This is a genomic window from Nocardioides szechwanensis (assembly GCF_900103935.1).
Lineage (GTDB): Bacteria > Actinomycetota > Actinomycetes > Propionibacteriales > Nocardioidaceae > Nocardioides > Nocardioides szechwanensis.
In genome coordinates this window covers 55,539-110,630 of sequence record NZ_FNIC01000007.1, presented here as the reverse complement: position 1 = coordinate 110,630, position 55,092 = coordinate 55,539, and the positions used below count along the sequence as shown (strand labels likewise).

Genomic DNA, 55,092 nt, shown 5'->3' with positions numbered 1-55,092 from the left:
ATGGGCTGGGACTCCTTCGGCCTGCCCGCCGAGAACGCCGCGATCCGCAACGACGCACACCCCGCCGACTACACCTACGGCAACATCGCCACGCAGCTGGAGTCCTTCCAGAAGTACGGCGTCAGCTTCGACTGGTCGCGGCGCTTCAACACCTCCGACCCGGAGTACTACAAGTGGACGCAGTGGCTGTTCCTGAAGTTCCACGAGAAGGGCCTGGCCTACCGCAAGAACAGCTGGGTCAACTGGTGCCCCAACGACCAGACCGTGCTGGCCAACGAGCAGGTCGTCGACGGCGCCTGCGAGCGCTGCGGGGCCGAGGTCACCAAGCGTGAGCTGACGCAGTGGTACTTCCGCACGACCGCCTACGCGCAGGAGCTGCTGGACTGCCTGGACGACCTGCAGCCGACCTGGCCGGCCAAGGTCGTCAACGCCCAGCGCAACTGGATCGGCCGGTCCGAGGGTGCCCACGTCGACTTCAATGTGGCCGGACGGTCGCAACCATTGACCGTGTACACGACGCGCCCCGACACGCTGTTCGGCGCCACCTTCATGGTGGTCGCCGCCGACGCCGCGCTAGCCTCCGAGCTGGTCACCGACGAGCAACGTGGTGCGCTGGACGACTACCTGGTGGAGGTCCGCAAGGAGACCGAGATCAACCGGCTGTCGACCGACCGCCCCAAGACCGGGGTGTTCCTGGGCGTCCACGCGACCAACCCCCTGACCGGCACCGAGATCCCGGTCTACGCCGCCGACTACGTGCTGGCCGACTACGGCACCGGCGCGATCATGGCCGTGCCCGGACAGGACCAGCGCGACTGGGAGTTCGCCCAGGCGTTCGACCTGCCGATCATCCGCACCGTCGAGCCGCCCGCCGACTGGGAGGGTGACGCGTTCACGGGCGACGGCCCGGCGATCAACTCGGCCAACGACGAGATCGACCTGTCCGGCATGGGCGTCGCCGAGGCCAAGTCGACCACCATCGCGTTCCTGGAGGACAAGGGCCTGGGGCGCGGCACGGTCAACTTCCGGCTGCGCGACTGGCTGCTGTCGCGCCAGCGCTACTGGGGTGCTCCGATCCCGATCATCCACTGCCCGGTCGACGGCGAGGTCGCCGTACCGGAGGACCAGCTGCCCGTCGAGCTGCCCGAGCTGCGCGGCGCCGACCTGAAGCCCAAGGGCACCTCGCCCCTGGGTGCCGCCACCGAGTGGGTCAACGTCAGCTGCCCGAAGTGCGGGGGCCCGGCGACGCGCGACACCGACACCATGGACACCTTCGTCGACTCGTCCTGGTACTTCTTCCGCTACGTCTCGCCGCACGACGAGACGCAGGCGTTCGACACCGACCTGGCCAACACCTGGGGGCCGATCGACCTGTACGTCGGCGGCGACGAGCACGCGGTGCTGCACCTGCTGTACGCGCGCTTCTTCACCAAGGCCCTGCGCGACATGGGCATGGTCGACTGGGACGAGCCGTTCTCGTCGTACCTGTCCCAGGGCAAGGTCATCAACAACGGGCGCAAGATGAGCAAGTCGCTGGGCAACGGCGTCAGTCTGGGGGAGCAGCTCGAGGCCTTCGGCGTTGACGCGGTGCGGCTGACCCTGGTCTTCGCGGGACCCCCCGAGGACAACATCGACTGGGCCGACATGTCCCCGGCCGGCTCGCTGAAGTTCCTGCAGCGGGCCTGGCGGCTGAGCGGCGACGTGGCCAGCGCCGTCGGGGCCGACCCGGCGACCGGTGACGTGGTGCTGCGCAAGCTGACCCACAAGACGCTGCACGACGCCGAGAGCCTGATCGAGATCCACCGCTTCAACGTGATGGTCGCCCGGACGATGGAGCTGGTCAACGCCACCCGCAAGGCCATCGACTCCGGCCCCGGCGGCGCCGACCCCGCGGTCCGTGAGGCCGTGGAGGCGGTGGCGATCCTGCTGTCGCTGGTCGCGCCCTACACGGCCGAGGAGATGTGGGAGCGGCTGGGCCACGAGCCGACCGTCGCCCGGGCCGGTTGGCCTGCCGTCGACGAGGCGCTGCTGGTCGCCGACGCGGTCACCGCTGTCGTCCAGGTGCAGGGCAAGGTCCGTGCGCGCCTGGAGGTGTCCCCGGACATCTCCGAGGCCGACCTGGAGGCGCTGGCGCTGGCTGACCCGGCCGTCGTACGCAGCATCGACGGCAAGGAGATCCGCAAGGTGATCGTGCGGGCCCCCAAGGTCGTCAACGTCGTCGTCTGACGTCCCTTCAGCCGGGGTCGCTACCCTCTGCGTCATGTCGGTCGTCGTCGTCACGGACTCGACCGCGAGCCTCCCTCCGGAGGTCGCGGCCGCCCACGGGATCATCGTGGTGCCCCTGCAGGTCGTGATCGGTGCCAACGCCTACGACGAGGGCTCGCCCCAGGCGACTCCCGAGAAGGTCGCCGAGGCGCTGCGGGAGTTCCGACCCGTCAGCACGTCCCGCCCGGCGCCGAGGGTGATCCTCGACGCCTACGAGCGGGCCGCGGCCGGCGGCGCCAAGCAGATCGTGTCGATCCACATCTCGGGTGACATGAGCGGCACCTTCGAGTCGGCGCAGCTCGCCGCCCGCGACGCCCCGGTCCGGGTGATCTGCGTCGACAGCCGCCAGGTCGGGGTCGCCACCGGGTACGCCGCCCTCGCGGCCGCCGACGCGCTGGTGGGCGGTGGGTCCGTGGAGTTCGCCGCCGAGGCGGCCCGCCGGCGTGCGGACGCCTGCTCGTCGCTGTTCTACGTCGACACGCTGGAGTACCTGCGTCGCGGGGGCCGCATCGGCGCCGCGACCGCCCTGTTCGGTGGCGCGCTCGCGTTCAAGCCGCTGCTGACGATCGAGGACGGTGTGGTGGCGTCGCTGGAGAAGGTGCGGACCACCGGCCGGGCCCTCGCCCGGCTGGGCGACCTCGCGGCGGAGGCGGCGGGGGACGAGGCGATCGACCTGTGCGTCGCCCACCTCGCCAACCCCGACCGCGCGGGCGCCCTGGCCGAGGCGCTCGCCACCCGCCTGGCCGACAACCTCCAGGGTCGTGAGGTGTGGTGCGGCGAGCTCGGCGCGGTCCTGGGCGCGCACGTGGGCCCCGGGATGATCGCGGTCTGCGTGGCCCCCCGGGTCTGAGCCGCCCGACGGGCCATGAGTCGTCCACAGCGGCACGGCGTGACGGGTCGTCCACAGGGTCGAGGTCGATGCCGGCGAGACGTCCGTCGGCGCTCGTAGCGTCGCGGCATGCGATCTCGACGATCCCAGCAGGAGCACGAGCAGGCCGTCTCGCGGCGCCTGGCGCAGCTGAGCGCCGAGCTGGCGAGCACCCGCGGCGAGGTGCCCGAGGCGGCGCCGGCCGTGGCGCCGGCCGCGGGAGGGGACTGGTGGGACGGGCACACCCGGGTGGCGCCGGTGCGCGCACCGCTGGTCGTCGTACCTCCTCCGCCGGAGGTGGCCGACGCGTTCGTCGAGCCACCTGCGGTGCCGGTGCCCGGCCGGCACGCCGCCCGCCGCGGCCGGCGGCTCCTCGCCGAAGCGCTGCCCGAGACCCTGCGCGGTCGGGTCGGCCTAGGCCCGGCCCAGGTGACGGTACTGGCGGTCATCGTGGCCCTCGGCCTCGCCGCCACCGCCTGGTGGGTGGTCCGTGGTGACGCCGAGACCGTGCCTCCCGCCGGGCCGGAGGTCGTCGCGGGCTCGGGTGCGCTGGTGGCGCTCCCGGTCTCCGGGGAGGAGACCGCCCCGACCGTCGGGCCGGCGAGCACGGTCACCGTCGACGTGGCCGGCAAGGTACGCCGCCCGGGCATCGCCGTGCTCGACGCCGGCGCCCGCGTGGTCGACGCCCTCGAGGCGGCGGGCGGCGCCCGCCCGGGGGTCGACCTGTCCACCCTCAACCTCGCCCGGGTGCTCGTCGACGGTGAGCAGATCCTGGTCGGGCGCCCGGCGGCGGCGCCCGCGCCTCCCGGGAGCGTGCCGACGCCCGGCGCGGCGCCGGTGGCCCTGGTCGACCTCAACCGGGCCACGCAGGCCGAGCTCGAGACCCTGCCCGAGGTCGGCCCCGTCACGGCGGCGGCGATCCTCGCCTGGCGCGACGAGCACGGCGGCTTCTCCGCGATCGACGAGCTGCTCGAGGTCGACGGCATCGGCGACGCCACGCTGGCCCAGATCGCTCCCCATGTCACCGTCTAGAACCGGTGCCGCCGTCCGAGCCGACCACCGGCGACCGTCACCGCGACCTCCGGATGCCGGCGCTCGGGGCGGCGGCGTGGCTCGCGGCGCTGGGCACCCATCAGGTCGGCGCCTGGGCCCTGGCGCCGGGGGCGCTCGTGCTGCTCGCGGCCGCGCTCGGCCGGGTGCGGGGGAGCCGCTGCGTGTCGACCGTGGGGGGCGTGGCGCTGGTGGCGGGCGCCGTGGCCGGTGCGGCGCTGCTTCGCCAGCAGGCCGTGGCCGACAACCCCGTGGCCGACCTGGCCCGCGAGCGTGCCGCAGTGTCTGTGACCGGCACGGTGGTCTCCGACCCCCGTCCGGTGTCCGGTCGCTACACCGACCAGGTGCTGGTGCGGGTCGAGGTGCGCGAGGTGACCGGGCGCGGGGTCGTCCACCGCCTGGCCACGCCCGTGCTCGTCCTCGGCGGCGAAGGCTGGTCCGAGGCTCCGCTGGGCGCGACGGTTCGCACGTCGGGCCTGCTGGTCGCCTCTGACGACACCGACGTGTCCGGCGTGCTGACCGCCGCCCGCGACCCGGTGGTCGTGGCCCGGCCCGACGTCTGGTGGCGTGCCGCCGGGGCGGTCCGCGCGTCCGTGCGCGACTCCGTGGGTGGGCGCCCCGCCGACCAGCGGGCGCTGGTGCCGGCGCTGGTCGACGGTGACGACGCTGGTCTCGACCCGGCCCTGGCCGAGGACTTCCGGACGACCGGGCTCACCCACCTGACGGCGGTGTCCGGCACCAACCTCACGCTGGTCGTCGGCTTCGTCCTGCTCCTCGCCCGGTGGTGCCGGGTGCGTGGGCGCTGGCTCTACCTCGTCGGCGGCTGCGGGATCCTCGGCTTCGTCCTGATCGCGCGCACCGAGCCGAGCGTGCTCCGGGCGGCGGTCATGGGCACGGTCGGCCTGCTCGCCATGGGCGTCAACGGCCAGCAGCGTGCGTTCCGGGCGCTCGGTGTCGCGGTGGTGGTGCTCCTGCTGGTCCAGCCGGCGCTGGCGGTCTCGGTCGGCTTCGCTCTCTCGGTGCTCGCGACCGCGGGCATCGTGGTGCTGGCGCCGGGCTGGCGCGACGCGCTCGCCCGTTGGACGCCGCGCTGGGTGGCCGAGGCGGTGTCGGTCCCGGCGGCCGCCCAGCTGGCCTGCACGCCGCTGGTGGCCGTGATCTCCGGGCAGGTGAGCCTGGTGGCGGTGGTCGCCAACCTCGCCGTCGCACCGGTGGTCGGGCCGGCCACGGTGCTCGGCCTGGCCGGTGGGCTCCTCGGCCTGGTGGTCCCACCCCTGGGCCGACTGTGCGGGACCGGCGCCGGCTGGTGCGTGGCGTGGATCGTGGCCGTCGCGCGCCGCGGCTCCGACCTGCCCGGGGCCGCCGTCGAGTGGGGCGCCACCCCCGTCGCCGTGGTCGTCCTGGTCCTGGTGTGCGTGGTCCTCGTGCTGGTGGCGCCGTGCGTGCTGCGCCGGCCCACGACCGGCATCGGCTGCCTCGTCCTCCTCGCGGTGGCGGTGACCGTGCGGCTGCCGACGCCCGGGTGGCCGGCTGCGGGCTGGGTCCTGGCGATGTGCGACGTCGGCCAGGGCGACGCGCTGGTGCTGCGGGCGGGACCGGCCTCGGGAGTCGTGGTCGACACCGGCCCGGACCCGGTCGCGGTCGACGGCTGCCTGAGCCGGCTCGGGATCGAGTCCGTGCCGCTGCTGGTGCTCACCCACTTCCACGCCGACCACGTCGACGGCCTGTCCGGGGTGCTGTCCGGCCGCGCCGTCGGAGCGGTCGAGACCACCAGGGTGCTCGATCCGCCCGGTGGGGTCGAGACCGTCACCGACGCGGCGGCCGACGCCGGGCTCGCGCCCGTCCTGGCGCCGTACGGCGCGGTCCGGACCGTCGGCGACGTCACCCTCCAGGCGCTGTGGCCACGGCCCGGGCTCCCCAGCAGGGGAGCGGGGGACGGCAGCGAGGCCAACGACGCCAGCGTGGTCCTGCTGGCCGACGTGCGCGGCGTCCGGATCCTCCTGACCGGCGACCTCGAGCCGCCCGGGCAGGAGGCCTTGGCCGCGGTGATCGCCGGCCTCGACGTCGACGTCCTGAAGGTGCCTCACCACGGCAGCCGCTACCAGGACCTCGACCTGCTGACCTCTCTCGGCGCCGAGCTGGCGCTGGTCTCGGTGGGCGACAACGACTACGGCCACCCGGCCTCCGACGTGCTCGAGGCACTGTCCGCCGCCGGCGCCGAGGTCCTCCGCACCGACACCTCGGGCGACGTCCTGGTCGTGCCCGACGGCGACACCGTGGTCGCGGTGACCCGGTGACGCCGTCGGTGTCGGGGCCCTGTGGCAGGGTTGCGCGCATGCACGCTGGTGACGTCCTCGGCCGGGTCACGCTGGTCACGGGCAAGGAGGAGTTCCTCAACGAGCGCACCATCACCGCGGTGCGCAAGGTGGTCCGTTCCCACGACGCCGAGGCCGAGCTCTCCGAGACCACGGCCTCCGACCTGACGCTGGGCACCCTGGGCGAGCTGTCGGCGCCGTCGCTGTTCTCGACCGTGCGCTGCGTGGTCGTCCGGGGCCTGGAGCACCTCCCCGAGGAGTCCGTCGACGGGCTGCTCGCCTACGCCGCCGACCCGGCCGACGAGGTCGCGCTGGTGCTGGTGCACGGCGGCGGCCAGAAGGGCACCGGAGTGCTCGCCAAGCTCCGCAAGCTCGTCGGGGTCACCGAGTCCAAGTCGGGTGAGCTCAAGCCGTCGGAGTTCGCCGGCTTCGTCGCCGCCGAGGTGCGCGGGCACGGGTCGACGATCGAGCAGGAGGCCACCCAGTTCCTGGTGCAGGCCGTCGGCCACGACCTCCGGTCGCTCTCGGCCGCCGCCCACCAGCTGACCAACGACTTCCCGGGCCAGGTGCTCACCGTCGACCGGGTCAAGCAGTACTTCGGCGGCCGGGCCGAGGCCAAGTCGTTCGCCGTGGCCGACGCCGCCTTCTCCGGCCAGCGCACGGCCGCGCTCGAGGAGCTGCGCTGGGCCCTCGACGGAGGCACCGCCGCCGTGCTGGTCACCTCCGCGTTCGCCGGCAGCGCGCGGGGGCTGGCCCGCTACAAGGGCGCGATGCGCGGCATGCGCGAGGCCGACCTGGCCCGCGAGGTGGGCGTCCCCCCGTGGAAGCTGCGCTCGATCCGTGACCAGTCCCGCGGCTGGTCCGATGCCGGCCTCTCCCGCGTCATCCGCGCGGTGGCCAAGGCCGACGCCGACATCAAGGGCGCCGCGAGCGACCCGTCCTACACGCTCGAGCGACTGGTCCTCACGGTCACGTCTTTACGAGACCCCCGCTGAAATGACACTGACCCGTCCGAAAGTTTCGGACGGGTCAGCGGGTGAAGGCGGGTCAGAGCGACGCGGCCTTCTTGAAGATCGAGGACTTGCGGTTGGCGGCCTGGTTCTTGTGGATGACGCCCTTGGACGCGGCCTTGTCGAGCTTGCGGGCGGCGTCGCGGCTCAGGGCGATCGCCTGGTCCTTGTCGCCGGCCTCGGCGGCCTCACGGAACTTGCGCACGGCGGTCTTGAGGTTGCTCTTGACCGCCTTGTTGCGCTCGTGCGCCTTCTCGTTCTGCTTGTTGCGCTTGATCTGGCTCTTGATGTTCGCCACAGGTGTGCCTTCGTCTCCAGGGTGGATGCTGTCTCAGGTCTGGTGTGCGGTCGGCGCAGGCTGCTGCCGGAACACGCGACGGACAAGATTAGCAGCGGGCCGCTCACCCGCCCAAATCCACTGCCGTGACGCCGTACGGCGCCTGCTCACGCCCAGCCCCGGCGCTCGCACAGCCAGTCCCAGGTGACCTCGCCCTGCCAGGCCTGTACATCGCGCAGGTGCGGCGAGGTCGGGGGGACGGGCTCGTCGGACTGGCGCAGGAAGTAGCCGGTGAGCAGCGCCAGGACGACGTCGACGTGCTCGGCGGGCACGTCGGCGGTCAGCGGGGTGGCGGCGAGCACGGCGTCGACGTCGATCCCGTCGCCGCGCGGGCCGATCATCAAGAACACGGTGTCGAGCCACGCGGCGCCCCGCGCCGGCCAGTTCCAGTCGCACAGGAGCGCGGAGCCGTCGGGCCGGATCAGGATGTTGTCGTCGCGGACGTCGGTGTGGACCACGCAGTCGCCGGCCGTCACCTCGCGGAACCCCGCGGCCAGCGCGGCGCCCTCCTCGAGGTGGGCCAGGCCGGGCCGGGTGCGCCGTACGTGGTCCCAGTGGCCGGGGAAGTCGGCGAACTCCACCGCGAACGTGTCCAGGGCCATCGCCGCCGGGGCCGGGGTGAGCACCTCCGCCGAGCGGGCCAACATGGCGATGGCGGCGTCCAGGTCGGGTTGTCGCCACGGTCGGTGGGGGCTGCGCGCCTCGACGTGCTCGAGACCCAGCACGACCCAGTCGTCGGCGTCGTGGAGCCACAGCAACCGGGCGGCCGGAGCCGAGCGGGGCAGCGAGGCGAGCTTGCGTGCCTCCTCGCGGTAGGAGTGGGCGAACATCCGCTGCGCCTTGTCGGAGGCGGCCTTCACGAAGTGACGCGAGCCGTCCTCACAGGTCAGCACTGACGCGAAGCCGGGCGTGAAGCCTGCGCCCTGTGAGGCCGCGTCGACGACGGGGGAGCCGCAGTGCTGCTCGATCAGCTGCCGCAGGAATGGCGGGAGGAAGGGCCACTCGAGACGTCGGGCGGTGCGTCCGGTGGGAATCGGCGACGGGATCACGCGGCCATCCTCCGTCACACACGCCGCGCCCCGGTCTCCGGCCATGGCCACTCGTAGGCGACGTACGCGCCCACCTGAGTCGACTGCCAGTCCCGTACGAACCTCTCGGCCAGCGCCAGCCACGCCTGGATCTCCGCCTCGGTGGCGCCGGAGTCGCAGAGGCCCGCGTCGTGCCACGACGGCCGGCCGACCCCGGGCCGGCGCGCGTGCCAGCGCTCGTGGACGACCCGGGCCAGCACCTCCGAGCGTCCGATGTCGCGCCCGCCGGTCTGGTTGCCCTCGCGCACGCGCCGGGCCCGGCGCCGGGAGTCACGCGTCACGGGTCCGTCGCCGGGCGCCAACCGGAACGTCCACGCGTTGCCACCGCCGGCGACCTGTCCGAAGATCCCGTCGCGGAGGCCCCAGTGCAGCTCGACCAGGAAGTGCAGGAGGTCGTGGGGGAGCTCGTCCTGGTAGCCGGGGGCCGGGTCCATCGTGAGGTCGGGGTAGCGCTCGCGGTGCACGTCGACGGCGTACCGCCGCTCACCGGTACGTCGGAAGGCCACCTGCACCGCTCGAGTCTCGGCTCGCAGGCACCAGGCCCGCAAACGGATTCTCGGTCCAGACCTTCCGCGTGGGAGGATCTGGCATCGTGTCCTCGCCCTCTGCCGCTGCCCGTCCGGGCTACACCGACCCCGCGATCATCAGGAACTTCTGCATCATCGCGCACATCGACCACGGCAAGTCGACGCTGGCCGACCGGATGCTTCAGCTGACCGGCGTCGTCGACGCCCGCGCCGCCCGTGCGCAGTACCTCGACCGCATGGACATCGAGCGCGAGCGCGGCATCACGATCAAGAGCCAGGCCGTCCGGATGCCGTGGACGGTGCCGGCCGACAACGACCAGGGCGCCACGCCGGGCAACTACGTGCTCAACATGATCGACACCCCCGGACACGTCGACTTCACCTACGAGGTCTCCCGCTCGCTGGAGGCCTGCGAGGCCGCGGTCTTGCTCGTCGACGCCGCGCAGGGCATCGAGGCCCAGACGCTGGCCAACCTGTACCTCGCGCTGGGCGCCGACCTCACGATCATCCCGGTGCTCAACAAGATCGACCTGCCCAACGCCCAGCCCGAGAAGTACGCCGCCGAGCTCGCCGGCATCATCGGCTGCGACCCGGCCGACGTGCTGCAGACCTCGGCGAAGACCGGCCTGGGCGTCGAGGCGCTGCTCAACGAGATCGTCCGGCAGACCCCGGCGCCCGTCGGCGACGCCGACGCCCCGGCGCGGGCCCTGATCTTCGACTCCGTCTACGACACCTACCGCGGCGTCGTCACCTACGTCCGCGTCGTCGACGGCAAGCTCAGCCACCGCGACCGGATCAAGATGATGTCCACCGGCGTCGTGCACGAGATGCTCGAGGTCGGCGTGATCAGTCCCGAGCCGGTCAAGGCCACCGAGCTCGGGGTCGGCGAGGTCGGCTACCTGATCACGGGCGTGAAGGACGTGCGCCAGTCGCGGGTCGGTGACACCGTCACCAGCCAGCACCACGGCGCCACCGAGGACCTCGGCGGCTACAAGCACCCCAACCCCATGGTCTACTCCGGCCTCTACCCGATCGACGGCGACGACTACCCGACGCTGCGCGACGCATTGGAGCGGCTGCAGCTCAACGACGCCGCGCTGGCCTACGAGCCGGAGACCTCCGGGGCGCTCGGCTTCGGGTTCCGCTGCGGCTTCCTCGGCCTGCTGCACATGGAGATCGTGCGCGAGCGGCTCGAGCGCGAGTTCAACCTCGACCTGATCTCGACCGCGCCCAACGTGGTCTACGAGGTCGTCATGGAGGACGGCAAGGTCATCGAGGTGACCAACCCGAGCGAGTACCCCGACGGCGGCAAGATCGCCGAGGTCCGCGAGCCCGTCGTACGCGCCACGATCCTGACCCCGTCCGACTACATCGGCACGATCATGGAGCTCTGCCAGTCCAAGCGCGGCAACCTCCAGGGCATGGACTACCTCTCCGAGGACCGCGTCGAGATGCGCTACGTGCTGCCGATGGGCGAGATCGTCTTCGACTTCTTTGACCAGCTCAAGTCGCGCACCAAGGGCTACGCCTCGCTCGACTACGAACGCTCCGGCGACCAGGCCGCCGACCTGGTCAAGGTCGACATCCTGCTTCAGGGCGAGCCGGTCGACGCGTTCTCCGCGATCGTGCACAAGGACGCCGCCTACGCCTACGGCGTGATGCTCGCGGGCAAGCTCAAGGAGCTGATCCCGCGCCAGCAGTTCGAGGTCCCGATCCAGGCCGCCATCGGCGCCCGGGTGATCGCCCGCGAGAACATCCGCGCGATCCGCAAGGACGTGCTCGCCAAGTGCTACGGCGGCGACATCACCCGCAAGCGCAAGCTGCTGGAGAAGCAGAAGGAGGGCAAGAAGCGGATGAAGATGGTTGGCCGCGTCGAGGTCCCCCAGGAGGCGTTCATCGCCGCTCTCTCCAACGCCCCGAGCGGCGAGAAGTCCGGCAAGAAGTAGCCGGTGGGCCTGACCCTGCCCCCGTTCGTCCTCGGGTTCGCCGAGCGCGGCCCGGCGTGGGCCGACTGGGTGCGCGGGCTGCCGCGGCTCGTCGACGACGTGCTGGCCGAGTGGGACCTCACCCGCGACGGCGACCCGATGCACGGGTGGACCGCGTTGGTGCTCCCGGTCCGCACCCGCGACGACACCCCGGCCGTACTGAAGCTCGTCTGTCCCGGGATGCCCGACGGGGACGAGGAGGAGCACGAGACGCTGGCACTGCAGCGCCTCGGCGGCAACGGCGCGGTGCGTCTTCTCCAGGCCGACCCGCGCCGGCGGTTGCTGCTGCTCGAGCGGCTGCACACCCGCGACCTCACCGACGTGTGGGACATCGAGGCCTGCGAGGTCGTCGGTGGCCTCTACCCCAGGATCCACGTGCCCGCGCCGCCGCAGCTGCGCACGCTCACGTCGTACGTCGGTCGGTGGACGGACCGCCTGGCCGCGCTGCCCCGGGCCGCGCCGGTCCCGCGCCGGCTGGTCGAGCAGGCGGTCGCACTGGGGCGGACGTTCGTCACGGACCCGGCGAGCGACGGCACCATGATCCACGGCGACCTGCACTACGAGAACGTGCTCGCCGCCGACCGTGAGCCGTGGCTGGTCATCGACCCCAAGCCGGTGAGCGGCGATCCGCACTACGAGGTCGCGCCGCTGCTGTGGAACCGCTTCGACGAGCTCGCCGGTGACGTCCGCGGGGGAGTCCGCCGCCGTTTCCACGCGGTCATCGACGCGGCCGGCCTCGACGAGGACCGCGCCCGTGACTGGGTGGTCGTCCGGATGCTCCACAACGCCCTCTGGGAGCTCGAGGACCACCGGGACGCCCCGAACGGCGACTACCTGACGACGTGCGTGGCCATCGCCAAGGCCGTCCAGGACTGACCCGCCCCACCGGCAATCCGATGGCGGACGCCGGCCCGCGCCAGGGACAATGGGCTCATGCCGTTCCTGCGCTCGCTCAACGTCGGCCAACCACGGGAGGCACCCTGGGCCGGCATCGGGCGCACGTCCATCGACAAGCAGCCGGTGGCCGGCCAGGTCGAGATCGGGCTCTACGGTCCCGCCGGCGACCAGGTGTCGGACACCAAGCACCACGGGGGGCTCGACCAGGCCGTCTACGCCTTCGCTCGTGAGGACCTCGATTGGTGGGCCGGGGAGCTGGACCTCGAGATCCGCGACGGCCAGTTCGGCGAGAACCTCACCACGGTCGGTATCGACGTCAACGAGGCCGAGATCGGCGAGCGCTGGCGGGTCGGCGAGGCGCTCCTGGAGGTCAGCTCGGTGCGCAACCCCTGCAACGACTTCAAGATGTGGATGGGCCGCTCCGGCTACGACAACACCGCCTGGGTCAAGCGCTTCGCCACGGTCGGTCGGCCCGGTCCCTACCTGCGGGTGGTCGCGCCCGGCCCCGCGCAGGCCGGTGACGAGATCACGGTGGTCCACGAGCCGGGCCACGGCGTGACCGTGTCGACGATGTTCCGGGCGCTCTACACCGACCACAGCCTGCTGCCCGAGCTGCTCCGGGTCGACGGTCTCGTGGACGAGGCGCGCCGCAAGGCCGACGCCTACGTCGCCAACACCCGGCTGTGAGGCTGCTTCCCGAGGAGCCCGCCGTACGCCGGATGGCCCTGGCCACCCTGGTCAACACCACCGGCAACGGCATCTTCTTCACGCTCAGTGCGCTCTACTTCACCCGGATCGTCGGCTTCTCCGTGCTCCAGGTCGGCACCGGTCTCAGCATCGCTGCCGGCGTCGCGCTGTTCGCAGGGGTCCCGATCGGCCACTTGGCCGACCGGCGCGGTCCGCGCGAGGTCCAGGTCGCCCTGGTCCTGGTGATCGCGGGGCTGGCCTCGCTCTACCTGCTCGTCACCGAGTGGTGGCAGTTCGTGCTGGTGTCCACGCTGATCGCGGTGCTCGACCGGGGTGCCGGTGCCGTCCGCGGCGCCCTGATCGCCGGGCTGGTGCAGGGCGCGGCCAGGTCCAGCACCCGGGCCTACCTGCGCTCGGTCACCAACGTCGGCATGACCATCGGCACCGGGGTCGCCGCGATCGCCCTGCACTTCGACACCCGCGAGGCCTACCTCGTGGTCCTCTACGTCGACGTGGCGACGTACGTCGTGACCGCGGGGCTGATGGCCCTGGTCCCGCACGTGCCCCCGCGGCCGGCCGGGGAGGCGCTGGCGATGCTGAGCGCCCTGCGCGACCTGCCGTTCGTCGCGGTGGCCGGCATCAGCTCCGTGGTCTGCATGCACTACTGGATCCTCGAGCTGGCGATCCCGCTGTGGGTCGTCAACCACACCGAGGCCCCCCGCTCGGTGGTGGCGATCCTCATGGTCATCAACACGGTCACGGTGGTCCTCGCCCAGGTGGCGGTCGCCAAGCGGGTGGCCACCGTCGAGGCCGCCGTGCGCGCGACCGTGCTCTCGGGAGTCCTCTTCCTCGGCGCCTGTGCCCTGTTCGGGGTCAGCGGGGGAGTGTCGGCCGGCCTGGCCGTGGCGCTGCTGGTCGTCGGCTCGCTGGTGCACGTGGCGGGTGAGCTGGCCCAGGCCTCGGCGTCGTTCCTGCTCGGCTTCGAGCTGCCGCCCGAGGAGGCGATGGGCCAGTACCAGGGGGTCTGGGGGATGAGCTTCTCGATCAGCTCGTTCCTGGCGCCGACCGTGCTGGCGCTGCTGCCCCTGGCCCTGGGGCTGCTGGGGTGGCTGCTGCTGGGGGGCATCCTGCTCGCCGCGGCGCTCGCCACCGGCCCCGCCGTCGGATGGGCGGTCAGGTCGAAGGAAAACCGTCTCTCAGAGCGGGTCACTACCCGCGAGTACGAAGAGTGATCTAGGTTACTCGCAAACACCCGTCTCGGTTTCACCCAGGAGTGGCATGCCCGTCAATCACGACACGACTTTCGTCGACAACCTTCCCCAGAACATGGCGGTGCAGTTCCTCGACCGAGTAGCCGCGTCGCCCCAGTCGGAGGCGTTCCGCTACCCGGTCGGTGAGGCCTGGGAGTCCCTGACCTGGCAGCAGGCGGGCGACAAGGTCCGCAGCCTGTCGGCCGGGCTCCTGTCCCTCGGCATCGAGTCCGAGCAGCGCATCGGCATCGCGTCGGGCACCCGCTACGAGTGGATCCTGGCCGACCTGGCCGTGGTCTGCTCGGGTGCCGCCACGACCACCGTCTACCCGACGACCAACGCCGAGGACACGGCGTACATCCTCGGCGACTCCGAGTGCCGGATGGTCTTCGCCGAGGACGACGAGCAGATCGCCAAGCTCAAGGAGCACAAGTCGTCGCTGCCGCACCTCGAGAAGGTGATCACGTTCGACGGCACGGCCGACGGCGACTGGATCATCACGCTGGACGCGCTGACCGAGCTCGGTGACGCCTACCTCGCCGAGCACCCCGACGCCATCGAGACGGTCGCGAAGTCGATCCGCCCGGAGCAGCTGGCGACCCTGATCTACACCTCCGGCACCACCGGGCGCCCCAAGGGCGTGCGGCTGACGCACAAGGCGTGGGTCTACGAGGGTGCCGCGATCCAGGTGCAGGACATCCTGGACGAGTCCGACCTGCAGTTCCTGTGGCTGCCGATGTCGCACTCGTTCGGAAAGGTGCTGCTCTCCGCCCAGCTGGCGTGCGGCTTCGCCTCGGCCATCGACGGCCGGGTCGAGAAGATCGTCGAGAACTGCGGCATCGTGAAGCCGACGTTCATGGGCGCCGCCCCCCGCATCTTCGAGAAGGCCTACGGCCGGATCCAGACCATGCAGGCCGCCGAGGGTGGGGCCAAGGAGAAGATCTTCAACAAGGCCTTCGAGGTCGGGCTGAAGGTCGAGGCCCTCAAGCGCGACGGCAAGAGCGTCCCGGCGCTGCTCAAGCTGCAGCACGGCCTGTTCGACAAGCTGGTGTTCAGCAAGGTGCGTGAGCGCTTCGGAGGACGGGTCCGCTTCTTCATCTCCGGCTCGGCCGCCCTCAACCAGGAGATCGCCGAGTGGTTCAACGCCGCCGGCATCGTCATCCTCGAGGGCTACGGCATGACCGAGAACTCCGCGGGCGCCACGGTCAACCACCCCGACGAGAACAAGATCGGCACCGTCGGACGGGCACTGCCCGGCAGCGAGGTCCGCATCGGCGAGGGTGACGAGGTGCTGCTGCGTGGCCCCCACGTCATGGACGGCTACCACAACCTCCCCGAGGAGACCGCCAAGACGCTGACCGACGACGGCTGGCTGCGCACCGGTGACAAGGGCAGCCTCGACGCCGACGGCTTCCTGACGATCACGGGCCGGATCAAGGACCTCTTCAAGACCTCGGGTGGCAAGTACATCGCGCCGTCGGCGATCGAGTCGAAGTTCAAGGCCGTGTGCCCCTACGCCAGCCAGTTCATGGTCTTCGGCAACGACCGCAACTTCGTGGTCGCGCTGATCACGCTCGACCCCGACGCCATGACGGGCTGGGCCGAGGAGAACGGCATGGCCGGCGCGTCGTACTCCGACATCGTCACCTCGGAGAAGGTCCACGACATGGTCGGCGGCTACGTCGAGGAGCTCAACTCGCGCCTCAACCGCTGGGAGACCATCAAGAAGTGGGAGATCCTCGACCACGACCTGACCATCGAGTCCGGCGAGCTGACCCCCTCCATGAAGGTCAAGCGCAACGTCGTCGAGGACAACAACAAGGAGCGCATCGCGGCGTTCTACAGCTGACCGGCTCCTGAGGGTTTCCGCACAGGAACCCCACAGGGAGTCCGGGTCGAATGGGTGTCGGCGGGAGACCGCCGGCACCCATTCGCACTTCCTGGAGGACACGCATGAGCCACGGCCACGCCCACGACGAGCTCGAGGACCACGACCTCGGCCTGTCGCACGACCTGCCGCAGATCGTCGAACGCAACCGGTGGGGGCGCCGCGGGCTGCTCAGCATCCTGGGCGGCGTGGGGGTCGTGGCGGTCGCCGGCTGCGCCGCCGACGGCTCCTCGACCTCGACCGCGAGCGACACCGCGTCCACTGCGGACGCCGGTGCGGCGGCCGGTGGGCCCGGTGGCACGCCGCCGGACGGGGGCGGTGACATGGGAGGAGAGTCGTCGGTGGAGGTGGCCGAGGGCGAGATCCCCGAGGAGACCGCCGGTCCCTACCCGGGCGACGGCTCCAACGGCGTCAACGTGCTCGCCGAGAGCGGCATCGTGCGCAGTGACCTCACCTCCAGCTTCGGCTCCGCCTCGGGCGTCGCCGAAGGGGTCCCGGTCACGGTCCGGCCGAAGGTCTACGACCTCAACGGCACCGACGTGACGGCGCTCAGCGGCGCCGCGGTCTACCTGTGGCACTGCAACCGGGAGGGCGAGTACTCGATGTACTCCGAGAACGTCGCCGACGAGAACTACCTGCGCGGCGTGCAGGAGACCGCGGCGGACGGCACCGTGGAGTTCACCAGCATCTTCCCGGCGGCGTACTCCGGACGCTGGCCGCACATGCACTTCGAGGTCTACCAGACGCTCGCCGGCGCCACGAGCTACACCAACAAGCTCCGCACCTCGCAGCTCGCCCTGCCCGAGGACGTCTGCAACGACGTCTACGCCAACGCGGACGGGTACGACGCCAGCGCGGCCAACATGCAGCAGACCAGCCTGGACAGCGACAACGTCTTCTCCGACGGCGTCTCCCTCCAGATGGCTACCGTCACCGGCACCGTCGACGAGGGCTACACGATCTCCCTCAACGTCCCCGTCTGACCGCCGAGTCGGCGCTTGTGCGCGCTGTCAAAACGCCGAGTCGGCGCTTGTGCACTGCGTTTGCGCCGACTCGGCGTTTCCTGAGTGTGCATAAGCGCCGACTCGCGGGGAGGATGGGGCGGTGCCGTCCGCCCTGCCCCTCGGGGACCCCGTGCCGGAGGACGGCGCCCTCCCGACGTCGGCGCTGGAGGGGCTGGGGGAGCGGCCGTTCGGGTTCTACGTGCACGTGCCGTTCTGCAGGGTGCGGTGCGGCTACTGCGACTTCAACACCTACACCGCCGAGGAGCTGGGGCCGGGCGCCTCGCGCGCGACGTACGCCGCGTCCGCGGTCTCGGAGGTACGCCGGGCCCGGCAGGTGCTGGGCGACACCGACGTACGCGTCGACACGGTCTTCGTCGGCGGGGGTACGCCGACCCTGCTCAGCCCGGACGACCTCGGGGCGGTGCTCGACGTCATCGCCGCGGAGTTCGGGCTGGCACCCGGCGCGGAGGTCACCACGGAGGCCAACCCCGACAGCGTCACGCCCGAGACCCTGGCCGGCCTGCGGGAGCGCGGCTTCACCCGGATCTCCTTTGGCATGCAGTCGGCGGTGCCGCACGTGCTGGCGGTCCTCGACCGCACCCACGACCCGGCGCGGGTGCCCGACGTCGTCGCGTGGGCCCGGGCCGCGGGGTTCGAGCAGGTGAGCCTGGACCTCATCTACGGCACGCCGGGCGAGTCGCTGGCCGATTGGGAGCGCAGTCTCGACGAGGCGCTGGCGTGCGGGCCCGACCACGTGTCGGCGTACTCCCTGATCGTCGAGGACGGCACCGCGCTGGCCCGTCGGGTCCGTCGCGGTGAGCTGCCGATGCCCGACGAGGACGACCTCGCCGACAAGTACGACGCCGCCGACGAGCGGCTGACCCGCGCCGGGCTCGGCTGGTACGAGGTGTCCAACTGGGCGCGCGACGACGCCAGCCGCTGCCGGCACAACCTCGGCTACTGGACCGACGGCGACTGGTGGGGCGTCGGCCCCGGCGCGCACTCCCACGTCGGCGGGGTCCGCTGGTGGAACGTCAAGCACCCCGCGGCGTACGCCGACCGCCTGGCGCGCGGGCTCAGCCCCGCCCACGCCCGCGAGGTCCTCGACGCGCAGAGCCGGCGGGTCGAGCGGGTGCTGCTGGAGGTGCGGCTGCGCGACGGGCTGCCCACCGACGTGCTCGACCCGCACGGGCTGGCCGCTGTACCGCTCCTCGTGGCCGACGGCCTGGTCGAGGCGGCCCCCGACCGGCTGGTCCTGACCAGGCGCGGCCGGTTGCTGGCGGACGCCGTGGTGAGGGACCTGCTGCCGTAGTTCTGCCCTAGGGTTGGGGACATGACCAACCAGGGCCCCGAGTACCCGTCCGAGCAGAACCAGCCCGGAGGCGGCGAGCCGCCCTACGGCGCGCCCACGCCGCCGCCCCCGCCCTACGGCGCCCCGGAGGGCTCGGTGCCTCCGCCGCCCCCCGCCGCGGCTCCGCCGTACGGCGCGCCGCAGCCCCCGCAGCCCCCGCAGGCGCCCTACGGGTCCTACGGTGCGCCGGTGGGCGCCATGCCGGGAGCGCCGTACGGCGTCCACCCGGTCACGGGCATCCCCTACTCCGACAAGTCCAAGGTGGTCGCCGGGCTGCTCCAGATCCTGGTGCCGTTCGGGATCGGGCGCTTCTACATCGGCGACTCCGGGATCGGCGTCGCGCAGCTGCTGGTCACGATCTTCACCTGCGGCATCGGCGCACTGTGGCCGGTCATCGACGGCATCATCATGCTGGCCAGCGACAGCAAGGACGCCAACGGGTTGATGCTGCGCAGCTGAGCCGGTTGCGGAGCTGGCTCAGTCGGAGCTGGTGGTGAAGTCGATGAGCTCTTCGACCCGGCCCAGGAGGGCGGGCTCGAGGTCGTCGTAGGAGTGCACGCGCGACAGGATGTGCTGCCAGGCGCGGGCGATGTCGGCCTGGTCGGCGTGGGGCCAGCCGAGGTGGCGACACACGCCCTTCTTCCACTCCATGCTCCGCGGTACGTCGGGCCAGGCGGCGACGCCGATCCGGTCGGGCTTCACGGCGGCCCAGACGTCGACGTAGGGATGACCCACGACGAGCACGTGGCGACCGACGGGGGAGGCGGCCACCTGCTGGGCGATCCGGCTCTCCTTGGAGCCGGGCACGAGGTGGTCGACCAGCACGCCGACACGGCGGTCGGGGCCGGGACCGAAGGCGCGCAGGTGCTCGACGAGGTCGTCGACGCCCTCGAGGTACTCGACGACCACACCCTCGATGCGCAGGTCGTCGCCCCAGACCTTCTCGACCAGCTCGGCGTCGTGGCGGCCCTCGACGAAGATCCGGCTGGCGCGCGCCACCCGGGCCTTGGCGCCATGGACCGCGACCGAGCCTGAGGCGGTGCGGGTCGGTGCGGCCGGGGCCACCAGGCGGACCGGCGCGGTCAGGATCACCGGACGGCCGTCGAGCAGGAAGCCCGGCCCGAGCGGGAAGGTGCGCCGACGCGAGCGGCGGTCCTCCAGGGTCAGGGTGTGGAGGTCGCGGTCGACCGCGACGATCTCGCCCACCCAGTCGGTGGTGACCTCTTCTACGACCGCGCCGAGCTCGGCGGGAGCCTCGACGGCGCGCCCGCGCTTGGGCTTGCGCCAGTCGCCGGACAGGACGTCAGTGCCGTAGCGGTCGCTCACCGGGTCAACGGTAGGTGCGCGCGCCGACAGCGCCCGCTCCGCCGCGCCGGTCAGTCCGCGTTCAGTCCCCGGTCAGTCGTCGGCGGAGTCAGGCTCCTCGTCCGAGGACTCGTCCGACGACTCCTCGGTCGACCCGTCCTCGAGCTGCTCGGCGTCCTTGCCGCCGTCGAGCAGGTCGTCGACGGTCTCGCCGTCGTCGAGCCCGTCGGCGAGCGGGTTGTCCTCGCCGGGCTGGAGGTCCTCGGGCAGCAGGTCGTCGCTGATGCCGACCGGCGACTCGTCGGGGGACTGGTCCTGGGATTCGCTCATGACCAGAACCTACGCGGCCTCACGCGAGGGGCAAGCGCTTCTGGCTGCGTGGCAGCTGCTCGTAACCACGTCGTACGGCCTGCGCGAGGGCGTCGCCGGGGAAGGGCCACTCGCCCGCGCGGAGCGCCTCCTCGACCTTGACGCCGCGCCCGGCCAGCTCGCGGATGGTCTCGGCGACGAGTCCGATCTGGTTGCGCTGGACCTCGACGAACTCGCGGTCGACGACCGCGCCGTGCCCGGGGACGACGACGCTGGACGACGTCGTCAGGCCGAGCAGGATGTCGAGGGTCCACGGCCACTCCAGCGGGTAGCAGTCGCCGCCGAACCCCGGCGCCGCCGACTCCTCGACCAGGTCGCCGGCGAGGAGGGTGTCGCAGTCGGGCACGCGCACCACCAGGTCGCCGCCCGTGTGGCCGCGACCGGGGTGCACCAGCTCGACCAGACGGTCGCCGAGGTCGAGCGACACGGCGGAGGAGAACGTGCGGTCGGCCGCCACGATCTCGGTGGCGAGCACCTCCTCGCGGTGGGGGTCGGCGTCCTCGCCGGAGACCGGGCTGGCGTCGTACAGGCCCTTGATCCGCTCGCCGGCGGAGACGGTGCGCTCGGCGGCGGTCTCGTGGGCGTGGATCGGGATGGTGCCGCACGCCGTGCGGAAGGCGTGGTTGCCGAACGTGTGGTCGAAGTGCTCGTGCGTGTTGACCACCCCGACGATCTCGCCGGCGCCGAGTGCGCGGATCTCGTCGATCACCCCGCGGGCGGCCAGGTCCGAGGCGTGGGTGTCGACGACGAGGAGCCCGTCAGCCCCGCCGATGACGCTGACGTTGACGTCGAACCACTCGTAGCGAGCGACCCAGACCCGGTCGGCGACCTCGATGAACCCCATCCGGCCACCCTAGGGGCCCCGTCATCGGGGCGGCCTCAGCAGAGCCCGGCGTGCAGCTCGCGGCGCAGCAGGTCGCCGAGCTCCTCGGTGCTGGCAGCGGGGCGGGGGAAGGTCAGCGTGCGGGTGTGGGCCCCGTCGAGGTCGACCCACTGGACCTCGACCCGGTCTGGCCGCAGGCCGGCCAGCGAGACACCGACCACGTGCGAGAGTCGGGTCCCTGAGGTGGCGGCGACCGCGCGGCGCAGCTCCTCCTGGTGGCACTGGTTGGCGTGCTCGACGGAGCGCTGGAGGTAGCCCCGGTTGAGCCGGTGGGCGGGGGAGCGGAACTGGTCGAGCGGCACCCGGAACTGCTGCTCGGGTCGCCCGCGCCCGGGGTGGTGGGCGAGCAGCGCGAAGGTGAGCCTCATGGTCACGATGTCGCGCGCCTCGCCGCAGCAGTCGCAGTCCTCGCGCTTCTCGGTACGCAGCGTCCCGGCGAGAGTGAGCGTGGCGGCCCGCTCGGGTGCGCCGGGCCGGCCGAGGCCGCTCTCGAGGGTGAGCAGCGCACTGGCCCGGCGGCCCGCGGCGCGGCCCAGGTCGGCTCCCGGCACGCAGGAGAAGGTGGGCGTCCCCTCCAGGTCCTGCAGGCAGAGGTCCTCGGAGGCCACGTCCGCGACCCCGTCGACCACCAGGTGAACCGACGAGGGGCAGGCCAGGACGGAGCGGGCCGCCGCGGCCAGCGTCATCGGGTCGCGCATCGTGAGATAGGTGGTCATCGACACTCCTCATCGTTAGTAAGGCAAGCCTAACCTACCTAAGGGTTGGCGGGTGAGGAAGGGGCGGACGGGCGGGCGGGCCTTGTAGCATTGGCACTCGCGACAGTGGAGTGCCAACACCACGCAAGGACCCGAGGAGGCGACCGTGCAGGAAGAACGCAGGCTGGCCGTGCTCCGCGCGATCGTCGAGGACTACGTCGCCACCGAGGAGCCGGTCGGCTCCAAGGCCCTGGTCGAGCGACACAAGCTCGGCGTCTCGCCGGCCACGGTGCGCAACGACATGGCGGCCCTCGAGGACGAGGGCTACATCACCCAGCCCCACACCAGCGCCGGCCGGGTGCCGACCGACAAGGGTTACCGGCTCTTCGTCGACCGGCTCACCACGGTCAAGCCGATGAGCGCCGCGGAGAAACGCGCCGTGTCGACGTTCCTCGACGGCGCCGTCGACCTCGACGACGTCGTGCAGCGCTCGGTCCGCGTGCTCTCCCAGCTCACCCGCCAGGTGGCCGTGGTGCAGTACCCCACGCTGTCGCGCTCCACGGTGCGCCACGTCGAGCTGGTCGCGCTCGCGCCCCGCCGGCTGCTCGCCGTACTCATCCTCAGCACCGGCCGAGTCGAGCAGCGCCTCGTGGAGCTCGAGGCCGACCTCGACGACGACGCGCTCGCCGACCTGCGGGTGCGCGTCAACACCGTCGTCACCGGCGCGATCATCGCCGACGCCGTGACCGCGCTGCGCACCCTCGCGGCTGAGCCGCCCAGCCGCACCATCGCGCCGTACGTCGGTCCGGTCGTCGAGGCCCTGGCCGACGCGATGAGCGACCATCGCTCCGACGAGCGGATCGCCGTGGGTGGGGCCGCCAACCTGGCCCGCTACGGCGACAGCTTCGACTCCGCCGTCCGGCCCCTGCTCGAGGCGCTCGAGGAGCACGTCGTGCTGCTCAAGCTCCTGGGCGAGGCGACCAGCGGCGGCATGGTGACCGTGCGCATCGGCCACGAGGGCCCCTACGAGCAGCTCTCCGCGACCAGCGTGGTCGCCACCGGCTACGGGCCCCACGACGACGCGCTGGCGACGCTCGGTGTCGTCGGCCCGACCCGCATGGACTACCCCGGCACGATGACGGCGGTCCGCGCCGTCGCGCGTTACGTCTCGCGCATCCTCGACGAGGCGTGAGCCGGGCCCACCGACCTCCCGACCCAGACCAGATAGACCAGTCAGACAAGGAACCACGTTGAGCCAGGACCTGTACGACCTCCTCGGTGTCGCCCGCGACGCGGACGCCGACGCCCTCAAGAAGGCCTACCGGCGACAGGCGCGCCAGCTCCACCCCGACGTCAACCCCGACCCCGAGTCGCAGGAGCGCTTCAAAGAGGTCACCCGCGCCTACGAGGTGCTCTCCGACCCGCAGAAGCGCGCCGCCTACGACCGCGGCGGCGACCCGTTCGCCGGCGGCCAGGCCGGGTTCGGGCAGGGCGCCGGCTTCTCGTTCACCGACATCATGGACGCCTTCTTCGGCGGTCAGCCCGGCGCCGGCCAGCCCGGTCGCGGCCCCCGGTCGCGCGTACGCCGCGGCCAGGACGCCCTGATCCGGCTGGAGATCACGTTGGCGGAAGCGGCGTTCGGCGTGGCCCGCGAGCTCAAGGTCGACACCGCCGTCCTCTGCACCGCCTGTAGCGGCGAGGGCGCCGCCCCGGGGTCGCACCCGGTGCCGTGCGAGACCTGCCGGGGCCAGGGCGAGGTCGCTCATGTGCAGCGGTCGTTCCTCGGCGAGATCCGCACCCTGCGCCCGTGCGCCGCGTGCCGCGGTTTCGGCTCGATCATCTCCGACCCGTGCCGCGAGTGCTCGGGCGATGGCCGCGTGCGCTCCCGGCGCACCCTCACCGTCAAGATCCCCGCCGGCGTCGACAACGGCACCCGCGTGCAGCTCAGCGAGCAGGGCGAGGTCGGGCCGGGCGGTGGCCCGGCCGGCGACCTCTACGTCGAGATCCACGTCGCCGAGCACCCCACGTTCACCCGCCACGGCAACGACCTGCACTCCACGGTCTCGCTGCCGATGACCGCGGCCGCCCTGGGCACGACACTGACGCTGCCGACCCTCGAGGCCGACGTCGAACAGGGCGCCGACTCCGGCGTCGAGACGTCGTTCGAGCTCGAGGTCGGGGCCGGCACCCAGTCGGGCACCCAGCAGGTGCTCCGCGGCCGCGGCGTCCCCGGGCTGCGCGGCGGACGCGGCGACCTGGTCGTCACCGTCCTGGTCGAGACCCCGCAGAGGCTCGACGCCCGCCAGGAGGAGCTGCTGCGCGAGCTGGCGGCCATCCGTGACGAGGAGTCGCCGACCGGCCAGGTGCCCGCCGGGTCTCAGCGCTCGGTCTTCGGGCGCCTGCGCGACGCGTTCAACCCGCACTGACCATGACGCTCCCGGTCCACCTCGTCCCGTCGCTGGCGGGGGTGTCGCCCGGCGCGACCGTGACGGTCGAGGGTGACGAGGCCCACCATGCCGTCGCCGTACGCCGGCTGCGCGTGGGCGAGACGGTGGTGCTGACCGACGGCGCGGGCCGCTCCGTCACCGGTGCGGTCGCGTCGACCGGCAAGCGGGTCTTCACCGTCGACGTCGCGCAGGCGCAGGAGGTGCCTCGGCCGGGCCCGTCGTTCGTGGTCGTCCAGGCGCTCCCGAAGGGTGACCGCGGCGAGCTCGCGGTCGAGGTCCTCACCGAGGTGGGGGTCGACCAGGTGGTGCCGTGGGCGGCGGCGCGCAGCGTCGCGGTCTGGAAGGGCGAGCGCGCGGCGAAGTCCCTGGCCCGGTGGCGCTCGACCGCACGCGAGGCCGCCAAGCAGGCCCGCCGTGCCTGGCACCCCGAGGTCGCCGAGCTCGCCTCGATGGCCGATGTCGCCCGGCTCGTCGCCGGGGCCGACCTGGCCGTCGTGCTCCACGAGGAGGCGACCGCACCGCTGGCCGGGCTCGACGTACCTGCCTCGGGCGTGGTCGTGGTCGTGGTCGGCCCCGAGGGCGGGCTCACCGACGACGAGGTCACCGCACTGGTCGACGCCGGCGCCGTGAGCGTCCGGCTCGGCACCGAGGTGCTGCGCACCTCGACCGCCGGGGTGGCCGCCTGCGCCGCGCTCCTGGCCCGCACCGACCGCTGGCACTGACGCTCCGGGACGTCATACGTCCCGAGGAGTCGCATCCACGTTCCGTATGACGTCCCGGGCGGGCAGGCTGAGCCTCACTCGACCGTGATGGTCTTGGTGTCCTCGAACGGACCGGGGCCCTCGCCGCCGGACGGGTCGTCGGTCATGGCCGCGAAGGTGTAGTCGCCCGGGGCCAGGCCCGAGACGTCGACGTCCGACTGCCACGGGTAGAGCTTGTCCATCCAGCCCTCCGCGGTCGAGAAGCCCTTGAGCACCACGGTGTCGCCCTGCCGGATCTCCCACGGGACGGTGGCCTCGAAGGAGCTGGCCAGGCCGTTGGCGACGAACTTGTCGCTCACCGTCGTGCCCTCCTCGGGCGAGGTGACGTTGACCAGGGCGAGCACGTCGAGCGGGTCGGCGGCGGTCAGGCCGTCGGCGGTGTCGATCCCGAACAGGGGTACGGCGTTGGTCGGGTCGCCGAGCCACACCCGGACCGGCAGCCGGTCCTGGGCGATCCCCTGGACGGTGTAGACGAGCTGCTGGACGGCGAGCTCGGCCTGGGCCTTGGTCATGCCGGGCGCGGGGGTGTTCCACCCGTCGTCGGCGGCCTCGACCAGGATCACGCCCTCCTCCGCGTCGACCTCGATGCTCGCGAAGCGGCCGTCGGGGTAGGCGGAGTCGTAGTCGGGGTCGACCACGTCGCCGGCGACCATCAGCGCGACCGCCTCGGCGTAGGGATTGTCGGCCTCGACCTGGCGGAACTCGCGGTAGAGGCGCGGGCCCATCGGGGTGTCGCCGACGAAGTAGACGGGGGCGGCCGTCGTGGTCGCGGGCTGGGTCGGCTCCGTCGTCTCGGCCGGGTCGGTCGGCTCGGTGGTGGCGTCGGTGGACTCCGGCGTGCTGCTGGGCTCCGAGGTCGAGGCAGGGTCGCTGGCCACCGGGTCCGGGTCGTTGCCGCACCCGGCGAGGGCAGCGGCGCTGAGGACAGCGGTGAGGGAGAGTGCGACCGAGCGGCTCCGAGGTGTGTTCATGGCGTCCATCCTTCCGGCGTTCACGGGCTATTCGACGGTGATCGAGCGCGTGTCGGTGTCCGGCGGAAAACCCTCGCCGTCGGACGGGTCGGGGTTGGCGGCGACGAACTCGTAGGTCCCGGGGGCGAGCCCGGACACATCGATCGGGTCGGTCCTCCACGGGAAGAGCTTGGTGCCCGTCCAGCCCTCCGCCGTGGCGAAGCCGTCGAGCACCATGTCGCCGGCGGCGTCCTCGAGGCGCCAGTTCATGGTGGCCTCGTAGCCGTTGTTGACGCCCTCGGCGACGAAGGACCCGGACACCACCTCCCCCTCGGAGGGGGACGTCACGCTCATCAGCGACAGCACGTCGAGCGGCTCGGCGCTGGAGACGGCCTCGGACGTGGGCTGCCCCAGGACCATGTCGACCGGGTTGTCCCCGTAGCGGAACTGCACCCCGAGCCGCTGACCCACCACCGCCTGGACCGTGAAGATCACCTGCTCGAGGGCGAGTGCCGCCTCGTCCTCGGTCATCGACGCGGGACGGTCGTGCAGCGCGGCGTCGGCGATCACCACGTCGATGACGTCGCCGCGCACCTTGCCGCCCGCGAACGAGCCGGCCGGCCACAGCGTGCGGTAGTCGGGGTCCTCAGGACCGTCGCTCAGCAGCTCCAGGGCCTCGGCCACTCCCGCGAGGCCGGTGTCGACCTGGAACTCACGGAAGAGGCGCGGCCCGCGACCCGTATCGCCCACGAAGTAGAGCGGGACGGCGTGCGCGCTGGGCGTCGGGGTGTCGATGATCCTGGTCGGGTCGTCGGTCGGCGGGGCCTCCGCGGACGGCTGGTTGAGGGCCACCGTGACCAGGGCGATCGCCACGACCGCTGCCGCGGCGGCGAGCACGGAGCCCCCGGCGATGAAGAGGTGGCGGCGTGAGCCGGCAGCCGACGTGGCGGTGCGAGCGCGGATGTCGTCGAGGCAGTCGGCGGGCTCGACGTCGGCCACGGCGTCGGTGACCAGGCGGGCCAGGGTCTCGTCGTTCATCACAGGTCTCCATCGTTCTGGTCATCGATCTGGCCGGCGAGCAGGTCGCGCAGCGCGGCGGACCCGCGGGAGGCGTGGCTCTTCACGGCGCCGCGGCTGATCCCCATGGCGTCGGCGATCTCGGCCTCGGAGAGGTCGAGGTAGTAGCGCAGCGCCAGCGCCTCACGCTGCCGCGCCGGCAGCTGGCGCATGGCGTCCAGCACCGCGTCGCGCCGTACGGCGGACACGGACGACTCGTCGGCGCCCGGCTGGACGGCCGGTGGCAGCTGGGCGGCGTCGTGGCGGGCGACCACGGCGCGGTGACGCAACGCCGACCGCGACCGGTTGACGACCGACTGGCGCAGGTAGGCCAACGCCTTGTCCGGCTCGCGCAGCCGGCCCCAGCGGCCGTGCATGGCCACGAACGCGTCCTGCACGATCTCCTCGGCCAGGCCAACGTCGCGCACCAGAAGCACCGACAGCCGGACCAGCTGCCGCCAGTGGGCGGCGTACAGCTCGTCGAGCGCCGCGTCCGCGCCCCAGGTGGCGGGGTCGGTCACCGCCTGCCGCCGTAGCTCCGCATGAGTCCTCACGCTAGTGGCACGCGCAGGTGGCCCTCGGGGTTTACCGCGGCGATGCCCGAGTTTCCGTGTAAGGATGTGGGCCTACTCCTGGGAGGGGGGGCGGACTGGTGGACGACTGCCTGTTCTGCAAGATCGTGGCGGGGGAGGTCCCGGCCGAGGTCGTGCACAGCACCGAGCGCACGGTCGCGTTCCGCGACATCAACGCGCAGGCACCCACGCACGTGCTCGTCGTCCCGCGCGACCACTACCCCGACGCCGCCGCTCTGGCCGCCGGCGACCCTGCCGCTACCGCCGAGGTGCTGCTGACGGCCGCCGCGGTGGCGACCGCCGAGGGCCACGACGACTACCGCCTGGTGTTCAACACCGGTGCCGGCGTAGGGCAGTCGGTCTTCCACGCCCACGTCCACGTGCTCGCCGGGCGCTCGATGACCTGGCCGCCCGGATGAGCCGCCGCCATACGACGTGGGTGGCCGCGGCCCTGCTCGGCCTCGTGCTGTCGGGCTGCTCCGCCTCCGACGACCCCGAGCCCCAGGCCGCACGTGAGCCGTCCGCCTCCGACACCCAGGCGACCGAGACCCCGAGTGTCGATCCAGGGGCCGAGCCGACGGACCCGCCGTCGTCGCACCACCCCGACGTGAAGCCCGCCAAGCTCAAGCCGCTGCGCAAGGGCGAGCGTCGGGTCACCATGACGATGCCCGAGACCTACACGCCGTCACCGCCGACCGGGACCGGCACCGACGACTACCGGTGCTTCCTGCTCGACCCGCACATCGCCCGCGACAGCTACCTCACGGGCACCAACGTCGTGCCCGGCAACCCCGACGTGGTCCACCACGTCATCTTGTTCAGGATCCTGCCCGAGCAGGTGGCGCAGGCCGAGGCGAAGGACGCCGAGACCGCCGACCAGGGCTGGACCTGTTTCGGCGGCACCGGGCTCGAGGGCGAGTTCGGCGACATCGAGGACGCGCCGTGGCTCGGCGCGTGGGCGCCCGGTGGCGACGAGACGATGGTCCGCGACGGCTACGGGGTCGACCTGCCGCGCGGCTCGCGGGTGGTGATGCAGGTGCACTACAACCTGCTTGCCGGCGCCAGCCCCGACATGAGCTCCACCCAGATCCGGGTCAGCCCCCGCAAGCCGGGGATCACCCAGCTCCACACGTTCCTGCTGCCGGCCCCGGTCGAGATGCCGTGCCGGCCGGGCCGCGACGACGGGCCGCTGTGCGACCGCGAGGCCTCGCTCGCCGACGCCCGCGTGCGCTTCGGCCCCTCCGGCGGAGGGCTGGCCCAGGCCCTGCATCTGCTCTGCGGCACTCCTGTCGTCGCGTCCGACACCACCATGTGCCTCCGGACGATCGGCCGCGGCATGACGATCACGGCCGCCGCTGGACACATGCACCTGCTCGGGCGGCGGATCACCATCGAGACCAACCCCGGGACGCCCGAGGCTCGCACGGTGCTCGACATCAAGCCGTGGGACTTCGACGACCAAGGCTCGCGCCGGGTCCGACCGATCCACCTCGACCCCTTCGACACCGTCAAGGTGACCTGCACCCACGCCCAGTGGCTGCGCGACAAGCTGCCGGCGTTCGAGACCCAGCGCGAGGACAAGTACGTCGTGTGGGGCGAGGGCACCACCGACGAGATGTGCCTGGGCACGCTGACCGTCGCCTACGACGAGTAGGTCACCAGCGCTGCGGTCTCCTGCAGCTCCATCAGGGATCAGCCCGGGAAGACGGCCTGCACCAGCCGCAGCAGCATGAACACGACCGGCAGGCCGAAGACCACGAGCAGCACCCACGCCGTCGCGCGGTGACGGCGCTTGCTGCTGTCGAGGGACCCGGCGAAGTCGAGCAGGGCGCCGTCGGGCACGTGATGGGTGAGCCCCATCGCCCGGGCGTGCGGTGGCAGGTGCTGCCCGGAGAACCAGGCGGGCGGGGTGTCGTCGTCACCCTCCCAGTCCTCGTCGTACTCGTCGGGCTGCATGGGTCAACGGTACGGCCAACAACCAGGTGGGCTCCCGTGCGACGCTCCCGTAGCATGGAGGTCGCCTTCATCCCCGACCCGAAAGGCCGCCCGCCAGGGCACCCATGACTGACAGCAGCAGCGACCGGAGCTCCTCGCGGGAGACCCGCCAGACACGTCACACGGTCGTGGTCCCCAACAGCGTCAACATGGTCAGCCTGCTCGGGCCCGGCGACGAGCACCTTGCGCTGATCGAGCGCTCCTTCGACGCCGACGTACACGTCCGCGGCAACCGGATCACCATGCAGGGCGACCCGGGCGAGGTGGCGCTGGCCGAACGCCTCCTCGACGAGCTGGTCACCATCATCCGCACCGGCCAGGGCGTCACCGCCGAGACCGTCGAGCGGGTGCTCGCGATGCTGCGCACCGAGACGACCGAGCGGCCCGCCGACGTGCTGAGCCTCAACATCCTCAGCAACCGGGGCCGCTCGATCCGCCCGAAGACGCTCAACCAGAAGCGCTACGTCGACTCCATCGACAAGCACACGATCACGTTCGGGATCGGCCCCGCCGGCACCGGCAAGACCTACCTCGCCATGGCCAAGGCCGTGCAGGCGCTGCAGTCCAAGAACGTCAACCGGATCATCCTCACCCGCCCCGCGGTCGAGGCCGGTGAAAACCTGGGCTACCTGCCCGGCACGCTCAGCGAGAAGATCGACCCCTACCTGCGCCCGCTCTACGACGCACTGCACGACATGGTCGACCCCGAGACGATCCCCAAGCTGCTGGCCGCCGGCACGATCGAGGTCGCACCGCTGGCGTTCATGCGCGGGCGGAGCCTCAACGACTCCTTCATCATCCTCGACGAGGCTCAGAACACCTCGCCCGAGCAGATGAAGATGTTCCTGACCCGCCTGGGCTTCGGCTCCAAGATCGTGGTGACCGGCGACGTCACCCAGACCGACCTCCCCTCGGGCATGAAGTCCGGGCTGCGGGTCATCGAGGGCATCCTTGACGGGGTCGAGGACATCGCCTTCAACCGGCTCACCAGCCACGACGTCGTACGGCACAAGCTCGTCGGCAAGATCGTGGCGGCCTACGACGAGTTCGACGCCAGCGGCGGCCTGCACTCCGCACCCCAGGCACCCCGATGAGCCCCCGATGAGTATCGAGGTGCTCAACGAGTCGGGCCACGACCTCGACGTGAAGGGGCTGGCCAAGCTCGCGCGCTTCGTCATGGACGAGATGCGGGTCCACCCGCTCGCCGAGCTGTGCGTCAAGGCCGTCGACGAGGACACCATCGCCCAGCTCAACGCCCAGTGGATGGGCAAGGAGGGCCCGACCGACGTCCTGGCCTTCCCCATGGACGAGCTGCGGCCCGGCCTGGTCACCGAGGAGCCGGAGGAGGGCGTCCTCGGCGACCTGATGCTGTGCCCGGCCGTCGCCGAGCGGCAGGCGGCCGAGGCCGGCCACGGCACTGACGCCGAGATCGAGCTGCTGACGGTCCACGGCATCCTGCACCTCCTCGGCTACGACCACGCCGAGCCCGAGGAGCACGCCGAGATGTTCGGTCTCCAGGACCGTCTGCTCGCCCAGTGGCGCGCCCCGGCTGCCACCCTCGAGCCATGACCTCCGGCGATATCTGGCTGCTGGTCACAGCAGCCACCCTGGTCCTCCTGGCCGGAGTCTTCACGGCCGCCGACGCCGCCCTGGCGTCGTTCTCCAAGGCCCGAGCCCTCGAGCTCCAGGGCGAGCGCCGAGCCGGCGCGCGGGCGCTGGTCGCGATCCTCGACGATGCTCCGCGCTACCTCAACACCGCGCTGCTGCTGCGCCTGCTCTGCGAGATCTCGGCCATCGTCCTGGTCACCCTCCAGATCGCCGAGGGGTACGACGGAGCCTGGCTGCCGAGCGCGCTCACCGCGATCGGCGCGATGCTGGTCGTCTCGTTCGTCGTGATCGGGGTGGCCCCCCGGACCCTCGGTCGGCAGCACTCCGAGTCGGTGGCTCTTCTGTCGGCCGGGCCGCTGGTGCTGTTCACGTCCGTGCTCGGCCCGCTGCCGCGCCTGCTGATCCTGGTCGGCAACGCGATCACCCCGGGCCGTGGCTTCCGCGAGGGCCCGTTCTCGAGCGAGACCGAGCTGCGCGAGATGGTCGACATGGCCGAGGCGTCGGCGCTGATCGAGTCCGGCGAGCGCAAGATGATCCACTCCGTCTTCGAGCTCGGCGACACCTCGGTGCGCGAGGTGATGGTGCCGCGCAACGACGTGGTCTACATCGAGCACTACAAGAACCTGCGCCAGACGCTCTCGCTGTTCCTGCGCTCCGGCTACTCCCGGGTGCCGGTGATCGGCGACAACCTCGACGACATCCGCGGCTTCGCCTACCTCAAGGACATCGTCCGGCGCGACTTCGAGGCACCCGAGGTGGAGTTCACCGAGCGCATCGAGCAGGTCATGCGCCCCGTCCACTGGGTGCCCGAGTCGAAGCCGGTCGACGCCCTGCTGCGTGAGATGCAGGCCCGTCGACAGCACATCGCGGTCGTCGTGGACGAGTACGGTGGGACTGCGGGCCTGATCACCATCGAGGACCTGCTCGAGGAGATCGTCGGTGAGATCACCGACGAGTACGACGAGGACGAGATCGAGGTCGAGACCGTGTCCGAAGGAGTCATCCGGGTCTCGTCGCGCTACCCGATCGACGACCTCGACGAGCTGTTCGGCTTCGACGTCGAGGAGGAGGACGTCGACAGCGTGGGAGGCCTGATGGCCAAGCACCTGGGCCGGGTCCCCATCCCGGGCTCCATCGTCGAGGCCCACGGGCTGCGTTTCCTCGCCGAGGACGCCTCCGGTCGCCGCAACAAGATCGGCACAGTCCTGATCCACCGGGTCGCGGCACAGGCCGACCCCGACCCCAATACCGACCTGGAGTCCGCCCATGACTGACCTGACCCCCGAGGACGCCAAGCTCGTCACCCTGGCCCGGGCCACCCGCGCCCGCACCGGCGCCGCCGAGGGTGCCGCGATCCGCGACGCCGACGGCCGCACCTACGCCGCCGCCTCGGTCGCCCTGCCCTCGCTCTCGCTCTCCGCCCTCGAGGTGTGCGTCGCGATGGCCGTCGCCTCCGGCTCGCACGGGCTGGAGGCCGCAGTGATCCTGAGCGATGCCGACGAGGTCGCCCCCGCTGATGTGGCGGTGCTGACCGAGTTCGGCGGGCCCGGCGTCGTCGTACACCGGGGCGACGCCCGCGGCTCGATCCTGGCCACCTCGACCACGTGACTTCGGGAAACACACACGCAACGCGATCGGAGTAGCGTGCCCCCGTGAGTTCAGGGAGGGCCTGGGTCGACCACGAGGCAGCGGTGCGCCGGCTCGTGGAGTCGGCCGCTGCGATCCCCGCGGGCCAGCCGGTGCGGCTCGCCAAGCGGACCTCCAACCTCTTCCGGCCGCGCCAGGCGACCACCACCCCGGGTCTCGACGTCTCCGGGCTCGATGGCGTGATCGAGGTCGACGCCGTGGCGCGGACCGCCGAGGTCCAGGGCATGTGCACCTACGAGGACCTCGTCGACGCGACCCTGGCCTACGGCCTGATCCCGCTCGTCGTGCCCCAGCTGCGCACGATCACCCTCGGCGGCGCGGTCACCGGCCTCGGCATCGAGTCGACCAGCTTCCGCAGCGGGCTGCCGCACGAGTCGGTGCTCGAGATGGACGTGCTCACCGGCGCCGGCGAGGTGGTCACCTGCCGTCCCGGTGACGACCTGTTCGACACCTTCCCCAACTCCTACGGCTCGCTCGGCTACGCCACCCGGCTGCGTATCCAGCTCGAGCCGGTGCCGTCGTACGTCGGGCTGCGCCACGTCCGCTTCGACGACGTGGGGCTGCTGGCCAAGACCGTCTCCGAGATCGTCGAGACGGGGGAGTACGCCGGCGAGCGGGTCGACGGCCTCGACGGCACGGCGTTCGAGCCGGGCGAGCTCTACCTCACCCTCGCGCGGTGGACCGAGAGCCCGGGCGACGCCACCCCCAGCGACTACACCGGGCAGGAGATCTACTTCCGGTCGATCCAGCAGCGCGAGACCGACCTGCTCACGACGTACGACTACCTCTGGCGCTGGGACACCGACTGGTTCTGGTGCTCGGGGGCCTTCGGCGCGCAGCACCCGCTCGTGCGGCGGGTGTGGCCGGCCCGGCTGCGCCGCTCCGACGTCTACCACCGCCTGCTCGGGCTCGACCGGCGTTTCGGGATCGCCGACCGGCTCGACCGCCGGGCCGGGCGGCCGATGCGGGAGCGGGTGATCCAGGACGTCGAGGTGCACCTCGACCGGCTCGCGGAGTTCCTCGAGTGGTTCGACGCCGAGGTCGGCATGCGTCCGGTGTGGCTGTGCCCCCTCGTCGCCAAGCGGCCGTGGCGCACCTACCCGCTCGAGCCGGGGCAGACCTACGTCAACGTCGGCTTCTGGGGCACCGTCCACGTCGGCCCCGAGGCCTCCGACGGCCCCCTCAACCGGGCGATCGAGGCCCGGGTCCACGAGCTGGGCGGCCACAAGTCGCTCTACTCCGAGGCGTTCTACGACCCGGAGACCTTCGACCGCCTGTACGACGGCACCAACCTCGCCGAGGTCAAGCACCGCTACGACCCTGAGGACCGACTCACCACGCTCTACGACAAGGCAGTGAGGAAACGATGACGACGATCAAGATCGCCGACGCGATCGCGGACCTGCTTCGCGACGGGATGCCCGTGCGTTTCGAGGCCTACGACGGCAGCGGCACCGGCCCCGAGGACTCACCGATCACCCTCGAGCTGGTCAACCAGCGCGGGCTCGCCTACCTGCTGACGGCTCCCGGAGACCTGGGTCTGGCGCGCGCCTACGCCGCGGGCGACCTGGTGGTGCACGGCGCGCACCCGGGCGACCCCTACGAGCTGGCACGCCGGCTCAAGGGCCACACCAAGTTCCGCAAGGTGTCGCCCGGTGAGATCGTCGCCCTGGTCCGCGGGCTCGGGTTCGCCAACCTCAAGCCCCCGCCGCCTCCGCCGCAGGAGCACCTGCCGCGCTGGCGCCGCGCCATGGAGGGGCTGCGGCACTCCATGGGCCGCGACGCTGAGGCGATCTCGCACCACTACGACGTGTCCAACGCGTTCTACCGCCACGTGCTCGGGCCCTCCATGGCCTACACCTGCGCGGTCTACCCCGACGCGGACGCCACGCTCGAGGAGGCGCAGCACGAGAAGTTCGACCTGGTCGCGCGCAAGCTCGACCTCAAGCCGGGCCAGCGGCTGCTCGACGTCGGCTGCGGCTGGGGCGGCATGGTCATCCACGCCGCCAAGGAGTACGGCGTCAAGGCGCTCGGCGTCACCCTGTCGCAGCAGCAGGCCGACTGGGGCAAGGAGGCGATCGACCGCGAGGGGCTGGGGGACGTCGCCGAGATCCGGCACCTCGACTACCGCGACGTGTTCGAGACCGGCTTCGACGCGATCAGCTCGATCGGGCTCACCGAGCACATCGGGGTCCGCAACTATCCGTCGTACTTCGGCTTCCTGCGCGACCACCTCAAGCCCGAGGGCCGACTGCTCAACCACAGCATCACGCGGCACCACAACCGCCGCGAGGAGACCGGTGCGTTCATCGACCGCTACGTCTTCCCCGACGGGGAGCTGATCGGCTCGGGCACGCACATCAAGGAGGCGCAGGACGCCGGGCTCGAGGTCATGCACTCCGAGAACCTCCGGATGCACTACGCGATGACGCTGCGCGACTGGAACCGCAACCTGGTCGACAACTGGGACGCCTGCGTCGACGAGGTCGGCATCGGGACCGCCCGGGTCTGGGGCATCTACATGGCCAGCTGCCGCCTGGGGTTCGAGTGGAACGAGATCCAGCTCCACCAGGTCCTCGCGGTGCGCACCGGCGACGACGGCTCCGACGGATTCCCGCTGCGACCCTCCTGGTGACTAGCCTGCACGGGTGAGCACGAGAGCCCGGTCCTACGACGCGCAGGTGCTGCGTCGCGCCCGGGTCTCTGACCACCTGGTGCGGATCGTGCTCGGCGGACCGGGCCTGGCCGACTTCGAGTCGACCGGCCTCCCCGACGAGTGGGTCGGTCTGGTCGTGCCGGGGCAGTTCCAGAGCCGCTACTACACGGTGCGCTCCTGGGAGGGCGGCGAGCTCACCCTCGACGTCGTCGTGCACGACGTCGGCCTGGTGACCGAGTGGGTCCAGGGCGACTGCGTCGGCGAGACCGTGACGCTCACCGAGCCCAAGGGCTCCTTCGCGCCGCCCGAAGCCGCGGCGTGGGTGATCCTCGTCGGCGACCTCACCGCGATGCCGGCGATGGCGCGGATCTCGACCTCGGTCGCGGTCCCGGTCCACGTGTGGGCCGAGGTGCCCGACGACCTCAGCGAGTACCTCCCGACGTACTCCACCGTCCACTGGCTCGACGCGCCCCACGACGGCGAGAGCCGGCTGGCCTCGGTCGTCGAGACGATCGACTGGCCCGAGGGCGACGGCTACTTCTGGATGGCGGGGGAGTCCGCGCAGATGCGGGCGATCCGCAAACACCTCATGCGCGAGCGCCGGCTGCCCAGCACGGCGTACGACGTGATGGGCTACTGGCGTGGCGGTACGACCCGCCAGCCTCGTGCGGTCGACCCCGGGCCGCTCTGGCGGGCCGGCAAGGCCGCCGGCAAGAACGACGACGAGATCTGGGCCGACTACGACGACAAGGTGCGAGATGGCTGACGAGACCCCTGAGCACAAGAGCGGGTTCGTGTCGTTCGTCGGCCGGCCCAACGCCGGCAAGTCGACGCTCACCAACGCCCTGGTCGGCACCAAGGTCGTGATCACCAGCTCCAAGCCGCAGACGACGCGCACCGTCGTACGCGGGATCGTGCACCGCCCCGACGCCCAGCTGATCCTGGTCGACACCCCAGGCCTGCACCGGCCGCGGACGCTGCTCGGCGAGCGCCTCAACGACCTGGTGAAGACCACGCTCGGCGAGGTCGACGTGGTCGCCGTCTGCCTGCCCGCCAACGAGAAGGTCGGCCCCGGCGACCGGTTCATCGTCAAGGAGATGGCGAAGGTCAAGCGCACCATCAAGGTCGCCATCGCCACCAAGACCGACCTCGCGACCGGCGAGCAGATCGGCCAGCACCTGCTGGACATCCAGAAGCTCGGCGCCGAGACCGGCATCGAGTGGGCCGAGATCGTGCCGGTCTCGGCCAAGGCCGGAGACCAGGTCAAGCTGCTCGAGGAGCTCCTGGTCGGGCTGCTGCCCGCCGGCCCGCAGCTCTACCCGGACGGCGACCTCAGCGACGCCCCCGAGGAGGCGATCGTCGCCGAGCTGATCCGCGAGGCCGCCCTCGAGGGTGTCCGCGACGAGCTGCCTCACTCGATCGCCGTGGTGGTCGAGGAGATGGGCCTGCGCGAGGGCCGCGACGCCGACCGGCCGCTGCTCGACATCCACGCCAACCTCTACGTCGAGCGCGACTCCCAGAAGGGGATCATGATCGGCCACAAGGGCGCCCGCCTGCGCGACGTCGGCAAGGCTGCCCGGCTCCAGATCGAGGCGCTCTTCGGGACGCCCGTCTACCTCGACCTGCACATCAAGATCGCCAAGGACTGGCAGCGCGACCCCCGCCAGCTGCGCAAGCTGGGCTTCTGACTCTTCCTCGAGGACTGGCGGCCCGCGCGGTAGCAGCCCGGGTCTCGCCGCGCCGCCCGCACCCAACACGCGGGCTCCGGATGTCGGCAGTTCGCGGGTCGGCGGCCCGCTCCACGCCTGAGATGCCGGCGTCAGGGGGTGAACTGCCTGCGTCTAGGCCCGGTTCGCCCACAACGCGGTGGATCTGACACACCAGATGTGTCAGATCCACCGCGCTGTCCTGGTCGACCCGCCGGCTGCCGCTCAGCGAGGGTCACTCCTGGTGGCGGCGCCGGCGGACGTGGCCCACGCGCAGCGCGCGGCCGCGCCGGATGTCCTCGAGCTCCTTCTTGCGCGACTTCTCGATGTTGCGGGTGTCGCGCGGCGGGAGCTGGATCTCCTCCTCGGCCGCGATCCCGGACTGGAGCTCGCGGCCCCGCTCCAGCTCCGCGTCGAGCTCGGCACCGAACAGCAGGGCCAGGTTGGTCAGCCAGAGCCACAGCAGGAAGGCGATGACGCCGCCGAGGGTGCCGTAGGTCTTGTCGTACGACGAGAAGTTGGCGACGTAGAAGCCGAACGCCGCCGACAGGAGCACCCAGGTCACGATGGCCAGCACGGCGCCGACGCTGACCCAGCGGAACTTCGGCTGCTTGACGTTGGGCGTGGCGTAGTAGAGCAGCGCGACGATCAGGATCACGACGACCAGCAGCACCGGCCACTTGACGATGTTCCAGACGGTCACCGCCGTCGAGCCGAGCCCGACCGCGTCGCCGACCGCCTCCGCGACCGGCCCGCTCACGATGAGGCCGAGGAGCACGATCGCGACCAGCGCCACGAGGACCACGGTGAGCAGCAGCATGGCGGTCCGCAGCTTCCACACGGGGCGACCCTCGGGCATCTCGTAGATCCGGTTCATCGCGCGGCCGAACGCCACGACGTACCCGCTGGCCGACCAGAGCGCTCCCGCGATGCCGAGCGCGAGCGCCAGGCCGGCGCTCTGCGACTGGCTCAGCTCGAGCAACGGCTCGCGCACGCTCTCGACGACGGACGCGCCGCCGAGGTCGCCGAGGATGTCGAGCACGGTCTCGACGGCCTTGGTGCCCTGGTCGACGAGGCCGAGGACGGAGGTGAGGGCGACCACGGCGGGGAACAGCGCCAGCACGGCGTAGTAGGTGAGTGCCGCGGCGAGGTCGGTGCACTCGTCGTCGGAGAACTCACGGATTGTCTTGCGCAGCACGTAGTGCCACGAGTGCTTGCTGAGGTCGGACGGCGACTCGACCTTGCCGGCGTCCGGGTCGGCGTCCGGGTGGACCGTCGGGGTCTGCTGCTGCTCGCTCGTGCTCACGCGGGACCGCCCAGCTGGACGGTCCCGCCCGGCTTGTCGCCGTACGACGTGTCCTCACCCTGGGAGATGCCGATGAACAACATCACCCCACCCACGACGAGGAAGACGATGACGGCCCACATGATCAGAAGACGACGGCGTTCCATGCGGCACCGGTACCCGCCCGCAGGCGAGGCATGCCGTCAGTCGGGTGCCCAGCAACGGCCGTAGGTCTGGCCCGAGGCCCACTGCTCGCGGGTCGGCCACTCGTAGCCCCACTGGAAGTTGAGCGCGTCGTCGGCGACCTCCCGGCCGGCGTCCTCGCAGGGGGTCTGCCCGCGGTCGCGGACGACGTCCTCGCCGGGGTAGTCGCCGGCCTCGAAGGCGACGACGGCGATCGCCCGCCAGGAGTGGGGCGCCGAGCAGAGGACCCGCTCGAAGTCCGCGGAGTCGGGCTCGTCGGTGCCGCACATGCCCCACCTACGACGGCCCTCGTCGGAGTCGAGCACGCCGGCGAGGCGGCGGGGCAGCGGTGCCAGGCGCTCCTGCCCGGCCACGGCGATGACGTCACAGCGGAACCAGTCGGCGCCGGCGTCGGCCTGGGCGAGGGTGGGCGTGAACCACACCGGGCGCAGCATGCTGAGCCGCGCCTCCTCCCGGGTGCCGCCGACCAGGTCGGCGAGCCGGTCGGGACAGCGTTCCGCGAGGCGGTCGAGCACCCGGTCGGAGTCGACGGCGAGCAGGTGGCCGTCGACGACCCGGTCGAGGGTGCCGACCGCGAACGTCATCGAGGTGTGCTCCGCGCTGCACCTGACCTCCTCGGCCTGGGTGCTGGGCGCGAGGACGTCGTTGAAGGAGAGGCGGTAGCAGGCGCCGTCCGCGGGAAGCGGTACGGCGGTCGCCGTGGGCTTGGGTGCCGACGAGGCGGCGGGGGACTCCGGCTCGCGCTCGTCGGCGGTGCACCCGGCGGCGAGCAGGACCGCAGGGAGCAGGACGACCGCGAGCAGCGCACGGGTCCGGGCTCGCCTGGGGGTTCGGACCGGGGCTGACATCAGTCGGCGGTCTTCGCCCAGCACACCGAACGCCGGTTGCCGGCCTCCCACTCGGCCTCGTGGAACCACGTGTAGCCGAAGTCGTAGTCGACCGGGTAGTTGAGCCAGGCGCCCACGGAGTCGGAGCAGTAGTCGCGGGTCGTCACCTCGACGACCCGGTCGCCCGGGTAGGGCTCCTCGGGCTCGCCGACCTTGATCGTGGTCACGGCGCGCCAGTCGTGCGGCTCGCTGCACGAGATCTTGAGCGAGTCGGTCACCGAGGGTCCGGAGACGCAGACCATCCAACGGTCGCTCGGGCGTCCCAGGAGCAGGCCCTCGGCCGACTCCGGGAGCTGGACGAACTCCTCGGTCTGCTCGCCGCCGCCGACGACGTCGCAGCGGTACCAACGAGCGCCGTCCTCCCAGGCCTTCTCGCTCGGACGGAACCACGCCCAGCTCACGATCGTGCGCATCACGAGGCTCTCGTCAGCGCCCAGGAACTTCTCGAACTTCGTCGAGCAGGTCTCGTAGGCGAAGGCGCCGAGCTCCTCGTCGTCGTACCCGGCTTCGTCGAAGGTGTCGGGCAGCTCGCCCACGGCGTAGGTCTGTGCCGTGTGCCGCTCGCTGCAGTCGACCGCCTTGGTGGCGTTACTCGGCTGGGCCACGTCGTCCGGGGCCAGCACGCGACAGGCGCCGAGCTCGGGGACCTCGACGGAGTCGACCTGGTCGGGGTCGGTGTTCTCGCCCTGCGGCGACTCACCACACGCAGCCAGTCCCACGCCGAGGACCAGCGCGGCGCACGTCAGGGCCGCGCGGCGCCACCACGGGTGCGACAACGACGGTTCCTTCCGGCTGAGGTGCGAGCTTGGGCTGCGAGCGTACCTCCGCCGGCCGCGGCCCTACTCGCTGAGCAGCGCCGCGAGCGTCCCGCCCAGGTCGTACGCCGCCGCCGTGTCCTGCTCGCCCACGTCACCCAGCACCTCGAGCACCGCCGCGGCCTGGTCCCACGGCAGCGCGCCGATGATCGACTGCACCGACCGGACCGCCCCGGTCGTGTCGTAGCGCCCGTGCACCCACAGCCCGTAGGGCTTCTTGCCACCGCCCGCGGCCGACGCCGACCCGTCGTCGGCCAGCGCGCCGCCGGCCTCGAGGAAGATCGTGTCGAAGAAGTGCTTGAGCGCACCCGACATGTAGCCGAAGTTGGCGGTCGTGCCGAACAGGAACCCGTCGGCACCCAGTACGTCGTCAGCGGTCGCCGCCAGCGCGTCGCGCACCACCACGTCGACACCATCGATCGCGTCGTCGTTGGCGCCCGCGACCACGGCGTCGGTCAGGGACCGGACCGACGGCGTGGGGGAGTGGTGGACGACGAGGAGCCGGCGCACGTCTCGACTCAGGTGGCCATGAAGAGGATGGCGTCGCGGTCGTACTCGCGGCCGGGGTGCTCCGCGGAGAGGTGGGCCTGGGCCTGCTCGACGAGGTCGTCCTCGTCGGTCGCGCGGATGATCGTGCCGCAGGGGCAGGTGAGTCTGGTCTTCATGGGGTCCACTGTGTCACCCAGCTGTGTCACTGCGGCGGGTGATGGGTACCGGAGGACATGACTTCGACCGATGCCATCGTGCTGCTCAAGACTGACCACAAAGAGATCCTGAAGACGTTCACCGCCTTCGAGAAGGCCGGCGAGAACGCCCACAAGGAGAAGGGCCGGCTCGTCCAGAAGATGATCGAGCTGCTCACCGTGCACACCTACATCGAGAACGAGGTGATGTACCCCCGCGTCCGCGAGCTGCTGCCCGAGGTCGAGGATGACGTCCTCGAGTCCTACGAGGAGCACCACGTGGCCGACGTGCTCGTCATGGAGCTCTTCGGCATGAAGCCGGACGCGGAGCGCTTCACCGCCAAGACCACCGTCCTCATCGAGAATGTGCGCCATCACATCGAGGAGGAGGAGGACGAGTGGTTCCCCAAGGTGCGCGAGGGTCTCGGCCGCAAGGTGCTCCAGGACATCGGCGCGGAGATGCTGGAGGCCAAGAAGAAGGCGCCGCGCTCGCCGGCCCAGCCCAGCGCTCTCAAGAAGACCATCGATGCTGTGATCGCCTGAGCCCGACGCCTCGATGACCGATGCCCTGGTCTACCTCGTAGCCGGGCTGTGCCTGCTCCTCGCGGTCATCCTGCCCCAAGCCCTGCGCTCGCTCGCGGTCTCGGCACCCATGGTGCTGGTCGGGATCGGCCTGGTGATCGGGCTGTTCCCGATCCCGGGCGAGTTCTCCCTCGACCCGGTCGACGACCGGACCGTGATCCTGCACGTCACCGAGCTGGCCGTGCTCGTCGCCCTGATGGGGGTCGGGCTGGCCCTCGACCGTCCGCTGCGGCTGCACAAGTGGCGCACGTGGACCAGCTGGTCGGCCACCTGGCGCCTGCTGGCCGTGGCGATGCCGGTCTCGATCGCGGCCGTCGCGCTCCTCGGCTGGGCCGTCGTCGGCCTCGGGCCGGCCGCTGCGCTGCTCCTCGGAGCCGTGCTCGCGCCGACCGACCCCGTGCTCGCCTCCGACGTCCAGGTGGGCGGGCCGATGCTCGCCGACGACCTCGAGGAGCTCGAGGAGGGGCTGGCCGAGGAGGACGGCGACACCGCCCAACGGCTCGACGAGGTGCGGTTCGCGCTCACCTCCGAGGCCGGCCTCAACGACGGGCTGGCGTTCCCGTTCGTCTACCTCGCGATCCTGATCGCGGCCGGCGGCTTCGGCCTCGCGGACGCCGGTGAGTGGCTCGGCTGGTACCTCGCCGGCAAGGTCGTCATCGGCGTCGTCGTCGGCATCGCCGCCGGCTGGGCGCTGGGCAGGATCGCGTTCCGCTCCAACCGGCCGTCGCTCCGCCTCGCCGAGCAGGGCGAGCCGCTGCTGGCCCTCGCCGCGCTGCTGGCGTCGTACGGCGCCGCGGAGCTGGTCGGCGGCTACGGCTTCCTCGCCGTCTTCGCCTGCGCGATGGCGATGCGGGCCTCGGAGCGCGCCCACGACTATCACCGCGCCATGCACGAGGTGATCGAGCGGCTGGAGCGGCTGTTCACCCTGGCGGTGCTGCTGTTCCTCGGCATCGCCACCACCCGCGGCCTCCTCAGTGACCTGACCTGGTCGAGCGTGCTGGTCGGGGTCGCCTCGATCTTCGTCATCCGGCCGCTGGCCGGCTGGGTGTCGCTCGCCGCCTTCCCCCGGGCCGAGGACCGCCCCGGTGGGATGGACCGCGGCGACCGGATGGCCGTGGCCTTCTTCGGCGTACGAGGTGTGGGCTCGCTCTACTACCTCGCGTACGCCGCCGGCGAGGCCGAGTTCGACTCGCTGCCGTGGCTGTGGTCGACCGTGGGGTTCACGATCGTCCTGTCGGTCCTGGTGCACGGCGTCTCGGCGAAGCCGTGGCTGGCCCGTGTCGACGCACGGCGCGGAGCGGAGGGTCCCGGTCTCGCGAACCGGCAGCAGGGTGGCTGACGTACGTCCGCCCCGGATGGGTACCGGCGCGTCATGACGACCTATCTCGCGAGCCGCGTCACCGCGGCCGCCTCGGCGGCGTACGGCGCCTACTGCCTCGCCAAGCCCCAGCACCTCGGCCAGGCCCTGAAGGCGGACCTGGCGGAGATGCCGGCCTACCGGGACCTCGCGTTCACGTACGGCGGGCGCGACCTGGCGATCAGCCTGGCGGCGCTCGGCGGGCGCTCACCTGCGGTGGTGCGGACGGCGGTCGGGCTGAGGATCGCGATGGACCTCACCGACTGCGTCACCCTGTCGTCCTCGACCAACGACCGCGGGCTGCGCACCAAGGTCATGGCGATCACGCTCGGGTGGGCCGCCCTCAACGCGGCGGCCCTGCTGCTGGACGAACGGACCTGATCAGGCCGCGTGCTGCTGGGCGTTGAGCTCCTGGCGCAGCTTCGCGAGGACCCGGGTGAGGCGGCGCGAGATGGTCATCTGGGTGACTCCCAGGGCGTCGCCGATCTGCTGCTGGGTCATGCCCTCGCCGTAGGCCATGGCGAGCAGGCGCAGCTCGTCGCGGTCGAGACGGCGCAGCACCGGTGCGAGCAGTACCCGCGCCTCCGCCGCGTTGAGCGCACCCTCGTCGTCGATGGTGAGGAAGTCGCTGAGCGACTCGAGGCTGTCGGCCTCGACGGCCTGGTCGATGGAGATCGGCTGGAAGCACACCCCGGCACCCAGCGCCTCGACGACGTCGTCGACCTTGAGGTCGAGCCGCTCGGCGATCTCGCTGGGAGTGGGGGAGCGGCCGTGCTCGGTGCCCTGCTTGTGGGCCTCGATGACGCGTGACTGGATCTCCTGGATGCGGCGCGGCGGACGGATCGTCCAGCCGTGGTCGCGGAAGTAGCGCTTGACCTCGCCGGTCATCGTGGGCACGGCGTAGGACAGGAAGTCTCGGTCCATCGTGTGGTCGAACCGCTGGGCGGCGCGGACCAGTGCCAGGCAGGCGACCTGCTCGAGGTCCTCGATGGCGACGCCGCGGTTCTGGTAGCGGCGGGCGATGGCGTGGGCCACCTGGATGTTGAGGGTGACGACCTGCTCGAGCAGGACCTCCCGCTCGGCCTCGTCGGCCTCAGAGACGAGCGCGAACAGGCGCGCCGTCTCACTGCTTCGTACGTCTCGCGGGACTGTGCGCCCGAGTGTGGAAATCGTCATGGGCTCCCTTTGTCCGTGTCTATCGAGAGTGTCGGACCCCGCCCGTGACCGGCACACCCCGCCGGGTGAAGGGTCCTGATCGCCCGTTTGGCGCCCTACGAGACGCGGTCGAAACGGGCGACGACGCCGCGCTCGCCCTCGCGGATCTCGACCAGGTCGAGCGCGGTCCCGGCCGCCTCCGTGGCCAGCTGCCGGGCCTGTTCCGGGGTCCCGAGCTGGATCAGCACGTGGCCCCCGTCGGCGGTGCTCCCGGAGGCGACGCGCAGGCACTGGCGCGCGACCGTGAGGCCGTCGTCGCCCCCGTCGATGGCAAGCAGCGGGTCCTCGGGAAAGCGACCGGTGTCGGCGGCGGGCACCCAGGGCGGGTCGGCGATCACGACGCCGAACTCCTCGCCGGGAGGTACGACGTCCGCGAGGTCGCCGCAGCGCACCTCGACGTCGGCGTCTAGTCCGGCGAGCGCGGCGTTGTGCCGGGTGAGCTCGCACGCGGCCGGGTTCAGGTCCACGCACACGAGCGGGCGGCTGGCCAGGGAGACGGCCAGGAGCCCGATGTGGCCGGCGCCGGCGCAGAGCTCGAGCACCCGCCCGACCGGTGACCCGGGGATCAGCTCTGCCGCCCATCGCGACTGCATCGCGGTCCACGGGCGCGGCTCCAGCACCCGGGCGTCGTACTCGATAGTCAGGTGGCTGAACGCCATGCGCTCTCTCGTGTCGCGCGTCATGCCCACCGGTGCCCCCTCGGCTCGCACATATGCAACGGACTCTCAGCCCATGGTCAGCGGCGGTCGCGCAGCATGGCCACGCCGGCCCACACGGCCAGTGGCACGCCCACGAGCAGGATCAACACCACCATCCAGTCGCTATCGGACATGCGCGATCCGGCTGCTCAGGGAGCGGTTGAGCCGGCGCTCCGAGCCGATCACGGCGAAGCGGGCGGAGACGTATCCGCCGAGCACGCCGATCAGCACGGAGAGCGCGATCGCGAGGATCATGAGCAGTGGCCAGTCAAGACTCAGCATGAGGTCTCCCTGAGGTAGGTGACTTCCGGATGCCCACGCGGGCGACGTACCAAACCGAGAGTCGGCAGAACCACCCATCCGGGTGAGGTCCCGTGAGTGGTACGCGAGCGTGTAGAGTCGCCTCGTCATGACGCGTCAGCTTCTCCTTCGCTGCCGCAGCGAGGTCTGAGCCAGAGCCGGACCCCCTCGCTGCGGAGTGAGTGCGTGCGACCGGCCGCCCCACAGCCCGACCGCGAGGACCATGACCATGCATGAGAACAACCCCCAGCAGCCCAGCCCGATGTCGTTCGGGCGCTACGAGCCGTTCACCCCGGTCGTGCTGGGCGACCGCACCTGGCCGGACAAGACCATCACCCAGGCGCCGCGCTGGTGCGCCGTCGACCTGCGTGACGGCAACCAGGCCCTGATCGACCCGATGTCGCCGGCGCGCAAGCTCGCCATGTTCAAGCTGCTCGTCCAGATGGGCTACAAGGAGATCGAGGTCGGTTTCCCGAGCGCCAGCCAGACCGACTTCGACTTCGTGCGCCAGCTGATCGACGAGGACCTGATCCCCGACGACGTGGTGATCCAGGTGCTGACCCAGGCCCGCGAGGAGCTGATCGAGCGAACCTACGAGTCGATCCGCGGCGCGAAGCAGGCGATCGTCCACCTCTACAACTCCACCTCCACGCTGCAGCGGCGCGTGGTGTTCGGGCTCGACATGGACGGCATCGCCGACATCGCGGTCCAGGGCGCGCGGCTGTGCAAGAAGTTCGAGGAGTCCATCCCCGAGACCACGGTCTTCTACGAGTACAGCCCCGAGTCCTACACCGGCACCGAGCTCGAGTTCGCCGTACGCGTCTGCAACGAGGTGCTCGAGGTCTTCGAGCCGACCGCCGAGAAGCCGGTCATCATCAACCTGCCCGCGACCGTCGAGATGGCGACGCCCAACGTCTACGCCGACTCCATCGAGTGGATGAACCGGCACCTGGCCCACCGGGAGCACGTCGTGCTCTCGCTGCACCCCCACAACGACCGGGGTACGGCGGTGGCGGCGGCCGAGCTGGGCTACCTCGCCGGGGCCGACCGGATCGAGGGCTGCCTCTTCGGCAACGGCGAGCGCACCGGCAACGTCTGCCTGGTGACCCTGGGCCTCAACCTGTTCAGCCAGGGTGTCGACCCGCAGATCGACTTCTCCGACATCGACGAGGTCCGGCGCACGGTGGAGTACTGCAACCAGCTGCCGGTCGCCGAGCGCCACCCCTACGGCGGCGACCTGGTCTACACGGCCTTCTCCGGCTCCCACCAGGACGCCATCAAGAAGGGCTTCGAGGCCATGGAGCGCGACGCGGCCGCCGCAGGCGTCCCGGTCGACGAGCAGCCCTGGGCCGTGCCCTACCTGCCGATCGACCCCAAGGACGTCGGCCGCACCTACGAGGCGGTCATCCGCGTCAACAGCCAGTCCGGCAAGGGTGGCGTGGCCTACATCCTCAAGGCCGAGCACAAGCTCGACCTGCCGCGCCGCGCGCAGATCGAGTTCAGCCGCGTCATCCAGCAGCGCACCGACGCCGAGGGTGGCGAGGTCTCGCCGGAGGAGATCTGGGAGGTCTTCTCCTCGGAGTACCTCACCCGCGAGGTGCCGCTGCGGCTCAACTCCGTGCACACCAGCTCGGCGGCCGGCGAGAAGGACGCGCTCACCGTCAACGTCTACGTCGACGGCCAGGTGCGCACGCTCGAGGGCGCCGGCAACGGGCCGATCGCCGCGTTCGTCAACGCGATCAACGAGCTTCCCCGCGACGGCCACGGCGGCAGCTTCGACGTCCGCGTCCTCGACTACCACGAGCACGCGCTCTCGTCGGGCGGCGACGCCATCGCGGCGGCGTACGTCGAGTGCGCGGTCGGCGACGAGATCCTGTGGGGCGTGGGGCTGGACGCCAACATCGTCACCGCCTCGCTGAAGGCCGTGGTCAGCGCCGTCAACCGTGGCGCGAGGAGTAGCGTCGAGGCATGAGCAGCGAAACCGAGAGCTACGGGGACTACAGCGTCGACGACGAGGACCAGCTCCAGCCGGGAGACTCGTTGAGTGGCGACGACGTGGCCGACATCCTGGACCGCGGCTACTCCCCGCCCGAGCACTACTCGGCGGGGCAGGGCTTCGGGAACACGCCGTACGAAGAGGCGACGGGGGAGAGCCTCGAGCAGCGGATTCGCCAGGAGGAGCCCGAGCCGGACCCCTACGCCGAGCGTGCCTCAGGAGTCGACGACGGCCCGAGCGAGGCCGATGAGTTCCTCGACGACGGTGAGGTCGGCGACGTGCGCGCCGGACGTCTCGTCGACCCCGACGAGGGCACCGGTGAGGACTCCGAGAAGGACCTCATCGGCAACGACGTCGGCATCGACGGCGCGGGCGCCTCTGCGGAGGAGGCAGCCATGCACGTCGTCCCCGACTCGGACTACTGATCTGACGTTGACCCGCCCGAAACTTTCGGGCGGGTCAACGTGTGTCAGCGCTTGCGGAGGCCGCAGACCGCGGGGCCCTCGAGGACCTCGCCGTCGGAGCCGAAGCGGGAGCCGTGCAGCGGGCAGTCCCAGCTGCGCTCGGCGTCGTTGAAGCGGACGATGCCACCCAGGTGCGTGCAGACGCCTGAGACCTGGGTCGTCCGGCCGCCCTGGGTGGACTCGGCGGTGGGGGCGCCCACGTGGTCGAAGCGCACGCGGCCGCTGCCCTCCTCGGGCGTACCGCTCGCCGGCCGTAGCGGGCGCACCCAGCTGCGGGTCATCTCGAAGCCGACCTCGCCGTTGATGCGGAGCCCATCCAGTACGCCGCGCAGCTCGTGCCGGCTCCAGGTCCGCATCACGCGCGCCCACTCCTGGTGGCCGCCGAGGATCTGCCCGCTCAGGGCGAGCGCAGCGGCGACGCCGTTGGTCATGCCCCACTTGGAGTAGCCGCCCGCGACCAGGATCTCGTCGTGACCCGGCACCAGCGGCCCGGCATAGGGCAGTGCGTGGATGGGCACGTAGTCCTGCGCCGACCACGCGTGGGTCTCGGTGGCGCCGGGGAAGTGCTCGTGGGTCCACTGGCGCAGCTCGTCGAGCCGCGTGGACTCCGGGGCACCTCGTCCGGTGGTGTGGCCGGCGCCGCCGACCAGCAGCAGGTGGCCGTCGCTCGCGGGGGCGTCGCGCAGCGAGCGGGACGGGGCGTCGGCGGAGAGGTACATGCCGTCGACCGCCTGGGTCGCGGTGCGGAAGGCCATCCCGTAGGAACGCGCGGGGTGCGCCCGGGCGAAGAACGCGCCCCGGTCGAGGATGGGCATGTTGGTCGCGACGACGAGCCGGTCCGCGGTGACCGTGCCGGCCTCGGTCTCGACCGTGACCCAGTCGTCCGAGCGCACCTTGACGACCCGGGCGCCCTCGACGATGTCGGCGCCGTGGTCGCGCGCCTGCTGCGCCAGCGCCTCGAGCAGCTCGATCGGGTCGAGCTGGAGCTGGTCGTCCAGCCGGACCCCGCCGGCCGTGGGGTAGGGGAGGTCGAGCTCGTCGAGCCAGACGGCGCCGAGGCCGGCCTGCTGGGCGAGGGCGAGCTCACGCTGGACGGAGGTGCGGCCGTGCTTGCTGTGGGCATAGGTGTACGCCGGGCGGCGTTGGACGTCGACCCCGTGGTCGTCGCAGAACCGCGCGACCCAGGCCTGCGCCTCGGTGTTGGCGTCGACGTAGTCGCGCACCAGGTCGGTCGAGTGCCGCTTGGCGACCTGGGAGAGCTGGGTGCCCTGCAACAGGCTGACCTTCGCGGTGCTGCGGCCGGTGGTGCCGTGACCGACGTACTCCGCCTCGAGGACGGTGACCGACTTGCCGGCTCGGGCCAGGAGCAGCCCGGTGGTCAGGCCGGTGATCCCGGCCCCGACGACCACGACGTCGGCGTGACCCTCCACGGGCTGCTGCTCGACCAAGGTGCGCAGGTGCCGGTCCTGCCAGAGGGAGACGAGTGCCATGCCCCCCGGTCCCCGTGCCCTCACAAATGATGCGGTTATCCAGATCTCACGTTGACCCGCCCGAAACTTTCGGGCGGGTCAACAAGGAGCGCGGTCAGTTTCGGGCGGGTCAACGACGACGGGGGTTGAGACGCCCGAGCCGGTGGTGGAGGAGGGCGGCGCGGGCGGCGTTGAGGCCAGGGGCGCCGTGGACGCCACCGCCGGGGTGGGCGGAGGCGGAGCCCAGGTAGAGACCGGGTACGCCGGTCTCGGGACGCCCCAGGAGACCGGGGACCGGGCGCAGGAAGAGCTGCTGGTGGAGCTGGGCGGTGCCGCCGTTGATGGCGCCACCGACGAGGTTGGCGTTGCGGGCCTCGAGCTCGCGGGGCCCGAGCACCCGGCGTGCGCGGACCCGGGAGCCGAAGCCGGGGGCGAGCCGCTCGATGCGGGCCTGCATCCGGTCGGCGAAGCGCTCGCAGTCCGAGGCGTCCCAGACGCCGCGTACGCCGCCCTCACCGGCGTCGCGCACCGTGCGATCGGGCTGCGGGACGTGGGTGTAGGCCCACAGGGACTCGGTGCCGGCGGGGGAGCGGGTGGGGTCGGAGGTGGTCATCTGACCGGCCAGCAGGAAAGGGCGGGCGGGGATGACGCCGGCCGCCACCTGCCCGAGGGCCTCAGTCATCTCGGAGACCGAGTCGGCGACGTGGAACGTGCCCGGGGCGTGGGCCGGCGGGGAGGCCCACGGGAGGGTGCCGTCGAGGGCCCAGTCGACCTTGACCGTGCCCGGGTCGAGCTGGAAGTCGCGCATCCCGCGGTTCACCCGGGCCGGCAGGTGGGCGGCGTCGACGAGCCCGCCGAACAGGCGGGTGGCGCTGACGTCGGCGACCACGGCCCGCCCGGCGTCGTAGCGCCGGCCGTCGGTCGTGATGACGCCCACTGCGCGACCGTGCTCGACGACGACGTGCGCGACCTCCGAGTCGCAGAGGATCTCGCCACCGAGCGACTCCAGCCGCCGCGCCAGCGCCTGGCTCAGCCGGCCGGCGCCGCCCTCGGGCACCGGGAAGCCCACGGTCTGGCCAAGCATCGTCAGCAGCAGCCCGAACACCCCGGAGCCGGGGGCGTCGAGCGGCAGGTCCGCGTGGCCGGCGTTGCCCGCGACCAGCAGGCCGGCGGACTCGCCGCCGAAGCCACGGCGTCCCAGCTCCATGGCCGGCGTGAGCAGCGTCTTCACGAGGTCGAGGCCGCCGGCTCCGCGCAGCCGCGTCAGCAGGGAGAGCCCGGGCCGCACCGGGGGGAACGGCGAGACCAGGGCCGAGACGAGCGGGTCCCCGATCCGGTCCCAGACAGCGCAGAGGTCGAGCCAGGCGTCACCGTCGCCGGGGTGCTGCTCGTCCATAAGCCGGGCGGTCACCTGGCGGTCGCGGTGCAGCAGCGCCCACCGGCCGTCGGGCAGCGGGTGGCCGAGCACCGCCGGCGCGTGCCGCCACGCGAGGCCGTGCTCCTCCAGCCCGAACGCCGCCAGCCCGCGCGAGGAGGCGGCCAGCGGGTAGAACGCGCTGAACGTGTCGTGCACGAACTCCGGGTCGAGCTCGCGGTCGCTTCGTACGGCGCCGCCCACCTCGGTCTGCGCCTCCAGGAGCAGCACCGACCAGCCGGCGTCGGCCAGTTTGTTGGCCGACGCCAGACCGTTGGGTCCGGCTCCGACGACGACCGCGTCGTACCTCACTACTACCGGCGCTCGCACAGGTAGGCGAGGCGGCGCAGCGCCTCGACGTTGCGCCACTTGAGCATGGGGTCTTGCAGCGGCTTGGGGAGCAGGGCGGCCGGCCCGGAGGTGGCGTTCTCCTCCATCACGATCCGGGTCTCGGCCCCCACGGGCTCCAGGTGCAGGACGACCGTCGCCTCGCCGGTCGGCCAGGCCCGGGCCTGCAGCTTCAGCATCCGCAGCGGCCGGCACTCGAGCACCTCGGTGCTGTCGTCGATGAGGGCCGGCCAGGAACCCACGGAGTGGTGCAGCTGGGCGCCCACCTCGGGCCAGGTCTCGTCGACGTCGCGCATGCGGGACGCGCCCACGACCCACAGCGGGTAGAGCCAGCCGTCGCTGAGGATCTCCCAGACCTTCTCCGGGGTCGCCTTCATCACTCGTTCGTTGGTGCTCATGCGTTGCTCCTCAGGGTCGGGAGGACATCGCGACCATAGGCCTCGATCATCTCGCGGAAGTGGGGGCCCATGTTTGCGACGTAGACCTCGTCGAAGCCGGCGTCGCGGTAGTCGTGGAGCTGCTGCAGGTGCTTGGCGATGTCGGGGCCGGCCACCACGCTCTCGGCCGTCGCCTCACGGGTGACCAGGGTCGAGGCCTGCTCGAAGTGCCGCACCGACGGCAGCACCTGCGCCAGCTCGGCGGGCAGCCCGGCGGTGGCCCAGAGCCGGTGGGCCTGGTCGATGCCCTCGTCCTCGGTCGCCGCCCATGCCACCTTGCAGCCGGCCTGGGCGGGCTTGCCGCCGGTGGCCTCCTTGAACTTGCTCACCATCTCGGCGTCCGGCGACGTGGACATGAATCCGTCGGCGAAGCGGGACAGGTCGTCGACCGCCTTGGGACCGAAGCCGCTGACGTAGATCGGCGGCGGGCTGTCGGGGCGCGTGTAGATGCGCGCGTTGCTGACCTCGTAGTGCCGTCCACGGGAAGTGACGAAGTCGCCCTCCCAGAGGCGGCGAATCAGGGCGACGGCCTCCTCGAGCATCTCCATGCGCACGTCGTACGACGGCCAGACGTCACCGAGGACGTGCTCGTTGAGAGCCTCACCGGTGCCGACCCCGAGCGTGAACCGACCCTCGAGCTGCACGGCCGCGGTTGCGGCGGCCTGCGCGATCACGGCCGGGTGGATGCGCACCGTCGGGCACGTCACCGCCGTGGTGACCGGCAGCGTGCAGGCCTGTGAGAGGGCGCCGATCACGCTCCACACGAACGGGCTCTGACCTTGCTCGTCGTTCCACGGGTGGAAGTGGTCGCTGATCCAGAGCGCCTCGAAACCGGCGCGCTCGGCGAGGACCGCCTGCTCGACCAGCTCGGCGGGTGTGTACTCCTCGGAGGACAGGAAGTAGCCGATCTTCATGACGGGGGGTACTCCTCGTTCTTGAGTAACCTAGCCAGGTGTACGGCGTTGGCTGCGGCGGTCTGCGTGGTGCCCACGGTCTTCTCGGGGCTGGGGTCGAGGTCCTGGTAGTCGGTGCTCTGCATGGCCTCGCCGACCCAGTAGGTCCCGGCGGCGGCCGGGATGCTGAACCCGGTGTCGTTGAGCGCCTGGAGCACCTCGGCCACGGTGTGGTGCGCGCCGTCCTCGTTGCCCACGACGGCGACGATGGCGACCTTGCCGAAGGTGAGCATCCGGCTCTCGGCGTCGGTCTCGCTGAGCTCGGCGTCGAGCCGCTCCAGGACCATCTTGCAGACCGACGCGGGCTGCCCCATCCAGATCGGGGTGGCGATCACCAGGATGTCGGCGTTCAGCATCTTCTGCCGCAGCGCCGGCCACTCGTCCCCGTCGCCCTCGTCGGTGCTGACGCCGAAACGGACCCGGTGGTCGACCACGCGGACGACCTCCCCGGTCACGCCGTGGGACCCGAGCGCGTCGAGCACCTGGGTCCCGAGGAGGACGGAGCTGGACTCGGCGGGCGATGGCTTGAGCGTGCAGGACAGGACGAGCGCGGTCAGGTTGGACATGCCCCGCCGGTGCCCAGGTCGGTGGGTGCCATGCACCCGGATCCGCTCAGGCGCTTGCCTGCAGCTCGTCGTCCTCGCCGATCTCGCTTCGCAAGGTGGCGAGGACCCGGGTGAGCAGGCGCGAGACCTGCATCTGGGTCACTCCCAGGTCCTGGCCGATCTCCTCCTGGGTGAGGTCGTCGAAGAAGCGCAGGTGCAGCACACGTCGGTCGCGCTCCGACAGGCGGCTGACGACGGGGGCCAGGGTCAGCCTGGCCTCGCTGGCCGACACCTCACCATCTGTGCCCGGCAGCAGGTCGCCGATGCTGGTCGCGGAGTCCGAGGCGACCGGCTGGTCGAGTGAGGCCGGCTGGAACGAGCCGAAGGCCTCGCACGCCTCGCGGTACTCGTCCTCCGTGATGCCCAGCCGCTCGACGATCTCGGCCGTGGCGGGGGTGCGACCGAGCTCACCCTCGAGGGTCTCGATCGCCTGGTTGACGCGCCACTGGAGCTCCTGGATGCGGCGCGGGGGCCGCACCGTCCAGCCGCGGTCGCGGAAATAGCGCAGCAGCTCGCCGCGGATGGTCGGTACGGCGAACGTCAGCAGGTCGTTGCGGGTGGCCGGGTCGAAGCGGCGTACGGCCTTGGTCAGGCCCTCGTAGGCGACCTGGCGCAGGTCCTCGCGGTCGACGCCGCGGTCGTAGTAGCGGGAGGCGACCGACTCGGCGACACCACGGTTGATCACGATCACCTCGTCGAGGATCGTGCGGGCCTCGGCGGTGTCGGCGGTGGCAGTGGCAGCGGCGAGCAGCGCCGCGGTGCGCTCGCTGCGCTGTGCCCTGGTGAGCCCGCGATCGCCGTCGAGAAGACGCGGTCGGCGCGAGGTCATGGGTGAGACGGTCATCAGGGATCTCCTTGCCGAGTGTGAGGGGTTCCCCATCCCTTTCGACGTTAGGTCGGGCTCGCCGTCGACCCGCACACCCCAAGGGGTGGCGGCTGAAAATCACCCGGAAGGGTGGCTGGATCGCGGGACGTTCCTGGATTGGCCGGTCGTCCGCCCGGGTACTGCTTGGTCATGATGCTTCCGAAGCCGCGGGGTCCCCTGAGCGCGGCGGTGTTCGAGTCGATGCGCGCCCTGCCCACGGAGCCGGTGGCCCGCACGCATCCGGAGGCCGACGAGCCGGAGGACGCGGCGATCACCTTGTGGGCGTTGTACGAGCTGTCCTACCGCGGATTCGACGACGTCGACGAGACCGCCGAGTGGGACCCCGACCTGCTGGCCGTGCGACGGCCGCTCGAGATCGACCTCGAAGGCCGGCTCCGTGCGCGCTGGGAGTCCTATGCGAGTCCCCACGAGGTGACCGCCGACTTCAGTGCCGACTTCTTCGCGCTCGTCGCCGCCCACGACGGCCGCTCGCTCGCGCGCTTCGTGCAGACCGAGGCCGACGAGCAGCAGGTGCTCGACCTGCTGCGACTGCGGTCCGTCTACCACCTCAAGGAGTCCGACCCCACGGCATGGGTGGTGCCCCGGCTGCCGACGGCGTCGAAGGCAGCCCTGATGGAGCTCCAGTACGACGAGTACGGCTGCGGCGACCCCAACCGGGTGCACTCGCACCTCTTCGCCCGGGGTCTCGAGGCGATCGGTCTGCGCTCCGAGTACGGCGCGTACGTCGACGACGTGCCGCTGGAGATCCTCGAGCAGAACAACGCGATGTCGCTGATGGGGCTGCACCGCCGGCTGCGCGGTGCGGCGCTCGGTCACCTGGCGGCGTTCGAGGCGACCAGCTCGATCCCGTCGCGGCAGCTGTCGCAGGGGATCGCGCGGCTCGGCCTGGCACCGGACATGGCGGCGTACTACGACGAGCACGTCGAGGCCGACGCCGTGCACGAGCAGCTCGCGGTGCGCGCGATCTGCGGCGAGCTGCTGGCGGTCGAGCCGGAGCTGCGCGACGACATCTACTTCGGGGCGTTCACGTGCCTCGACCTCGAGGACCGGCTGGCCGAGCAGCTCCTGGCCCGCTGGGGGGCGGCGACGTGACCGACGTACCGACGTATCCGCACGCGGACGTCGTGCTGTGCCCTGGTGGCCCGCTGCTGCTGCGGGGCAAGCACGTGATCGAGGACTCCAGCGGCGAGCTGCACGAGACCACCCGCCGGGTCACCGCGCTGTGCCGCTGCGACAAGTCCGCGAAGAAGCCGTGGTGCGACGGCACGCACAAGCTGCTGCCTGAGAAGCTCACGCCGTCCTGACGAGTAGATTGCGGCCAT

The 55,092-nt window shown here is 71.6% G+C and carries 60 protein-coding genes (2 of these 60 running past the window's edge); 34 read left to right on the top strand and 26 right to left on the bottom strand.

What is annotated here, in order from left to right:
• From leuS to holA, 5 genes are all read left to right on the top strand, one after another.
• Positions 1–2,226, top strand: partial view of a leucine--tRNA ligase gene (gene leuS / locus BLR90_RS16280; RefSeq protein ID WP_091026286.1) — the 3' portion only. It extends 249 nt beyond the left edge of the window; only the last 2,226 of its 2,475 coding nucleotides appear in the window; its start codon lies beyond the left edge, outside the window; the stop codon is at positions 2,224–2,226.
• A 34-nt stretch (positions 2,227–2,260) separates the two neighbouring features.
• A complete protein-coding gene (locus tag BLR90_RS16275) occupies positions 2,261–3,115 on the top strand; it encodes a DegV family protein (protein WP_091026285.1) in 855 nt (284 codons plus the stop codon).
• Positions 3,116–3,223: 108 nt separating this feature from the next.
• A complete protein-coding gene (locus BLR90_RS21525; RefSeq protein WP_091026284.1) occupies positions 3,224–4,165 on the top strand; it encodes a ComEA family DNA-binding protein in 942 nt (313 codons plus the stop codon).
• Between the two features lie 5 nt (positions 4,166–4,170).
• Positions 4,171–6,480, top strand: coding sequence for a ComEC/Rec2 family competence protein (locus tag BLR90_RS16265; protein WP_245715357.1), 2,310 nt, complete (start codon positions 4,171–4,173; stop codon positions 6,478–6,480).
• Positions 6,481–6,518: 38 nt separating this feature from the next.
• Positions 6,519–7,493, top strand: coding sequence for a DNA polymerase III subunit delta (gene holA / locus BLR90_RS16260; RefSeq protein WP_091026283.1), 975 nt, complete (start codon positions 6,519–6,521; stop codon positions 7,491–7,493).
• Positions 7,494–7,545: 52 nt separating this feature from the next.
• Here holA and rpsT read toward each other — a convergent pair whose 3' ends face one another.
• The 3 genes from rpsT to BLR90_RS16245 all read right to left on the bottom strand — a co-directional run bounded on the left by rpsT (position 7,546) and on the right by BLR90_RS16245 (position 9,445).
• The gene (gene rpsT / locus BLR90_RS16255) at positions 7,546–7,806 is read right to left on the bottom strand and encodes a 30S ribosomal protein S20 (RefSeq protein ID WP_091026282.1); all 261 of its coding nucleotides are present in this window, start codon (positions 7,804–7,806) and stop codon (positions 7,546–7,548) included.
• A 146-nt stretch (positions 7,807–7,952) separates the two neighbouring features.
• The gene (locus BLR90_RS16250; RefSeq protein WP_245715356.1) at positions 7,953–8,894 is read right to left on the bottom strand and encodes a phosphotransferase family protein; all 942 of its coding nucleotides are present in this window, start codon (positions 8,892–8,894) and stop codon (positions 7,953–7,955) included.
• 14 nt (positions 8,895–8,908) lie between these two features.
• The gene (locus tag BLR90_RS16245) at positions 8,909–9,445 is read right to left on the bottom strand and encodes a hypothetical protein (protein WP_091026280.1); all 537 of its coding nucleotides are present in this window, start codon (positions 9,443–9,445) and stop codon (positions 8,909–8,911) included.
• Between the two features lie 77 nt (positions 9,446–9,522).
• Between BLR90_RS16245 and lepA the strand changes: the two genes are divergently transcribed.
• From lepA to BLR90_RS16205, 8 genes are all read left to right on the top strand, one after another.
• Positions 9,523–11,406, top strand: a complete 1,884-nt coding sequence (gene lepA / locus BLR90_RS16240) for a translation elongation factor 4 (RefSeq protein WP_371863161.1) — start codon at positions 9,523–9,525, stop codon at positions 11,404–11,406.
• Positions 11,407–11,409: 3 nt separating this feature from the next.
• Positions 11,410–12,321 (top strand): aminoglycoside phosphotransferase family protein, encoded by a 912-nt coding sequence (locus tag BLR90_RS16235; RefSeq protein WP_170254308.1) that lies wholly within the window; start codon positions 11,410–11,412, stop codon positions 12,319–12,321.
• Between the two features lie 57 nt (positions 12,322–12,378).
• The gene (locus BLR90_RS16230; protein ID WP_174812368.1) at positions 12,379–13,029 is read left to right on the top strand and encodes an MOSC domain-containing protein; all 651 of its coding nucleotides are present in this window, start codon (positions 12,379–12,381) and stop codon (positions 13,027–13,029) included.
• Positions 13,026–14,261 carry an MFS transporter gene (locus BLR90_RS16225; protein WP_143016241.1) on the top strand — a complete coding sequence of 412 codons (1,236 nt, stop codon included), beginning with the start codon at positions 13,026–13,028 and terminating at the stop codon, positions 14,259–14,261. Before BLR90_RS16230 ends, BLR90_RS16225 begins: the two co-directional genes overlap by 4 nt.
• Positions 14,262–14,307: 46 nt before the next feature.
• Positions 14,308–16,128 (top strand): AMP-dependent synthetase/ligase, encoded by a 1,821-nt coding sequence (locus tag BLR90_RS16220; RefSeq protein ID WP_091026277.1) that lies wholly within the window; start codon positions 14,308–14,310, stop codon positions 16,126–16,128.
• Between the two features lie 104 nt (positions 16,129–16,232).
• Positions 16,233–17,150, top strand: a complete 918-nt coding sequence (locus tag BLR90_RS16215) for a dioxygenase family protein (RefSeq protein WP_091026276.1) — start codon at positions 16,233–16,235, stop codon at positions 17,148–17,150.
• 121 nt (positions 17,151–17,271) lie between these two features.
• Positions 17,272–18,483, top strand: a complete 1,212-nt coding sequence (gene hemW / locus BLR90_RS16210; protein WP_091026275.1) for a radical SAM family heme chaperone HemW — start codon at positions 17,272–17,274, stop codon at positions 18,481–18,483.
• 21 nt (positions 18,484–18,504) lie between these two features.
• Positions 18,505–18,981, top strand: coding sequence for a TM2 domain-containing protein (locus BLR90_RS16205; protein WP_091026274.1), 477 nt, complete (start codon positions 18,505–18,507; stop codon positions 18,979–18,981).
• An 18-nt stretch (positions 18,982–18,999) separates the two neighbouring features.
• Here BLR90_RS16205 and BLR90_RS16200 read toward each other — a convergent pair whose 3' ends face one another.
• From BLR90_RS16200 to BLR90_RS16185, 4 genes are all read right to left on the bottom strand, one after another.
• Positions 19,000–19,848 (bottom strand): DUF3097 domain-containing protein, encoded by an 849-nt coding sequence (locus BLR90_RS16200; RefSeq protein WP_091026273.1) that lies wholly within the window; start codon positions 19,846–19,848, stop codon positions 19,000–19,002.
• A gap of 72 nt (positions 19,849–19,920) precedes the next feature.
• Positions 19,921–20,157, bottom strand: a complete 237-nt coding sequence (locus BLR90_RS16195; RefSeq protein ID WP_091026272.1) for a hypothetical protein — start codon at positions 20,155–20,157, stop codon at positions 19,921–19,923.
• 19 nt (positions 20,158–20,176) lie between these two features.
• The gene (locus BLR90_RS16190) at positions 20,177–21,040 is read right to left on the bottom strand and encodes an MBL fold metallo-hydrolase (protein ID WP_091026271.1); all 864 of its coding nucleotides are present in this window, start codon (positions 21,038–21,040) and stop codon (positions 20,177–20,179) included.
• Positions 21,041–21,075: 35 nt separating this feature from the next.
• Complete coding sequence (locus BLR90_RS16185; RefSeq protein ID WP_143016240.1) at positions 21,076–21,795, bottom strand: hypothetical protein; 720 nt, start codon at positions 21,793–21,795, stop codon at positions 21,076–21,078.
• A gap of 145 nt (positions 21,796–21,940) precedes the next feature.
• On the opposite strand from BLR90_RS16185, the gene hrcA reads away from it, so the two are divergent.
• From hrcA to BLR90_RS16170, 3 genes are read left to right on the top strand one after another with little or no spacing between them, the layout of a single operon-like run.
• A complete protein-coding gene (gene hrcA / locus BLR90_RS16180; RefSeq protein WP_091026269.1) occupies positions 21,941–22,966 on the top strand; it encodes a heat-inducible transcriptional repressor HrcA in 1,026 nt (341 codons plus the stop codon).
• Positions 22,967–23,024: 58 nt separating this feature from the next.
• The gene (gene dnaJ, locus BLR90_RS16175) at positions 23,025–24,200 is read left to right on the top strand and encodes a molecular chaperone DnaJ (RefSeq protein WP_091026268.1); all 1,176 of its coding nucleotides are present in this window, start codon (positions 23,025–23,027) and stop codon (positions 24,198–24,200) included.
• A 2-nt stretch (positions 24,201–24,202) separates the two neighbouring features.
• Positions 24,203–24,943: a 16S rRNA (uracil(1498)-N(3))-methyltransferase gene (locus tag BLR90_RS16170; RefSeq protein WP_091026267.1), complete on the top strand. Its 741-nt coding sequence runs from the start codon at positions 24,203–24,205 to the stop codon at positions 24,941–24,943.
• 74 nt (positions 24,944–25,017) lie between these two features.
• Here BLR90_RS16170 and BLR90_RS16165 read toward each other — a convergent pair whose 3' ends face one another.
• The 3 genes from BLR90_RS16165 to BLR90_RS16155 are packed head-to-tail and all read right to left on the bottom strand — an operon-like array spanning position 25,018 to position 27,509.
• Positions 25,018–25,953: a Gmad2 immunoglobulin-like domain-containing protein gene (locus tag BLR90_RS16165; RefSeq protein ID WP_091026266.1), complete on the bottom strand. Its 936-nt coding sequence runs from the start codon at positions 25,951–25,953 to the stop codon at positions 25,018–25,020.
• 27 nt (positions 25,954–25,980) lie between these two features.
• Positions 25,981–26,970: a Gmad2 immunoglobulin-like domain-containing protein gene (locus tag BLR90_RS16160; protein WP_091026265.1), complete on the bottom strand. Its 990-nt coding sequence runs from the start codon at positions 26,968–26,970 to the stop codon at positions 25,981–25,983.
• On the bottom strand, positions 26,970–27,509 hold the full coding sequence (locus tag BLR90_RS16155) for a SigE family RNA polymerase sigma factor (RefSeq protein WP_091026264.1): 540 nt from the start codon (positions 27,507–27,509) through the stop codon (positions 26,970–26,972). The genes BLR90_RS16160 and BLR90_RS16155 overlap by 1 nt, the downstream gene beginning before the upstream one ends.
• 131 nt (positions 27,510–27,640) lie before the next feature.
• On the opposite strand from BLR90_RS16155, the gene BLR90_RS16150 reads away from it, so the two are divergent.
• Together BLR90_RS16150 and BLR90_RS16145 are read left to right on the top strand one after the other, a co-directional pair.
• Positions 27,641–27,979, top strand: a complete 339-nt coding sequence (locus tag BLR90_RS16150; RefSeq protein ID WP_091026263.1) for an HIT domain-containing protein — start codon at positions 27,641–27,643, stop codon at positions 27,977–27,979.
• Positions 27,976–29,214, top strand: a complete 1,239-nt coding sequence (locus BLR90_RS16145) for a hypothetical protein (RefSeq protein ID WP_143016239.1) — start codon at positions 27,976–27,978, stop codon at positions 29,212–29,214. Before BLR90_RS16150 ends, BLR90_RS16145 begins: the two co-directional genes overlap by 4 nt.
• Before the next feature lie 38 nt (positions 29,215–29,252).
• Here the strand turns inward: BLR90_RS16145 and BLR90_RS16140 are convergent, their stop codons facing one another.
• The gene (locus BLR90_RS16140) at positions 29,253–29,516 is read right to left on the bottom strand and encodes a hypothetical protein (RefSeq protein ID WP_091026261.1); all 264 of its coding nucleotides are present in this window, start codon (positions 29,514–29,516) and stop codon (positions 29,253–29,255) included.
• Positions 29,517–29,620: 104 nt separating this feature from the next.
• On the opposite strand from BLR90_RS16140, the gene BLR90_RS16135 reads away from it, so the two are divergent.
• Genes BLR90_RS16135 through era form a run of 8 tightly spaced genes read left to right on the top strand, consistent with a single transcriptional unit; the run spans position 29,621 to position 37,154 of the window.
• A complete protein-coding gene (locus BLR90_RS16135; RefSeq protein ID WP_091026260.1) occupies positions 29,621–30,649 on the top strand; it encodes a PhoH family protein in 1,029 nt (342 codons plus the stop codon).
• A gap of 7 nt (positions 30,650–30,656) precedes the next feature.
• On the top strand, positions 30,657–31,124 hold the full coding sequence (gene ybeY, locus BLR90_RS16130) for an rRNA maturation RNase YbeY (protein ID WP_091026259.1): 468 nt from the start codon (positions 30,657–30,659) through the stop codon (positions 31,122–31,124).
• The gene (locus BLR90_RS16125; protein WP_091026258.1) at positions 31,121–32,437 is read left to right on the top strand and encodes a hemolysin family protein; all 1,317 of its coding nucleotides are present in this window, start codon (positions 31,121–31,123) and stop codon (positions 32,435–32,437) included. Before ybeY ends, BLR90_RS16125 begins: the two co-directional genes overlap by 4 nt.
• Positions 32,430–32,771, top strand: a complete 342-nt coding sequence (locus BLR90_RS16120) for a cytidine/deoxycytidylate deaminase family protein (protein WP_091026257.1) — start codon at positions 32,430–32,432, stop codon at positions 32,769–32,771. Before BLR90_RS16125 ends, BLR90_RS16120 begins: the two co-directional genes overlap by 8 nt.
• Positions 32,772–32,815: 44 nt before the next feature.
• Positions 32,816–34,180 (top strand): FAD-binding oxidoreductase, encoded by a 1,365-nt coding sequence (locus BLR90_RS16115; protein WP_091026256.1) that lies wholly within the window; start codon positions 32,816–32,818, stop codon positions 34,178–34,180.
• On the top strand, positions 34,177–35,445 hold the full coding sequence (locus BLR90_RS16110; RefSeq protein WP_091026255.1) for a class I SAM-dependent methyltransferase: 1,269 nt from the start codon (positions 34,177–34,179) through the stop codon (positions 35,443–35,445). Before BLR90_RS16115 ends, BLR90_RS16110 begins: the two co-directional genes overlap by 4 nt.
• A 13-nt stretch (positions 35,446–35,458) precedes the next feature.
• Entirely contained in the window at positions 35,459–36,232 is a 774-nt protein-coding gene (locus BLR90_RS16105; protein ID WP_091026254.1) for a siderophore-interacting protein, read from the top strand.
• A complete protein-coding gene (era, locus tag BLR90_RS16100) occupies positions 36,225–37,154 on the top strand; it encodes a GTPase Era (RefSeq protein ID WP_091026253.1) in 930 nt (309 codons plus the stop codon). The genes BLR90_RS16105 and era overlap by 8 nt, the downstream gene beginning before the upstream one ends.
• Before the next feature lie 253 nt (positions 37,155–37,407).
• Here the strand turns inward: era and BLR90_RS16095 are convergent, their stop codons facing one another.
• The 6 genes from BLR90_RS16095 to BLR90_RS16075 all read right to left on the bottom strand — a co-directional run bounded on the left by BLR90_RS16095 (position 37,408) and on the right by BLR90_RS16075 (position 41,028).
• Positions 37,408–38,478 (bottom strand): YihY/virulence factor BrkB family protein, encoded by a 1,071-nt coding sequence (locus tag BLR90_RS16095; RefSeq protein WP_091026252.1) that lies wholly within the window; start codon positions 38,476–38,478, stop codon positions 37,408–37,410.
• Positions 38,475–38,624, bottom strand: coding sequence for a hypothetical protein (locus tag BLR90_RS21105; RefSeq protein ID WP_170254307.1), 150 nt, complete (start codon positions 38,622–38,624; stop codon positions 38,475–38,477). The genes BLR90_RS16095 and BLR90_RS21105 overlap by 4 nt, the downstream gene beginning before the upstream one ends.
• A gap of 36 nt (positions 38,625–38,660) precedes the next feature.
• Positions 38,661–39,509, bottom strand: coding sequence for a septum formation family protein (locus BLR90_RS16090; protein WP_091026434.1), 849 nt, complete (start codon positions 39,507–39,509; stop codon positions 38,661–38,663).
• Positions 39,509–40,324 carry a septum formation family protein gene (locus BLR90_RS16085; RefSeq protein ID WP_245715355.1) on the bottom strand — a complete coding sequence of 272 codons (816 nt, stop codon included), beginning with the start codon at positions 40,322–40,324 and terminating at the stop codon, positions 39,509–39,511. Before BLR90_RS16085 ends, BLR90_RS16090 begins: the two co-directional genes overlap by 1 nt.
• A 63-nt stretch (positions 40,325–40,387) precedes the next feature.
• Positions 40,388–40,873: a flavodoxin family protein gene (locus BLR90_RS16080; protein WP_091026251.1), complete on the bottom strand. Its 486-nt coding sequence runs from the start codon at positions 40,871–40,873 to the stop codon at positions 40,388–40,390.
• A gap of 8 nt (positions 40,874–40,881) precedes the next feature.
• Positions 40,882–41,028, bottom strand: coding sequence for a DUF1059 domain-containing protein (locus BLR90_RS16075; protein WP_091026250.1), 147 nt, complete (start codon positions 41,026–41,028; stop codon positions 40,882–40,884).
• Between the two features lie 57 nt (positions 41,029–41,085).
• Here BLR90_RS16075 and BLR90_RS16070 point away from each other — a divergent pair, with 57 nt between their 5' ends.
• From BLR90_RS16070 to BLR90_RS16060, 3 genes are read left to right on the top strand one after another with little or no spacing between them, the layout of a single operon-like run.
• The gene (locus BLR90_RS16070; protein WP_091026249.1) at positions 41,086–41,589 is read left to right on the top strand and encodes a hemerythrin domain-containing protein; all 504 of its coding nucleotides are present in this window, start codon (positions 41,086–41,088) and stop codon (positions 41,587–41,589) included.
• 13 nt (positions 41,590–41,602) lie between these two features.
• Positions 41,603–42,967 (top strand): cation:proton antiporter domain-containing protein, encoded by a 1,365-nt coding sequence (locus BLR90_RS16065; protein WP_091026248.1) that lies wholly within the window; start codon positions 41,603–41,605, stop codon positions 42,965–42,967.
• 33 nt (positions 42,968–43,000) lie between these two features.
• Entirely contained in the window at positions 43,001–43,366 is a 366-nt protein-coding gene (locus BLR90_RS16060) for a hypothetical protein (RefSeq protein ID WP_091026247.1), read from the top strand.
• Here BLR90_RS16060 and BLR90_RS16055 read toward each other — a convergent pair whose 3' ends face one another.
• The 3 genes from BLR90_RS16055 to BLR90_RS21100 all read right to left on the bottom strand — a co-directional run bounded on the left by BLR90_RS16055 (position 43,367) and on the right by BLR90_RS21100 (position 45,180).
• Positions 43,367–44,161: a sigma-70 family RNA polymerase sigma factor gene (locus BLR90_RS16055; protein ID WP_091026246.1), complete on the bottom strand. Its 795-nt coding sequence runs from the start codon at positions 44,159–44,161 to the stop codon at positions 43,367–43,369. It lies immediately after the preceding gene.
• A 95-nt stretch (positions 44,162–44,256) separates the two neighbouring features.
• Positions 44,257–44,859: a methyltransferase gene (locus BLR90_RS16050; protein WP_218029402.1), complete on the bottom strand. Its 603-nt coding sequence runs from the start codon at positions 44,857–44,859 to the stop codon at positions 44,257–44,259.
• A gap of 162 nt (positions 44,860–45,021) precedes the next feature.
• Entirely contained in the window at positions 45,022–45,180 is a 159-nt protein-coding gene (locus BLR90_RS21100) for a hypothetical protein (protein WP_170254306.1), read from the bottom strand.
• A 241-nt stretch (positions 45,181–45,421) separates the two neighbouring features.
• Here BLR90_RS21100 and leuA point away from each other — a divergent pair, with 241 nt between their 5' ends.
• Positions 45,422–47,170, top strand: a complete 1,749-nt coding sequence (gene leuA, locus BLR90_RS16045) for a 2-isopropylmalate synthase (protein ID WP_091026244.1) — start codon at positions 45,422–45,424, stop codon at positions 47,168–47,170.
• A complete protein-coding gene (locus BLR90_RS16040) occupies positions 47,167–47,619 on the top strand; it encodes a DUF5709 domain-containing protein (protein ID WP_091026243.1) in 453 nt (150 codons plus the stop codon). The genes leuA and BLR90_RS16040 overlap by 4 nt, the downstream gene beginning before the upstream one ends.
• 44 nt (positions 47,620–47,663) lie before the next feature.
• Here BLR90_RS16040 and BLR90_RS16035 read toward each other — a convergent pair whose 3' ends face one another.
• The 6 genes from BLR90_RS16035 to BLR90_RS16010 form a co-directional block, all read right to left on the bottom strand.
• On the bottom strand, positions 47,664–49,148 hold the full coding sequence (locus BLR90_RS16035) for an FAD-dependent oxidoreductase (RefSeq protein WP_091026242.1): 1,485 nt from the start codon (positions 49,146–49,148) through the stop codon (positions 47,664–47,666).
• A gap of 109 nt (positions 49,149–49,257) precedes the next feature.
• Positions 49,258–50,853, bottom strand: coding sequence for a phytoene desaturase family protein (locus tag BLR90_RS16030; RefSeq protein ID WP_245715354.1), 1,596 nt, complete (start codon positions 50,851–50,853; stop codon positions 49,258–49,260).
• Positions 50,854–50,855: 2 nt separating this feature from the next.
• Positions 50,856–51,287 carry an SRPBCC family protein gene (locus BLR90_RS16025; protein ID WP_091026240.1) on the bottom strand — a complete coding sequence of 144 codons (432 nt, stop codon included), beginning with the start codon at positions 51,285–51,287 and terminating at the stop codon, positions 50,856–50,858.
• A complete protein-coding gene (locus BLR90_RS16020) occupies positions 51,284–52,240 on the bottom strand; it encodes a TIGR03557 family F420-dependent LLM class oxidoreductase (RefSeq protein WP_091026239.1) in 957 nt (318 codons plus the stop codon). The genes BLR90_RS16025 and BLR90_RS16020 overlap by 4 nt, the downstream gene beginning before the upstream one ends.
• Positions 52,237–52,845, bottom strand: a complete 609-nt coding sequence (locus BLR90_RS16015; protein WP_091026238.1) for a flavodoxin family protein — start codon at positions 52,843–52,845, stop codon at positions 52,237–52,239. Before BLR90_RS16015 ends, BLR90_RS16020 begins: the two co-directional genes overlap by 4 nt.
• Positions 52,846–52,891: 46 nt before the next feature.
• Positions 52,892–53,728 (bottom strand): sigma-70 family RNA polymerase sigma factor, encoded by an 837-nt coding sequence (locus BLR90_RS16010; protein WP_091026237.1) that lies wholly within the window; start codon positions 53,726–53,728, stop codon positions 52,892–52,894.
• 171 nt (positions 53,729–53,899) lie between these two features.
• Between BLR90_RS16010 and BLR90_RS16005 the strand changes: the two genes are divergently transcribed.
• The 3 genes in view from BLR90_RS16005 to BLR90_RS15995 are tightly spaced (at most 16 nt apart) and all read left to right on the top strand, a layout consistent with a single transcriptional unit that may run on beyond the window.
• Positions 53,900–54,862 (top strand): iron-containing redox enzyme family protein, encoded by a 963-nt coding sequence (locus tag BLR90_RS16005; protein WP_091026236.1) that lies wholly within the window; start codon positions 53,900–53,902, stop codon positions 54,860–54,862.
• Positions 54,859–55,074, top strand: coding sequence for a CDGSH iron-sulfur domain-containing protein (locus BLR90_RS16000; protein ID WP_091026235.1), 216 nt, complete (start codon positions 54,859–54,861; stop codon positions 55,072–55,074). Before BLR90_RS16005 ends, BLR90_RS16000 begins: the two co-directional genes overlap by 4 nt.
• 16 nt (positions 55,075–55,090) lie before the next feature.
• Positions 55,091–55,092: a 2-nt sliver of an alpha/beta fold hydrolase gene (locus tag BLR90_RS15995; RefSeq protein ID WP_170254305.1), read on the top strand. The gene runs 856 nt beyond the window's last position; a 2-nt sliver of its 858-nt coding sequence is all that appears in the window; the start codon is cut by the window's right edge — 2 of its three bases fall inside, at positions 55,091–55,092; its stop codon lies beyond the right edge, outside the window.

Bases quoted from the DNA above. Each gene is read 5' to 3' on its own strand.
- BLR90_RS16190 (WP_091026271.1), bottom strand. From the start codon at position 21,040: ATGGGGTTCATCGAGGTCGCCGACCGGGTCTGGGTCGCTCGCTACGAG.
- BLR90_RS16140 (WP_091026261.1), bottom strand. From the start codon at position 29,516: ATGCAGCCCGACGAGTACGACGAGGACTGGGAGGGTGACGACGACACC.
- BLR90_RS16070 (WP_091026249.1), top strand. From the start codon at position 41,086: ATGACTTCGACCGATGCCATCGTGCTGCTCAAGACTGACCACAAAGAG.
- era (WP_091026253.1), top strand. From the start codon at position 36,225: ATGGCTGACGAGACCCCTGAGCACAAGAGCGGGTTCGTGTCGTTCGTC.
- BLR90_RS16120 (WP_091026257.1), top strand. From the start codon at position 32,430: ATGACTGACCTGACCCCCGAGGACGCCAAGCTCGTCACCCTGGCCCGG.
- BLR90_RS16160 (WP_091026265.1), bottom strand. From the start codon at position 26,970: ATGAACGACGAGACCCTGGCCCGCCTGGTCACCGACGCCGTGGCCGAC.
- BLR90_RS16020 (WP_091026239.1), bottom strand. From the start codon at position 52,240: ATGAAGATCGGCTACTTCCTGTCCTCCGAGGAGTACACACCCGCCGAG.
- BLR90_RS16010 (WP_091026237.1), bottom strand. From the start codon at position 53,728: ATGACCGTCTCACCCATGACCTCGCGCCGACCGCGTCTTCTCGACGGC.
- ybeY (WP_091026259.1), top strand. From the start codon at position 30,657: ATGAGTATCGAGGTGCTCAACGAGTCGGGCCACGACCTCGACGTGAAG.
- BLR90_RS16040 (WP_091026243.1), top strand. From the start codon at position 47,167: ATGAGCAGCGAAACCGAGAGCTACGGGGACTACAGCGTCGACGACGAG.
- BLR90_RS21105 (WP_170254307.1), bottom strand. From the start codon at position 38,624: ATGGAACGCCGTCGTCTTCTGATCATGTGGGCCGTCATCGTCTTCCTC.
- BLR90_RS16185 (WP_143016240.1), bottom strand. From the start codon at position 21,795: ATGACCACCTATCTCACGATGCGCGACCCGATGACGCTGGCCGCGGCG.
- BLR90_RS16215 (WP_091026276.1), top strand. From the start codon at position 16,233: ATGAGCCACGGCCACGCCCACGACGAGCTCGAGGACCACGACCTCGGC.
- BLR90_RS16165 (WP_091026266.1), bottom strand. From the start codon at position 25,953: ATGAACACACCTCGGAGCCGCTCGGTCGCACTCTCCCTCACCGCTGTC.
- BLR90_RS16230 (WP_174812368.1), top strand. From the start codon at position 12,379: ATGCCGTTCCTGCGCTCGCTCAACGTCGGCCAACCACGGGAGGCACCC.
- BLR90_RS16205 (WP_091026274.1), top strand. From the start codon at position 18,505: ATGACCAACCAGGGCCCCGAGTACCCGTCCGAGCAGAACCAGCCCGGA.
- BLR90_RS16125 (WP_091026258.1), top strand. From the start codon at position 31,121: ATGACCTCCGGCGATATCTGGCTGCTGGTCACAGCAGCCACCCTGGTC.
- BLR90_RS16015 (WP_091026238.1), bottom strand. From the start codon at position 52,845: ATGTCCAACCTGACCGCGCTCGTCCTGTCCTGCACGCTCAAGCCATCG.
- BLR90_RS16005 (WP_091026236.1), top strand. From the start codon at position 53,900: ATGATGCTTCCGAAGCCGCGGGGTCCCCTGAGCGCGGCGGTGTTCGAG.
- BLR90_RS21100 (WP_170254306.1), bottom strand. From the start codon at position 45,180: ATGCTGAGTCTTGACTGGCCACTGCTCATGATCCTCGCGATCGCGCTC.
- BLR90_RS16145 (WP_143016239.1), top strand. From the start codon at position 27,976: ATGAGCCGCCGCCATACGACGTGGGTGGCCGCGGCCCTGCTCGGCCTC.
- BLR90_RS16110 (WP_091026255.1), top strand. From the start codon at position 34,177: ATGACGACGATCAAGATCGCCGACGCGATCGCGGACCTGCTTCGCGAC.
- BLR90_RS16275 (WP_091026285.1), top strand. From the start codon at position 2,261: ATGTCGGTCGTCGTCGTCACGGACTCGACCGCGAGCCTCCCTCCGGAG.
- BLR90_RS16050 (WP_218029402.1), bottom strand. From the start codon at position 44,859: ATGGCGTTCAGCCACCTGACTATCGAGTACGACGCCCGGGTGCTGGAG.
- leuA (WP_091026244.1), top strand. From the start codon at position 45,422: ATGACCATGCATGAGAACAACCCCCAGCAGCCCAGCCCGATGTCGTTC.
- BLR90_RS21525 (WP_091026284.1), top strand. From the start codon at position 3,224: ATGCGATCTCGACGATCCCAGCAGGAGCACGAGCAGGCCGTCTCGCGG.
- holA (WP_091026283.1), top strand. From the start codon at position 6,519: ATGCACGCTGGTGACGTCCTCGGCCGGGTCACGCTGGTCACGGGCAAG.
- BLR90_RS16090 (WP_091026434.1), bottom strand. From the start codon at position 39,509: ATGTCAGCCCCGGTCCGAACCCCCAGGCGAGCCCGGACCCGTGCGCTG.
- BLR90_RS16055 (WP_091026246.1), bottom strand. From the start codon at position 44,161: ATGACGATTTCCACACTCGGGCGCACAGTCCCGCGAGACGTACGAAGC.
- BLR90_RS16060 (WP_091026247.1), top strand. From the start codon at position 43,001: ATGACGACCTATCTCGCGAGCCGCGTCACCGCGGCCGCCTCGGCGGCG.
- BLR90_RS16035 (WP_091026242.1), bottom strand. From the start codon at position 49,148: ATGGCACTCGTCTCCCTCTGGCAGGACCGGCACCTGCGCACCTTGGTC.
- BLR90_RS16135 (WP_091026260.1), top strand. From the start codon at position 29,621: ATGACTGACAGCAGCAGCGACCGGAGCTCCTCGCGGGAGACCCGCCAG.
- BLR90_RS16025 (WP_091026240.1), bottom strand. From the start codon at position 51,287: ATGAGCACCAACGAACGAGTGATGAAGGCGACCCCGGAGAAGGTCTGG.
- BLR90_RS16075 (WP_091026250.1), bottom strand. From the start codon at position 41,028: ATGAAGACCAGACTCACCTGCCCCTGCGGCACGATCATCCGCGCGACC.
- BLR90_RS16170 (WP_091026267.1), top strand. From the start codon at position 24,203: ATGACGCTCCCGGTCCACCTCGTCCCGTCGCTGGCGGGGGTGTCGCCC.
- BLR90_RS16195 (WP_091026272.1), bottom strand. From the start codon at position 20,157: ATGAGCGAATCCCAGGACCAGTCCCCCGACGAGTCGCCGGTCGGCATC.
- BLR90_RS16065 (WP_091026248.1), top strand. From the start codon at position 41,603: ATGACCGATGCCCTGGTCTACCTCGTAGCCGGGCTGTGCCTGCTCCTC.
- BLR90_RS16220 (WP_091026277.1), top strand. From the start codon at position 14,308: ATGCCCGTCAATCACGACACGACTTTCGTCGACAACCTTCCCCAGAAC.